This is a genomic window from Kribbella sp. NPDC051137, assembly GCF_040682535.1.
Taxonomy (GTDB): domain Bacteria; phylum Actinomycetota; class Actinomycetes; order Propionibacteriales; family Kribbellaceae; genus Kribbella; species Kribbella karoonensis.
In genome coordinates this window covers 1-54426 of the sequence record NZ_JBFBBI010000004.1, presented here as the reverse complement: position 1 = coordinate 54426, position 54426 = coordinate 1, and the positions used below count along the sequence as shown (strand labels likewise).

The window sequence follows — 54426 nt, the reverse complement described above, 5'->3', positions numbered from 1 at the left end:
CGTGCTGCCCGGCTTCGTCCGGGTCGCGCTGCTCGGGGCCCTGCACCGGCTGCCCCGTCGCCAGCAAGCACTGGCCGGGACCATCGGTGTGACCGCGGTCGGCATGTTCGGCGCGGGTGCGGGCTGGGGCATCGGCTTCCAGCTGCACACCCTGAGCATCGTGATCGGCGGTATCGCCCGGCGGCCGATCCTCTTCCAAGGAGCACTCGTCGAGCGCGAGTTCCTGCAGCTCACCGTCAGCGTCGACCACGACGTCGTCGACGGCGCCCCGGCCGCCCGCTTCGTCGGCCGGCTGCGCTCGTTGCTCGTGGCCGGGGACGGCATCTGCCTCACTGTGAAGGAGCCGGCATGAAGCACAAGCCCGTGGTCGTCGGCATCGACGGCTCACCGGCCGCGTCCGTCGCGATCCGGTGGGCCGCGATCGAGGCGGCCGCACTCCGGAGTCCGCTGCATCTGGTGTACGCACTGACGCCGGGCGACTCGCCGTCCCAGGCGGGTGACGTGGTCTACAAGGCGGTCGCGCAGGCCCGCGGGCTCGAAACCGGGATCGTGATCGACTCCCGGATCGAGAGCGGGTCGCCCTCCGCGGCACTCGTGAAAGCCTCCGGCACCGCCGCCGTCGTGGTGATCGGCAGCCGCGGTCTCGGCGTGATGCTCGGCGCGCTGGTCGGCTCGACCGGCCTCGACCTGGCCGCCAACGCCCGCTGCCCGGTGGTCGTCGTACGCCCCGACCTCGGTGCCTTCGCCGGTGTCCGCGTCGTGATCGGGTACGACGGTTCACCCGCGAGCAACGTCGCCCTCGACTTCGGGCTCCGGCACGCCCAGCGGCACAATCTCGCCGTCCGCGTGATCGCCGCCCAGCCCACCGGCACCGACCTCCACCGGATCACCGAGGACGAGCTCCGCGCGGCCGTCCACGCCCGCGGCGGCCAGGACGCCGAACTGATTCACATCACCGGCCATCCCGCCGAACACATCCTGCGGCTCTCGGCCGACGCCGCGCTGATCGTCCTCGGCGCCCGCGGCCGCGGCGGCTTCGCCGGCATGCTGATCGGCTCCGTCAGCCAGACCGTCCTGCACCACGCCGACTGCCCGGTCGCCGTCATCCCCGCGGCGGCCGCCGGCGGCTGAGGTCCTCGACCAGAGCGCCGGCGGCGGGGTGGATGGTTCAGATGAAGAGGAGTTGGGCGCCTTCGGTCTTCTCGATGAAGTCGGCGGCGCTGATGATGCCTTCGACCTCTTCGTAGAGGTCGGACTCGTCGAGGTGCATCATGTCGGCGGACAGCCGGCAGGCCCACAGGTGGCCGCCGGACGCGACGATCTGCTCCAGGAAGTCCGGCACGTCCGGAACACCGATCTCCTCGATCTGCTTCTTCATCTGGTGCGTCGCCATCGCGGTCATCCCGGGCAGGCCGCCGAGGCCCTGCGGCAGGTGCGTCGCGGTGTTGCCGAGCATCGTGAACTTCAGGTCGTGCATCCGCGACCTGGTGATCATGTCGAAGCCCCAGAAGGTGAAGAACAGGTGCGTCTCCACGCCTTCACCCAGCGCGGCGTTCGCCAGGATCAGGCCCGGGTACGCCATGTCGAGATTGCCCTTCGAGCAGATGATGGCCAGCTTGCGGCCGACGGTTGCCTCGTCCCCGAAGTTCGGGACGTCCAACGGCAAGGTGGTGGTCATGGCGGTTCCTTCTCTCACACGCAACCACGGGGCTTCGGCAGGCCGGCGACGTACGCCATCTTCTTGGCCGGCTTGCCCGGGAACAGGACGAACAACTGCTTCACGCCGATGCCGGTCTGGGTCGAGGTCCGGCGCAACGTCGCGGTCTCGCCGTGCGTCAGGTAGTCGTCGCGGAGGAACCGGATCACGGTCCAGTGCTGGTCGGTGAGCTCGATCCCGATCCGCTCGGCGAGCTGACCGGCGAGCTCCTCGGACCATTCGCCGTACTCGGTCAGGAAGCCCTCGGCGTCGGTATGGATGGTGGTCATTGCCGTACCTTTCCTTTCATCGACATCGCGGCGGGCAGCGGCAACCACCGGCCGGGAAGCAGCACGTGCCAGTAGATCCAGCGGAACGCGACCTTGCCCCAGTGGTTCGCCCGCGTCTCGCGGAGCAGCGACAGCGGTCCGAGCCACCCCAGCGGGAACCGCCCGGGCAGTGGTTCGGTGTCGTAGTTGAAGTCGATCAGCAGGCCCTTGCCGTCACCGGTCTCGATGAAGCAGTTCGAGTGCCCGTCGAAGCTGTGCGTCATCGGGGCTCCGTCCACGTACTGGAGGAAGTTCTCGACGAAGACGTCGCTGGCGAAGTGCGCCACCGAACCGGCCTTCGAGGTCGGGATGTCGTTGGCGTCGCCAACAGCGAAGACGTCCGGGTACGCCGTCGACTGCAGCGTGTGCTTGTCGACCGGTACGTAGTTCAGCTCGTCACCCAGTCCGGAGCTCGCGACGAAGTCGGCGCCCATGTTGAGCGGGATCGTCACCAGTAGGTCGTACCCGACCTCCCGCTCGTCGTAGCTCACCAGCGTCTTCCGCTCGGCGTCGACCCGCTCCACCATGAAGTCGGTCTCGAGCCTGATCTTCCGCTCGTCGAGCAACCTGCCGAGGTGCCGGGCCGCGATCGGCTTGGTGAACGCGCCGTCCAGCGGTGTCACGTACACGAGCTCGACCTGGTCCCGCATCTCCCGGTGCCGGAAGAACGCCTCCGCGAGGAAGGTGAACTCCAGCGGAGCGACCGGGCACTTGATCGGCTGGTCGACCACGTGGACGACGAGCCGGCCGCCGGTGAAGCCCTGCAGAGCCTCCCGCAGTGCGCAGGCACCGTCGTACGTGTAGAAGTCGTGGATGCTGCGGTGCCACTCGGGACCGAGCATGCCCGGTGTCTGGTCCGGCCGTGGGCCGGTGCCGGTGGCAACGACCAGGTAGTCGTAGCGGAGGATCTCGCCGTCCGCGAGGTGGACGTCCTTCGCGACCGGGTCGACCTCGGCGATCTCACCCGTGAGGAGCCGGATCCCCTGCCGCAGCAACTGGCGGCGCGGTTTCCGCAGGTCTTCGCGGCCGCCGAACGGTACGAACAGCAGGCCGGGCTGGTACAGGTGCCGGCTGTCGCGGTCGATGACCGTGATCCGCCACTCGCTCAGCGGTAGCCGGCGCCGCAGTTTGTTGGCCACCATGGTGCCTGCGGTGCCGCCGCCGAGGATCACCAACCGCTTCATCTTCGGGTCCTTCCAGGACGGGGGCCCGGCCGGGTGTGGCCGGCCGGGCCCGGATGTGTCAGTCGGTGTGCTCGATCGTGATCGTGCGCGCCTCGGCAGCCTTCGCCGAGATCGGCACAGTGACCTCGAGGATCCCGGCCGTGTACTTCGCGACGACGGCCTTCTCGTCCGCCCCGTCCGGCAGCAGCACCCGACGGGTGAGTGCGCCGTAGTGGAACTCCGAGCGGGCACCGTCGTGCTCCTCCTGCTGACGGGTCGCGGAGATGGTCAGCATCCCGTTCGCGACCTCGACCTTGACGTCCTTGTCCGGGTCCATCCCGGGGAGCTCGGCGCGAACGACGTACTTGCCCTCGTCGGTGAACTCCTCGATCCGGACACCGCGCATCGCGGCCGGCACCGTGAACAGGCTCGGCAGGCCCTCGGCCCAGTCGAACAGCTCCGCGAACTGCCGCCGGCTGTCCCGGTGCTGCAACGTGCTCGCCATGGCTTCTCCTCTCTGTCGCCCTTTCCTTGCACCTCCACCTCACCTCGCGGCACACGTGGCCAGCAGGGCCCTCCGCACCGGATCACCACGGACTTTCGACCCTGCTGCTCCGCTGTCCGGACGGATGACCGCGGACGGCGGGCCGCCTCCTGGAGAGGCGGAACGCCGCCAACAGGCCGAGCAGGGCGAGTACGCCCCCGAGGACGCCGTCGAGGATGTAGTGGTTCGCGGTCAGCACGATCGCGGCGAACATCAGGATCGGCATCACCCAGCCGAACACGCGGAGAATCCAGTGGGTGCCGACGCTCGCGACGGCGATCCCCATCAACAGGTTCCAGCCGAAGTGCAGACTCGGGACCGCGGCGTACTGGTTCGTGAATCCCGGCGGCTGCAGCACCCGGTACGCCGGGATCCGGTCGGTGACCGTGTCCACGAAGCCGTAGGCGGTCAGGAACCGCGGCGGCGCGACCGGGAACACGGCGAAGATCACCAGTCCGACCGCCCCGGACAGCAGCATCGCGTTCCGGAACTTCGGGTACGTGTCGCGGTGCCGGATCAGCAGCCACAGCAGCGTGGCGATCAGCACGGGCCAATGTCCGTAGATGTACACGGAGCCGAGCGCCTCGGCCAGCCAGCCATGACTGATCACCGCCCGCTGGAGTCTCGGCTCGACGAAGATGTCGGCCGACTTCTCGAGGTCGATCACTCGTACGGCGTTGTGGTAGGCGGTGCCGATCCGGGTGGTGATCAGCCCGCGGACGCCGAAGTAGAGCGTGATCGCGATCGCGATCACAGCGAGCTCGCGCACGATCTGCCACCCGCGGCGCGGCAGACTCCACGTCGGTGCTTCACCCTCCGCGACCATCACTCCCCCCTCCCTCGACGCTCCTCGTTCCACGCTGGGTGACCGGACAGGGTGCGCACCAGGGCCGGACCGCCCGTCGGCACCAGGGCAAAAGGTCCACGCCTTGGATCGACCGGCTATTGTCCTGACATTGGAAGGCGAGGCCCCGGAAGGACCCCTCATGCAGTTGGGCCGAGAACAGCTCGCGCGGCTGGGGCGCGCGATACGCACGATCGCCGGCCACCGCGGCGTACGCCTCGGCGTACTGGTCGTCGCGGTCGCCGTCTCGCTCTGGAACGTCGACCGCGTCCCGCATGCCGCCCTGCTCCCGGCCGTCCTGGGGCTGCTTCCGTTCGCCGTCGGCAAGTATGTCCTGTGCCCGTTGCGCTGGCACGCGATCTCGAGGAGCGGCCGTAGCCGGCGCTGGCACCTTCGTGCCTACGCGGAGAGCGAGATCCTCGGACTCGTCTCGCCCTGGCACGCCGGGGCCGACCTGTGGCGGGTGCATCGCCTCGACAGCATCGGCTTGCGGCGTTCGAGCGCTGTCGCCGAGGTCGCGCTCGACCGCTTCATCGGCGCCGTCGGTCTGGTCGTCGCGGTCGTGGTCACCGGAGTGACGCTGCCGTTGACGGTGCTGGCGATCGCCCTCGGTGCCGCGGCCGTCGTACTGGTGGTCGCGCTCGTCGTGCACCGTCGCCGACCCGCCCTCGCCGCGCGCTGGCCCTGGCCGTCGCCGAAGGTGTTCGCGCTCGGCATCCTGTTGTCGATCGGCTACCAGGCGACCATCTTCGGACTGCTGATCGGCGCCATCGACGCGGTCGGCGCTCCGATGCCCGGTCTCCAGCTGGTCGCCGTCTTCGGGGCCAGTCAGATCGCGGGCGTACTGCCCGGCGTCCAGGGAGCGAGCCCGCGCGACGGCGCCCTGGTAGCCGGCCTGGCCGCCCTCGGCATCTCCTGGCGCGAGGCGCTTGGCGCGGTCGCACTCACCGCATTGCTGTATTGGGTTCCGGCGCTGCTGATCGGCGGCAGCGCCTGGTTCGTACGCTGGCGTGGCTGGTTCACCGAACGACACCCCGAGCCAGACCCGGCATGACCCGGCCGCTGACCGTCGCACATCGGGCCGGCAACGCTCTCGGCACGCTCCGGACCGCGTTCGAGCTCGGTGCGGATCTTGTCGAGGCCGACGTCCACGCGTACCGCGGCCGGCTGGAGGTACGTCACCACAAAGCGGTCGGCCCGTGGTTGCTGTGGGACAACGGCCAGCTCGTCCGGCGCCGCGACCTGCACCTGGTCGGCGTACCCGAGCTGCTGGCGGCGGCCAACGGCGATCCGGGGCTGATGCTCGACCTGAAGGGGATCGACCCGCGGCTCCCGAAGCGACTGGCGACCGTCCTGGCGGCTGTCGCACCGGACACCACGATCACCATCTGCACCCAGCACTGGTGGATGCTCCCCGCATTCCGCGACACCGCGAACCTCCGGCTCGTCCTGTCCGCGGGCAGCCGGCGCGGCCTGCGGCGGCTGCGATCCCGGCTGCGCCGCCGACCGGCGTACGGCGTGTCCGTCCACCGGCGGCTACTCACGCCTGAGACGGTCACCGAACTGCGGCAAGGCTCGGAGGTCGTCCTCACCTGGCCGGTCGATACCGAGGCAGACCTCGCCGACGCGCGCCGGCTCGGCGTCGACGGGGTGATCGGGAAGGACCTCGGCATTCTGCAGGACTGATCGGCCCGGTTCGAAGGGGGACAAAGGCCCGTGTGCGGCCGTGTGCTGCGAGGCAGGGTCGAGGTGAGGGCGATGCCCGAGCCGTAAGGAGCCGTGATGTCCAAGCCGTCGGCAGGAACCCCAGCGGTACGGCGAGTGCCGCCGTCCGCTACGGGCTGGTCCGTCTGGATGACCGGGTTGTGGATCGTCTTCTTCGTACTGATGCACAACGGGCAGCTCGACGACCTGGCGGCCTGGATCCGCGGGCTGCCGATCGTCGTCGAGATCCTCGTCTGGCTCGTGTTCTTCCCGCAGGTCCTGGCCACCGCCGTCTGGACCAGTGGATGGTCCGAGGGTCTCCGGGTCACGCTGGTCGTGCTGTTCGTCACCGGCTGGACCCTGGTGTCGCTCCCTCGGCCGAAGCCTTCCCGCCGGAGGTGAGTCCGATGCGACTGCGTTCCCGTGACGTCATCGCGCTGGTGCTACTCGTCGTCGTGCTGGCGTCGTATCTCGGCTATCTCGGGTTCGGCGAGATCGCGATGATCCACACCGCTCGCGCGATGGCGTCCGTCGGCCTGGGGTTCGGCGCGCTCGCGTTCCTGGTGATCCGCGGTGGTCACCGGCACGGTCGGCTGGGCCGCGTCGAGGGCGGGGCGGCGGTGGCGGCTGTGGTGCTGTACTCCGTGACCGTCGGGCTCGCGGAGACCGCCGCGGCCGAACTGCTGCTCGCGGCGTTCATTCTCTGCCTGGTCCTCGTGATCGCGCTCGATCTGGTCCACCACGACGGCACCCGGCACGACGTGGAGCTGCGCCGATGACCGTTCAGCAGTCGGATCCGCGCGGGCTGACCGCGGACCAGGCCGCGCTCTCCCTTGCCGAGCACGGGCCGAACACCAATCCCGCGCCGCGCCCGCCGTCGCCGTGGCGGCGCGTGCTCATGCAGCTGCGCGATCCGATGATCCTGCTGCTGATCGCCGCCGCGGCGCTGACCGCCAGTCTCCGTGACCTCACCGATCTCACCGTGATCCTGGTCGTCGTCGTACTGAACACGACCGTCGGCGTGGTGCAGGAGATCCGGGCGGAACACGCGCTCACGGCGCTGAACCGGATGGCGGCGCCGCATGCCACGGTACGACGTGGCGGCCGCGCGACCGTCGTACCGGCCGCCGAGGTCGTGCCGGAGGACGTGGTCCTGCTCCAGGCGGGCGACATCGTGCCCGCCGACCTGCAGTTGTTCGACGCGGTCCGGCTGCAGGCCGACGAGTCCGCGCTCACCGGCGAGTCGGTGCCGGTCGAGAAGTCGGCGTCCGAGGAGTTGTACGCCGGAACGGTCGTGACCCGCGGGCGCGGTTCCGGCGTCGTGACCCGCACCGGCCCGGACAGCGCGCTCGGCAAGATCGCGGCGCTGTTGTCCGGCCAGCGTCCCCGGGCGACGCCGCTGCAGCGGAGGCTGGCCGGGCTCAGCCGGGTGCTGAGCATCGCGGCCGTCGTACTGTCCGCGATCGTCGCCGTCGCCGGGCTCGTCCGCGGGCTGCCGTTGCCGAACATGATCGTCACCGCGGTCAGCCTCACGGTCGCCGCCGTACCCGAGTCGCTGCCGGCGGTCGTCACGCTCGCCCTCGCCATCGGCGCGCACCGGATGGCGCAGCGCGCCGCCGTCGTCCGCAGACTGCCGGCCGTCGAAACCCTCGGCGCGGTCACCGTCGTCGCCACCGACAAGACCGGCACCCTCACCGAGGGCATCATGCACGCCGAACGCCTCTGGACCGAGTCCGGATCAGCGCAAGCAACCGGCTCCGGCTACAACCCGGCCGGCCGTCTCGTGGGCTCTCCACCGCTCGACCAGTTCGCGCCGGGCGCCACCTCCCCCGCCCGCGAGCTCGCGTCGTCCGTCGGCGCTCAGTCAGCTCTCTCTTCCGCAGACGGCGGCGTCGCGGTCCGGCGGCTGCTGCGGGATGTTGCCTTGTGCAACGACGCTGCCCTGCGGCCACCCACGGACGACGATCCGGTGTGGCGGCCGATCGGTGACCCGACGGAGGCCGCGCTGCTCACCCTGGCCCAGCGCGGCGGCGTCGACCACCTCGAACTCACGACCGCCTGCCCACGGCTGCACGAACTGCCTTTCGACAGCGTCCGCAAGCGGATGACCACCGTCCACGAACAACCCGGCCGCGACGATCTCCTGGTGATCGGCAAGGGCGCGCCCGAGGTGATGCTGACGCCTGACGTCACGCCGTACGGCGACATCGACCGGGCGAAGGGCGTCGCCGCCGAACTGTCGGAGGCCGGCTACCGCGTCCTGGCCGTCGCCGACAAGATCGTCACGCCGGACGCCCCGCGGACCGAGGACGCTCTGCACCTGGTGGGGCTGGTCGCGATCACCGATCCGGTGCGGCACAACGCGGCCGACGTGGTCGCTTCGTTCCGCAACGCCGGCGTCGACCTGTTGCTGATCACCGGCGACGCACCGGGTACGGCGCTCGCCGTCGCGGACCGGATCGGCGTACACGACGGCGAGGTCGTCACCGGTGCCGACATCGACGACGGCAGAGACCCGACCACCGGACGGGTCTTCGCACGCATCCGCCCGGAGCAGAAGCTCGACATCGTGCGGGCCTGGCAGGCGAACGGGCACGTCGTCGCGATGACCGGCGACGGCGTCAACGACGCGCCGGCGCTGCGCCGCGCCGACATCGGCGTCGCGATGGGCAAGGGCGGGACCGAGGTGGCGCGCCAGGCCGCCGACCTCGTCCTCACCGACGACGACCTCGGCACGGTCGAGGCCGCGATCGAGGAAGGCCGGCGGATCTACACCAACATCCGCACCTTCCTGCGGTACGCGCTGAGCGGCGGGCTGGCCGAGATCCTGGTCATGTTGCTGGGGCCGCTGCTGGGCTTCGCCGTACCGCTGCTGCCCGGCCAGATCCTCTGGATCAACATGCTCACCCACGGTCTGCCCGGCGTCGCCATCGGCGCGGAGCCCGCCGACCCGGACGCCATGCGGAAGCCGCCGCGCTCACCCCAGGAACAGATCCTCGGTGCGGGCCTGTGGCGACGCATAGCCTGGAGCGGCTCGCTGATCGGCGCCGTCACCCTCGCTGCCGCCTACTGGGTCCACCGCACCGGCGGCCCGTGGCAGACGATGACCTACCTCGTCCTCGGCCTCTCCCAGCTGGGTGTAGCCCTCGCCCTCCGCCGCCCCGGCCCCGCACGCCGCCTCCGCCACCGCACCGCCGGCGTACGACGCTTCCGCTTCCTCGACGCCGCAGTAGCCGGCGCGCTGCTCCTGCAGGTCCTCCCGGTCTTCTTCGACCCGCTCCGCGACCTCCTGGACCTCCAGCCCCTGGCGGCCCACCAGCTGCTGGTCGCCGTCACCGTCGCCCTGATCCCCGCCCTCGCGATCCTCGTCCGGCGCCGGATCGCCGCTGCTCAGGCCGTCAACTGGCGCTGATGCACGATCGCGGCAAGGCCGAGCATGGCCACCGCGAACCCGGCCAGGACGGCCAACTGCGGAGCGATGTCCACGATGTTGCCGCCCCGGGACAGCAGCGTGATCCAGGCGTCGACGGCCCACGCGTGCGGAGTGAGGTGGCCGAGGACGCGCACCGCGTGCGGGACGATCTCCAACGGCCACATGCAGCCGCCCAGCATGGCGAACGCGATGCCGATCACCGGCCCGATCGCGGACGCCTGGTCCGGGGTTCTGAAGAAGGCACCACTCAACATCCCGGCACCGGTCCCGACCAGGGCCCAGGTACCGATCAGCACCGCAGCGGCCGGCGGATTGCCCCAGCTCACGCCGAACAACAGCGCACCGACGGCGACGATCAGTACCGACTGCAGCAACGCGAACGTCAGGTAGCACAGTGTCTCGCCCAGGACGAGGCTGCCGGTCCGGATCGGCGCCGCCCGTGCCCGCTGGTAGATCCCCAGCTGCCGGGTCTGCACGATCGAGGCACCGCCGGCCAGCGCGTTGATGAAGACGAACAACACGAGCATGGTCGGCGCGCTGTAGCTGAAGCCCAGCGGCAGGTAGTTGCTGCCGGTGGCGACGTTCTCGGTACTGATCGCGATCCGGGGCGTCACCAGCTGCACTGCGGTTGCGCGCGGCAACTGCTGCGCGATCGACGTACCGGTCCACCGGGCCGCGAAGGCCGCCGCCTGCACCCGCTCCGCGTGCCGGGCCACCGCGGCCGAGACAGCTGAACGTACGGCGCTCTGCGTCGACTCGGCGCCACCGGCAAGCACCGGGATCCGGACCTCGCGACCGTCCAGCAGTTGCGAGTCCAGCCCGGAGGGAATCAGCACGACCGCGTCGAGCTCGCCGCGCCGCAGCGCCGTGCGGGCGTCCGTCTCGTCCGCCATCGTGTGTACCGGCCCGACCGTCTTCAGCTCGTCGACCAGACTGGTCACCAACCCCGAGCCCGAGGTCTGGCCCGCCAGGACGCCGATCCGGAAGCCGCCGGGGTTCTGCACCACAGAGCCGATCACGGCGATGATCACCACCGGCAGAATCACCAGGAAGAACAGCGCGGTGCGATCGCGCAGCATCCGGCGCAGCGATGCGCCGGCGACAACGAATGCGGTTCTCATCAGGTCCTCCGTCGTCCGAGCAGGACCGCCGCCCCGCTGAGTACCACCGTCATGGCGAGGATCACCAGGACCGGCACGACCGCGCTCGCAGCGCCGGCCCCGGCCGCGAGGTCGGTGAAGCCCCGCAAGGCCCAGCCGTTCGGCGTCAACAGGGCCAGCCTGCGCAGTGTCTCCGGCGCCTGGCTGATCAGGACGAAGTTGCCGCCCAGCAACAGCAGGGCGAACGTGACGATCGTGGCCAGCCCGTCAGCCTGCCGTTCAGTGCGGGCGACCGCGACGACCAGCGCGGTCAATGCCACTAGAACCGTCGACATCGCGAGGATCAGCGCCGCCGCCGGCACCGGAGGTCCCCAGTGCGCTTTGAACGCCACGGACGACACGACCGCGAGGACGCTGAGGCTCAGCGCGCTGTACACGAACGCTGCCAGCGACTTGCCGAGCAGTACGACGCCCCGGCCGAGCGGTGCCGCACCGATCCGCTCTAGCGTCCCGGTCCGTTCCTCGGTGAAGTAACTGCGCGCGGTGAATCCGACCATGAACAGCACGAACATGATCCCCATCGCCGGCGCGTAGTAGCTCGCGGTCGTCAGCTGCCGGTACCCGGTCGCCTGTTCCCGCACGGACTCGGGCAACCGGAGCCCGGCCACCGCCGCGGCGAGCTCGGCGCCGCGGCTCCGCGGCACGCCCGCCGCCAGCGCCGCGTGGACGGAGAGCCGGTCGGCGTTGAGCTGTGCGACGTACGCATCGGCGAGCGCGCGTGTCACCTGCGCCTGCAGCGGCTCGTCCGGGTCGGCCAGGACGCGAAGACCGATCGGCTCGTCGCCGACCGCGGCGGCGCTGAAGCCCTGCGGTACGACGAGTGCCGCGCCGGCGTCCCCGCTGTCGATCAGGCGCCGCGCCTCCGCCTCGTCACGACTCTCCCGGACCGTCAGTACGTCGGACAACTCCGGACCGGTGAGCGCGGTCCGCAATGCGATCGCGATCTGGCCGCGATCGTTGTCGACCAGCGCGATCTTCGCGTGGAAGTTCTCCACTCCCGAGAAGGCGAAGCTCATCAGCGCCGCCACCGCCACCGGCGCCACGAATCCGAGGATCCACGCCGACCGGTCGCGGAAACGCTGCCGAAGGTCCTTGGCGGCGATCACCCAGGCACCGAACACGATCACTCCCGTAGCGCCGTACCGGTCAGATGCAGGAAGACCGCCTCGAGATCCGGCTCGTCCACCTCGACCGAGCGGATCGATAGACCCGACCGCTCGGCGGCGTCCAGTACGCCGGGCAGCAGCCGGCGCCCCTCGGCGGCGAGCAGTTGTACCTCACCGTCCTTGACCTCGGCCCGGTCGACACCGGCCAGGCCGCGGCAGCTCTCCGCCAGACCGGTCAGGTCGCCGCTCGCGGCCAGAGTGATCCGATCGCGCTCGCCGAGCCGTGCGACCAACTGCCGGCGGGTGCCTTCGGCAACCAGCCGGCCGCGGTCGATGATCCCGACCCGATCACACAGCCGCTCCGCCTCCTCCATGTAGTGCGTGGTGTACAGCACCGCCATCCCCGACGCGCCGAACGACCGGACGCTCTCCATCACGGCGTGCCTGCTCTGCGGATCCACGCCGACCGTCGGCTCGTCCAGCACCAGCAGGGTCGGCTCGTGCAGCAGACCGGCGCCGATGTTCAGCCGGCGACGCATCCCGCCCGAGAACGACTCCACCCGGTCCCCGGCCCGGTCCGTCAGCCCGATCAGCTCGAGGACCTTGCCGACGCGACGGTTCAGGGCGGCGCCGCGCAGGCCGTACAGCCGGCCGAAGAACCGCAGGTTCTCCCAGGCGGTCAGGTCCGGGTAGAGCGCGATGTCCTGCGGAACGTACCCGACGTACCGTTTGGCGGCCGGCGTCGCCGGCCTGATCGGGGAGCCTGCCACGAGGACCTCCCCCTGATCGGCCCGCAGCAGCCCGCACACCAGCCGGATCGTCGTGGTTTTGCCGGCGCCGTTCGGCCCGAGCAGGCCGTACGTCTCCCCCGGTGCCACCGTGAAACTCACATCGTCGACCGCGACCCGGTCCCCGAATCGTTTGCCGAGATGTGCTGCCGACAGCACCGGGGGTGTCATGACCGTCTCCTATCCGATCCGGTAGAGCGAGCCGCCGGCGGTAATACCGATGGCCGCGGCGACGCCGCCGACCTTGAGGGACACGACGTACGTCGTCCCCGACCAGTAGGTCTTGTAGGTGACGCCTCCCGTGGCACGGACCGGTACGACGAACGACAGGATCGACGCGGACTTGCCGGAGCGGGCCATCATGACCGTCGGAGCGGACTTGCGGACGTTGCTGGTCGGGTAGGTCCAGCCCTGGATCGGGCTGCTCTGCCCCTGCTTCACCAACGTCGCACCGGCCGGGAGCGCCTGCCTGAACGGCAACTGGAAGATGACCGTCCGGGTGGTGTCACCCGGTGCGATCGCGGTCGCCGTCGTCCGCGAGTAGACCGTCGCGCGCTGGTCCGACGGCAGGTGCCACAACGTCTGGAAGGCCTGCGCGACCTTCGCGGACGCGGTGTCCCAGGTGACGATCAGGTCCGGGTCCTTCAGCACCAGGACCCGCCGTACCCGGCTGATGCCGGCGCCCGGTACGTCGCTGAACTGGTAGGACTCGGCGTTCGCCTTGATCGAGTAGGCGTTCAGCTTCGTCACCGGGTTCACGTCGGTCGACCCGGGAGTCGTCAGCACGCTGTGTGCGGACGGGCTCACGGTCCAGGTCCGCCAGACTCCGGCCGAGTAGGCGGCGTACCCGCCGTTGATGATGATGTCCCGGCCGCGGGCCGTGTACGTGATGCTCGTGTGGTCGCTGTGTCCGTGGTACGCGCGCGCCGGCCCGAACCTGATGCTGTACGCCGATTCGCCCGTGAACCCGCGGGCCGGATCGGTCCCCCAGCCCGTCCGCCCGAACACGTAGCCGGCCGAGTAGACGCCGACGCGCCACGGCGGCGCGGTGCCGGACTTGCCGAGTGACCCGGCGTACTCCATCGGTGTCCCCGCGTACGGGTACGTCGCCTGCAGTTCGGTGTCGCCGATCTGCGGTAGCTTGCCGAGCGAGTTCGTTGCCAGCGTCAACCACTTGGCGAGCAGGTCGCGGCGCGTCGAGATCGTCGTGCCGGGGCTGACGCCGCCGTTCTGCAGCACGGTGATCGCCCGGCCCCAGAGGCTGTAGTTGAACGCCGCGTACCCCGCCGACTGTTCGTTCGTCGACCCTTGGGCGTCGATCGAGGTCGTGATGCCGGCTGCCAGCCGTTGCACGGCGAGGTTCTTGTAGTCGCTGCGGTTGAGCGTCACTCCGACGCCGAACAGCGCGATGCTCTCGTCGGTGCCGTGGTTCCAGGCGCCGCTCCAGTAGTTCGTCAGGAAGCGGGCGTGGCTCAGCAGCGCGGTGTCGATCCAGGTGTACTTGGCCGGCAGCGTCGTGACCTGCAGCCCGGACAGGACCGCCTGGCGCAGGCAGATCAGCACGTTGGTCCGGTGCATCGTGGACTCCCACGCGCCGACGTTCGCCTTCCACGAGTACGGGTTGTCGCGGTACCAGTCGTACGCGATCGTGTTCACCCGGGTCAGCGCGGTCAGATCACCCTTACCCGCGGCGATGATTCCTTGGCCGAGCCAACGGAGCGAGTGGAACCACATGTACCAGCTCGCGTTCTTGTACGGATTCAGCGACCAGTTGATGTTCCCGCCGCCGTTGCCGACCTTGTACGCCGCGTACGGCGCCCAGGTGAACTTGTCGGCGTACAGATCCGCCAACGGGTTCTGCCTCTCGAGCCCACTGAACCCCGGACACGCGTAGAACGGTGCCGCCGCGGTCTGCAGCTTGGCCGTCCCGATGTCGGTCGCCGGCGGTGCGGTCGGCGGTACGACGTTGCTCGCGCCCGGCACGAACTGCGCGTTACCCGGTCCTGCCGGGGCACTCGCGATCGTGATACCCGGCGTCGGCCCACGAGTCGTTCCGGCGGCCGTCCCTGCCCCCAATGCCAGTGCGGCGATCCCCGCGATCACCGCGGTCGATCGGATGAATCTCATCAGTCTTCCCCCTCCCCAGCCGCCGCCGGACGGCAGCGGTTGCATCGAGGGTCTGGCTGATCGTCAACGCTTCCCAGAGACGAAGGTCCCGAGCGGCCTAGGACCTGTCTGGATTACCAGACAGGTCCTAGGCCGATCAGCGGTGCACGTGTGCGGGTTTGTGGGTGATCGCCTCGATGTCGGACGCGGCCGCGTGCAGCAGTTTGTGCGCCAGGTCCGAGAGGGCCCGCGCGACGGCGAGTTCGTCGCCGATCTCGGCGATCTCGGTGTCGGCCGGGTTCCGGTGCGCGTCGCCGTGGCCGACCAGGTGGGTCTTGTCGTTGGTGTGCAGCCGGGCTTCCGCGTGCGTGGTCCGCTCGCCTTCGTGCTCGTCGATGAAGATGTCGACGCTCCAGCGCCTGCTCGTGGCCATGGTCCCGTCCTTTCGTCCAGGTAGATGTCCATCGTCTGCGCGCCACCGGCCGTCGACCAGGGTCTTCCGGTCCACCGGGGCGGGAACTTCAGCCCTGTCCGCTGTCTCGGATCCGGCGTGTGCTGGTACTGCGAGAAGGGAATGCCATGAGTGAGATCGAGAAGGCCCGCATCCAGCGCGACGCCCGCCTCCGGGCCGCCGGCTCGCCCGGCGCCGGCCAGGCGATCATCAGGCACCTCGGCGTCGAGCTCTACCAGGAACGCCACCGCGCCGCCCACGCACCGGACGAACCCGCCGACGAGAAGACCGACCAGGACGAGGCAGCCACCGATCGGTAAGCCCCGTCTGCTCAGCCGTTAAGGAGAGAGCGATGACCGTGCTGGTCACCTACGCCACCAAGATGGGCGCGACCGCGAGTATCGCCGCGGCCATCGGTGTCGAACTCCGCGCCGCCGGGTTCGCGGTCGACGTCCGCGAGATCGGCGCCGTCCAGGCGGTCACGCCGTACGACGCTGTCGTCCTCGGCAGCGCGATCTACCAGGGCCGCTGGCTCCCCGAGGCCGTGCGCTTCCTCCGCCGGCACGAACGTCAGCTCCGCACCCGTCGCGTCTGGCTCTTCCACTCCGGACCGCTCGGCGCGAGCCGGCAGCAGGCCCAACCCGTACCGGCCGACGTGGCGCGTCTCGCTCGCGAGTTCGGTGCTCCCCCGGTCAAGACCTTCGCCGGCAACCTCCAGGCCGACGTCGTGCTGCACGACGACGACCTCGAACGACTCGTCGGCGACTCCCGGGACTGGCTGGACGTCCGCGCCTGGACCCGCCAGATCGCCACCACCCTCGAGGCCCCCGGAGAAGGGAGTGCTCACGATGCGCGTCAAAGAACTCATGACGACGCCCGCGATCACCGTGCTCGGTGAGACTCCGGTCAGTGAGGCCCTGCGGCTGCTCGATCGCAACCAGATCACCACGCTGCCGGTCGTCGACCGTCAGGGCCGGTTGGTGGGTGTGGTGAGCGAGGCGGACCTCATCCCGGACATGCTGCTGGTCGAGGATCGCGTTCCGTCGTACCCGCTGAGACTCTCCGCGGTCTTCCGGCCGCGCCGGGTCGCCGAGCTGATGGCGAACCTGGTGATGAGCGTGCACGCGGACGAGGACGTCGACGCGGCGATCGATCTGCTCCGGGAGACGATGGTGAAGAGCCTGCCGGTGGTGGACGGCGAACAGGTCGTCGGCGTGATCAGCCGCAGCGACGTCATCCACTACCTGGCCGGCCGCGACTCCCGGATCCGCAACGACATCCTCGACCAACTGCGGGCACGAGACCTGAACTGGCAGGTCGAGGTCGACGACGGCATCGTCCGCGTCCTCGGCACAGCCGGTGAACTCGACCGCCGGCGCGCGGAGTCCATCGCCGGCTCGGTCGCCGGAGTCATCGCGGTCCACGTCCCCTGACCGTCTCAGTGCGTGCCCAGCTTCTCCTCGAAGAACGCCAGTACGCGGTCGACGCCCTCCTGCCGGCGATGCTCGGTCAAGGTGGAGTGCTTGCGGCCGGGGAACTCGACCGCGATGAAGTTCGCGCCGAGCTCCCGGCGAAGGGTGTCGAACCGTGTGCCGACGGCGGGATCGCCCTCGTAGCGCAGGCCGAGCACCTGGCATCCCGCGGCGGCCTTCGCCTTGACCGACGCCAGGTCGGCCGGGCTGAGTCCCAGGTCGGCCTTGCGCGCCGCACCGACCGGAGCGGGTGAAGCAGGCTGGGCGAGCACCGGCGCCGCGACGGGAGCATCGGCCAGCATCGCGAGGGCGAAGCCACCGGTCATACACATGCCGACCGCGCCGACACCCGGTCCGCCCAGCTCGTCGTGGAGTTCGCGAGCCAGCGACCGCAGCCAGGCCGCGACCGGTGTCGTCCGTCCCCTGGCGAACATCGTGAACTCCCGGCTCACGCAGATCCCCGCGATGCTCCGAACCGACTCGAGCACCGTGGCCGGAGCACCCGGCCGGCCGAACAGCGAGGGCATCACGACCGTGAAACCGCGAGCCACCACCTCTTCGGCGAACTCGAGCACCGCGGGGGTGATACCAGGGATCTCGTGGATCACGATCACACCCGGACCGGTGCCCTTCCGGTACGTCGGGTGCGTCACGCCGGCTGCCGTGTGGCTGCTCAGAGCCCACGAATCGAGCGAACTCATAGCACCGGACATTACACCTGTGGCGCCGCTGAGAGCTGCCACGACTTTGGTCCCGGCCACCAGAGTCCAAGGACCCTGCTCATGGACCGCGTCCGCGCGGACGGTGGGAGAAAGTTCTCTCGGAGGAGGCATGATGGCCGGCAGCTACGTTCACTGGGGAGTCATCCAGATCTCGGTGACCAACCTGGTCATCATCCTCGCGATGATCGTGGTCTTCGCGCTCGCGATCGTCGTACCGTTCCGGCACGGCGACGACGATCAGGACCGGCCATGACCTCGATCGCCAGCCGTACTGCGGCACCCGACCGGCCGGCCAGGGGCAACTGGACGGTCCGTCTGCGGGAGCGGCTCAGCCGGACGGTCCCGCCCGGGCAACTGCTCCCGGACCGGCAGCCCGTGTACGTGAGTTCGTGGATCTACGTCTTCGGCGTACTGACCTTGGCCGCCCTGCTGGTCGTGCTCGCGTCCGGCGCCGTCCTGGCGCTCGGCGGGCCGGCCTGGTGGCACACCTCGTCGACCGGGCACTTCGTGAACTCGCTGCACCTGTGGAGTGTCGAGCTGTTCTTCGCGTTCATGGTGATCCATCTGTGGGGCAAGTTCTTCATGGCCGCGTGGCGGGGCCGGCGCGCGCTGACCTGGATCACCGGCGTGCTGTGCTTCGTCGGCTCCATCGGCACGGCGTTCACCGGCTACCTCTCGCAGTCCAACTTCGACTCGCAGTGGATCAGCACGCAGGCCAAGGACGGTCTCAACTCGGTCGGCGTCGGCGCCTGGTTCAACGTCCTGAACCCCGGCCAGATGCTGATGTGGCACATCGCCCTGCTGCCGTTCGGCGTCGGCGTGGTCGTGGTGCTGCACGTGATCCTGGTCCGGCGGCACGGCGTCGTACCACCGATCGACGCCGAGGTCGCCGAGGTCGCCGAGACCGGCCGTACCGACGAGGAGGGCACGTCATGACCGCCTCCGCAGCCGTACGCCGGCATCGGACACCGGACGCCCACGACTTCCCGACCCGCTCCTACGACCTGGTCAAGGAATTCGTCGTTGCACTGGTCGTCGTGGCGGTGCTCACCACGGTCCTGGCGGCGGTGTTCTCGTCACCCGACGAGAAGCCGATCACGTTGTCCGACTGGGCGCAGAAGGCGCCGAACGACGTCGTCGCGACCGCGACCGGTGAGCTCGCCGGCACGACCACGAGCGCGCAGTACGGACCGCCGTACAACCGCGCCGGGAGCGGCCAGACGCTAGGCCCGCTCGATCTGCAGAACTGGGCCGGTGTGCGGATCCCGGTCGACTCCGCGAACGATCTCGTCATCACCCCGCTGCGCGGCGTCCGCGGCGACCAGGCCCTCAGCAGCGCGCTGACCGCCTGGACGTCGGCGAGTCCCAAGAACCAGCAGGAATGGGCAGCGGCGTACGCCGACGCGTTGTCGAAGGCACCCGACGGTGCGCCCGCCGCGGTCAAGCCGTCGTCCGCCTTCGGCCCGGTCCCCGTGCTGGGCGCGAAGTTCCTGGACCTGGCTCGGTCCGGCGGGCTTGAGGGCTCGCTCGACTCCAGCGGGACCTTCTACCAGGGAGATTCCACCCGCGGCTTGCTGCTACTGGCCGACGGCGCGTACCTCGAGGACCAGGCCCGGGCCAGGAACCTCGGCGGCGACCAGTGGGGCATGATGAACGAGACCGGCAACTACCCGGGCCAGCCGTGGATGTGGCTGTACACCTTCTGGTACCAGGTCAAACCGTTCTCGACGTCGGACAACGCAGACGCCCAGGTCTGGGCACTGATGATGGTCCTGACCCTCGGCCTCGTCCTCGTCCCGTTCGTCCCCGGCCTCCGCTCGATCCCCCGCTGGATCCCGCTGCACCGCCTGATCTGGCGCGACTACTACCGCCGTACCAGCCCCTGACGAGCCCGCGCGGATCAGATCCAGGTGGTACGGAGCCGCTCGTACTCCGCGGCGGTCACGGGCAGCACGACACCGTGACAGGGACTCTCCGGCAGGCGGTAGTCCGCACAGGGTTTCCAGGTCCCGCCGGCGAGGTCGGTCGTCTCGAACGGTACGTACCGACGGTCCGGGGTGAACTCGTCGATCCAGAGATACCACTTCTCCTCCGTGTTCGACTCGTACACGAGCGGACCTTCGCCCTGCTTGATCGCACCGAGGCCGATGCCCTCGGCCAGCGGCTGCCAGGCGGTGCCCGTGAGGGAGGTCGAGGTCTCGGAGAAGATCGACTTGCCGAGCGGTGCGTCGCCGCCACGACTCCGCTCGTCCTTCAGGAAGCGGTAATAGATGCCGTCGTGCCGGATCACCGTGGCGTCGATCGTCTGCCAGCCCCGATCGATCCACACCCGCGGCGGCGTGAACTCCCGGAAGTCGCGCGTCGTCGTACACATGATCCGGTTGTAGCTGTCGCCCGTGTGCTCGGCATCGTCGTACAGCGTCGACGACCAGTGCACCAGATACGCGTCCTGCTCGGGGTCCCAGACCGACTCCGGCGCCCAGGCGTTGCCCGCCGCGGGCGGCGCCACCTCGACCAGCCGGCCCTCGCCCCACTCCACCAGATCGGCCGACTCCCACACCATGATCGAACGGCTTCCGTGCCGTTGGTGCCGATCCCAGTCCAGGCAGTCGTACAGGCACAGATCGGTCGCGACCAGGTAGAACCGATCGCCTTCCGGAGAGCGCACGACATGAGGATCACGTACGCCGTGCTCACCCGCCGACGATCGCAGTACCGGGCGTCCGCCGTTGAGGTCGTCGAACCGCAACGGATCATCGCCGTCGCTCAGCGCGAAGTAGATCTGCTCGCCGTCGACGTCCTCGCGTTTGAAGTGCACGTAGAGGTAGCCGACGTACTGCGGTGGCGCTTCGGTCGAATTCATCGGGCTCCAGGGTGGTTCGCGATGTACGGGATGGTTTGCGGGCCTTCAGGGAGTACACAGACGCGTGCGTCCGGGCCGGCTGCGGCGACCGCCGCGGAGATGTCGGTCGTCTGCTCCAGGTGTACGGCGGCCAGCTCGGCGTCGGACAGGAAACCTGTGTGCATCACGACCCGGCTGGTCGCCTGGATCCGGGCCTGGATCTGCACCTGCCACTGATCGGGAACGGTCTCCTGGCCGGCGATCTGCTCGAGAAGCCCTTGCGGCGAAGGCGCAGACGCTAGCACCGAGCGGTACGACCCGTGATCCGGGAAGCCGTCACGGCACTCCGCCGCGCAGATGATGGTGCCGCCGGGGCGAACGATCTGGTGCGCGGCGGACATCCCCTTGACCGACTGGTACAGGTTCTGGTCGAGGGGAAAACCAGAGTTGGTCGTGACCACCACGTCGAACGCGGCGTCGACCGGTTGCATAGCGATCCGCTTCGCCACGGCGCAGGCGGCGGTGTGCATCGGCAACAGGTCACCACCGAACGCCGCGACGATCTCCTTGTCGCGGTTGAGCACGACGTCCAGGGCGAAGGTGACACCGGTGGCATCGGCGATCGCCCGTACGTCGTCGTGCACCGGGTTGCCCTGGATCACTCCCCAGGTCGCCCGCGGGTCGCCGATCCGGGCCGCGTCGTGGAGTACGAGCACGGTGTCGAGACCCGCCAGACCCGGTGCGACAAGTTTCGGTCCGCCCGAGAACCCGGCGAAGAAGTGCGGCTCGACGAAGCCGGTGGTGATCCTGACGTCCGCGTCCACCCAGTGCCTGTTCAACCAGACCGGCACACCGTTGCCGTGGGCCCCCATCCAGGCCAGCTGGTCCCGGTCGCGTCCGTCGTGATTGACGATCCGTACGGCGTCGACGACCTCGTCGCCGAACATCTGCCGCAGCTCCGCGTCGCTGTTGCCCCGATGCGTACCGGTCGCGACCAGCACCACCACGTCGTCCAGGTCGACCACGCCGTCCAGCTCCGCCAGTACTGCGGGAATCATCAACTCCCGCGGCTGCGGCCGAGTCCCGTCACACGCGGAGATCGCCACCGTCTGCCCTCGCCGTACCCGCTCCCGCAACGGAGCCCCGGCCACCGGCGCACGCAGCGCCCGCCGCAACACCCCCACCGGATCCACGGCCCCCTCATGATGCACGGGCTCCACCACAGTCGTCCGCGCCGGATCCACGTCAACAACCAGGCCCGACTCTCCGTACGCCAGCCGAACCTCCATCACACGGCCGCCAGGTCGACGGCCAGGCAGTTGGCTGTCTCGAGCGGTGGTGTGGCGGGGAGGTCGACCACCAGGACGCCGTACGACTGCTGGAACGGGACCGGGCCGTGGCCGAGCAGGCGGACATCGGTGACGGTCTCGTGGCCGGTGAGGCTGCGGATGACTGCGCGGGCGTCGGACGGCCAGGCCAACTGGAAGGCGTAGAGGGTGTTGTCGCGGCGGGTGAAGCGGTAGTCGGTGCCCGTCCAGCTGACCCGGTCCTCGGTGAAGCCGTCGATGAGCACCGTCGATGGGCCTTCGCCGTACACGCGGAACGGCCGCGTGCCGAAGATGCCCTCGCCACAGACTCGCGTCCAGGCGCCCAGCTCGTCGAGAAGCTGCGCGCACTCGGAGTCGATCGTGCCGTCCGGCAACTGGGGCACGTTCAGCAACAGGTTGCCGTTCTTCGACACGATGTCGACCAGCATCTCGATCACATGGCCCGCGGTCTTGTACACGTCGCGGACGTTGTAGAACCAGTCGCCGACCGAGGTGTCGGTCTGCCAGGGCGCCGGATGGATTCCTGGCGTCTGGCTGCGCTCGATGTCCATGATGCCGACCGCGCTCACTTCGGGGCTCCGGTCCTTCTGTTGGTACACGGCGCGCGGGTTGGTGTTGTAGAGGTGGGCGACTGCGCTGAGGCCGGGTGTGTAGTCCACCTTCCCGAACGGTAGCGGCCCGTCGGAGTACAGCAGGTCCGGCTGGTACTTGTCGATCATCTCGGTGACCGAGTCCAGCCAGTACCGGTGCCACTCTGGATCGTCGGTGTACCAGGGATCCGGCACCTCCCCGCCCTCGGTGGCCTTCATCCAGGTGAACGAGGCACCCAGATGCTCCGTGAGCCCGAACGGCAGCCCACGCCCGGCCGCGGCAGCCCTCCACAGCCCCACGACGTCCTTGCCGGGGCCTACCTGCACCGAGTTCCACGGATTGACCGCGGAGTCGTAGTTGAAGAAGTTGTCGTGGTGGACGGCCTGCGCCACGAAGTACCGGGCGCCGGCCGCCACGAAACGATCCATCAGCTCGTCCGGGTCGAAACGCTCCGCCTTCCACCGCCGTACGACGTCCTCGTAGCCGAACTCCGACGGGTCGCCGTACGTCCGCAGGTGGTAGCGGTACTGGTCGCTGCCCTCGCGGTACATGTGGCGCGCGTACCAATCGCCGTACCGCGGCACCGACTGCGGTCCCCAGTGCGACCAGATGCCGAGTTTCGCGTCCCGGAACCACTCCGGGCACTCGAAGCCGGACAGGGATTCGAAAGTTGCGTCGAACGGCACTGGTCGCTCCTCGTCAGGATTACTTGTTGGGGATCTTGTCGTACGCGCCCTGCTGGATCTCCAGGTAGCGCTTGAGGCCGAGACCGTCGAGACCCTTGACGTAGCTGTCCCAGTCGGTGTCGAGGTTCTTCGAGCCGGTGATGAACTGCAGCGCGTTCTGCTGCACGTAGCTGTCGATGTTGGTCTGCAGCGTGGCGAGCTCGCTTGCGAGGCTGGGGTCGATCCACACCTTCCAGAACGGGTAGATCTCGGCCTTGTCCTCGTGGCCGGCGTACAACTTGGTGGCCTCGTACAGCTTCCGCTCGTACCCTGCCTGCGAGTAGATGTCGGTGCCGATCGCCTCCGAGTTCCGGAAGTGCGCGGTGTTGTTGTACTGCGCCATCGCACCCCAGCCGGAGTTCCGCGGCGCCGTACCGGGCTTCTGCGGGATCTGCTTGAAGGTCGGCTTCAGCGACTTGTCGAGTGCGACGTCGCCGGCGGCCGGCTTGGTCCAGCCCTTGCCCTCCATGCCGAACTGGCCGTTGATCTGGCCCGGGTCGGTGAAGATGTAGTCGAGCATCTTGATCGCCGCGATCTGCTTCTCCGGCGTCGCCTTGCTGGTCAGCACGAAGGTCGCACCCGGCGCGCTCGGGAAGTTGTAGCCGGTGTAGCTCTTGCCTTCCGGCCCGGTCAGCGGCGGTACGGCGTCGTACTGCTTGTCCCGGCCGTCCGCCGAACCGGTGTTGACGAAGATGCCGGGGTGCAGCACCGTCGCGGAACCGAGGATCACCGAGCCGGCGTGGTTGCCCTGCTGGGAGAGCGCGTCCCCGTTCTGGGTGAAGGCGCCCTTGTCGATCAGGCCTTCCTTGTAGAGCGAGTTGAGGTACTTCAGTCCCTCGCGCCAGCCGTCCTTGTTCGCCTGGATGTCGACCTTGCCGTTGTTCAGCACCAGGGCCGAGTTGTTGTACCCGCTGGATCCCTGCGGGTCGTAGATGAACGCGTTCATGAAGTACGGGATCAGGAAGTCTCGGACGTCGGCGCTGAGCGGGATCTCGTCGGCCTTGCCGTTCCCGTTCGGGTCCTGGGTCTTGAACGCCTCGAGGACCTTGCGCATGTCCTCGGTGGTCTTGGGTTGCTGCAGTCCGAGCTTCTTCAGCCAGGCCGAGTTCATCCAGAGCTTGTCCTGATACGAGCAGTGGAAGCAGTCCACCCATTGCGGCAGGCCGTAGATCTTGCCGTCCGGCGCGGTGGCCATCGCCTTCCACTCAGGGGTGGCGTCGAGGGCCTTCTTGATGTTCGGCGCGTACTGGTCGATGAGCTGGTTCAGCGGTACGACCACTCCCTGCGTCGACAGCTTCTGCAGATCGGTCTGGCTGAACTGGTCGACCCACGGGATCAGCAGGTACAGGTCCGGGTAGTCGCCGCTGGCCAGCGAGATCTGCCGCTTCTCCTTGGCCGGACCGCCGTCGAACGTCGTCGTCTGCCACTTGATCGTGATGTTGAACTTCTGCTGGATCAGCTTGGTGAAGTCGTTCGTGGCCAGGTTCGTGTCGGCCGACTGCGGCGCGAACACGTTCAGCGTGACCGCCGGGTTGCCGGTGATCGTCGGGAGCGGCTTACCCTCCGCGGCGTTCGAGCCACCGCCTCCGGAACAGGCCGCGAGGGCGAGTGCGAGGAGGCTGATTCCGGCGATCGCGGCACGCCTCTTCCTACTGAGCTTTACAGACATGGGTTCCTCACAGAGGTTGAGGATCAGCCCTTGACGGCGCCGATCAGGATTCCCTTGGTGAAGTAGCGGGCGACGAACGGGTAGATGAGCAGCACCGGCACGCTCGCGACCACGATCAGCGAGTACTTGAGCAGGTCGGCGAGCTGCTGACGCTGGATCACGACCGAGGCGTCGACGGCCCCGCCGCCGGTGGTGTTGAGGATCAGGATGTTCCGCAGCACCAGCTGGAGCGGGAACAGGTCCGGGTTCTTCAGGTAGATCAGCGCGTCGAAGTACGAGTTCCACTGCATGATCGCGTACATCAGCGCGACCACCGCGATCATCGGCTTGGCCAGCGGGATCACCACCGACCAGAGGAACCGCAGGTCGCCGCAGCCGTCCAGCTGCGAGGCCTCGACGAGCTCGTCCGGGATCGCCGTACGGAAGTAGGTGCGAGCGATGATGACCTGCCAGACGCCGATCGCCTGCGGGATGATCAGCGCCCACCGGGTGTCGAGCAGGCCGACCGACTGGACCACCAGGTACGTCGGGATCAGTCCGCCGGTGAACAGCATCGTGAACAGGATCAACGTCATCACGACGTTCCGGCCGACCAGCGTACGGCGGGACAGCGGGTACGCGACCGCGATCGTCATCGTGACGCTGACAACCGTGCCGACGACCGTGTAGAACAACGAGTTCAGGTAGCCCTGGATGATCTGCGGGTTCTCGAACACCGCGTGGTACCCGCGTACCGAGAAGTCCACCGGCCAGAACAGCACCCGGCCGGACGAGACCGCCTCGGGGCTGCTGAACGAGCTCGCGAGGACGTACAGCAGCGGCAGCAGCACGACGGCGAGAAACACCGCCAGCAGTAGGTAGACGCAGAACATGAAGATCCGGTCGGCGCGCGGCTCGCGGATCCGGCGGGCCCGCGCCGCGCGGCGCTCGACGCGCTTGCTCGGCAACGTCCTGACTTGCGTGTCGATGCTCATGACCACAGTCCGTTCCCGGTGATCCGCTTGGCGACCATGTTCACGACCAGCAGCAGGACCAGGTTGATCACCGAGTTGAACAGGCCCACCGCGGTCGCCATGCTGAAGTCCGCGTTCAGCAGGCCCGTCTTGTACACGTAGGTGGCGATGATCTCCGACTGGCTCAGGTTGAGCGGGTTCTGCAGCAGGAACGCCTTCTCGAAACCGATCGCCATGATGTTGCCGACCGCAAGGACCAGGATGATCACCGCGGTCGGCATGATGCCCGGCAGGTCGACGTGCATGATCCGCCGCAGCCGGCCGGCACCGTCGACCTTCGCCGCCTCGTGCAGCGCGGGATCGATCCCGGCCAGGGCGGCCAGGTAGATCACCGCGGAGTACCCCGTGGTCTGCCAGACGTCGGACCACACGTAGATGTGCCGGAAGTAGTCCGGATTCCCGAGGAAGTCGATCGCCGGTACGCCGAAGAACCCCAACCCCTCGTTGACGATGCCGAGCCGCGGGGACAGCACCAGGATCGTCATCGACACGACCACGACGGTCGAGATGAAGTACGGCGCGTACGTGACCAGCTGGACCGTCCGCTTGAACAGCCCTTGACGGGCCTCGTTCAACGCCAGCGCGAGCACGATGGCGAGCGGGAAACTCGCTCCGACGGTGTAGACCGAGAGTACGAAGGTGTTCTTCACCAGGGTCCAGAACACCGGATTGCGGAAGAACAGCTCGAAGTTCTGCGAGCCGATCCACGGACTTCCCCAGATGCCCTTGGTCACGTTGTAGCTCTTGAACGCCAGCACGGCGTTCGACATCGGGATGTACTTGAAGACAGCGAACCAGATCAGCGGCACAACCATCAGCAGGTAGAGCGTCCAGTGCCGTCGAAGGCTGCGGCGCAGTCCTTTGATGCCGGCGCGTTCCCGGCGCCGGCGTCGCTTGGGCCGAGCTGGAAGCTCACCGGCCGGTGGCCGGACGGTTGTCAGCGTTGCCATGAGACCTCCTCGTCCCGGCCGGCGATCAGGGACGAGCTCACGCGCTGACCGATCCCGGCCGTCAACCGCACCAGCGCCCGATCGGCACCGTGGCGGACGACCCGCTCCTGGTCCCGGTCGGCGGTGAGGACTGCTTCGATGCCCTGCGATGTCCAGGCGATGTCGACCGTGACGCCGCCACGAGCCCGGAGGCCGGCGGCACGGCCGCTCGGCCACTCGGCCGGCAGCGCCGGCAACAGCTCGATCTCGCCGTTGTGGGTCTGGAGCAACATCTCCGCGATGCCCGCTGTCGCGCCGAAGTTGCCGTCGATCTGGAACGGCGGATGCGCGCAGAACAGGTTCGGGTAGACACCCGCACCGCTCCCTGGCCGCCCCGTCGCGGCGTCGTCGGCCGGTCGGAGGAACGCACGCACCAGCCGGTGCGCCGCGGCGGCGTCGCGCAACCGGGCCCGTAGACAGATCTTCCACGCGAGCGACCAGCCCGTCGCCTCGTCGCCCCGCAGATCCAGCGTCCGCAGGGCCGCCGCCGCGAGCTCGGGCGTGCCGTCCGGAGTGATGGCGTCGCCAGGATGTACGCCGACCAGGTGCGACATGTGCCGATGGTGCGGATCTTCCTCCGGAAGGTCGGCCGCCCACTCCTGCAGCTGACCACGCGCGCCGATCAAGGGTTCGGGCAGCCGCTTCCGTGCGGTGGACAGCTCGCCCACGATCGGATCGACGAGGTCGAGCAGCTCCGCCGCGCGCTCGACCCGCTCGAACAGGTCCGAGATCAGCGCGATGTCCATCGTCGCCGACTCGGTCACCGAGGCAGGTTGCCCGTCGGACGCGATGTAGTCGTTCTCCGGAGACGTCGACGGCGCCGTACCGAGGCTGCCGTCCGGCATCTCGACCAGCCAGTCGAGACAGAACTCCGCCGCGCCGCGCACCACGGGCCAGCACCTGCCGAGGAATTCGAGGTCGCCCGTGAACTCGTAGTGGTCCCACAGATGCCGCACCAGCCACGCGCCGGCCATCGGCCAGTTCGACCACCGCGGGTCGCCTTCGACCGGGTTCGTCCAGCACCAGGCATCGGCGTTGTGGTGCGCGGCCCATCCGGCGCACCCGTACCGCTCCTGCGCGGTCCGGCTGCCCGACTCGGCAAGTTTTTCGATAAACCTGAACAGGGGTTCGTGGCACTCGGACAAGTTGGTGGTCTCGGCCGGCCAGTAGTTCATCTCGGTGTTGATGTTGACCGTGAAGTTCGAGCTCCACGGCGGCCGCAGGATGTCGTTCCAGATCCCCTGCAGGTTCGTCGGCAGGCCACCCGGTCGTGAACTCGCGACCATCAGATAGCGCCCGTAGTTGAAGATCAGCGCGGCCAGGGCCGGATCGTCGGCGGTTGATCGGCCGACCCGTACGTCGGTCGGTAAGCCGGCCGGCTCGGTTGGTCCGGCCAGCTCGAGAGACGCGCGCCGGTAGAGCCGTCGGTGATCCGCCTGGTGATCAGCGAGCAGGTCGCCGTACTCGCGATCGAGGGCGGCGCGCACGGTCCGGTCCGCGGCGGTCAGGCATTCGTCGCCGGTGCGCTGCGGGACGGCGTACGGACCGTCGTACCCCGTAGCGGTCGCGAGGATCAGCACGATCTCCGTTGCACCGTCGACAGTGAGCTCGACAGGGTCCGCCCGGAGCTCTCCGTCGGTCCTGCCGCGCAACGCGATCGCCGCCGACATGCCGCGATCGGGGCCGTCGGAGTACCGGATCGGCTCCGGCACCTCGCGATGCGGCGGGGCGACGTCGGCGGGTGCTCGCAAGATCAGACCGAGCCCGTCTTCGATGCCGCGCGGGTGCGATTGCAGCTGCGACGTCAACCGGCACGTCAGCGCGAGTACCGGCTCGGATGCGGTCAATCGCTGGACCAGCACACCGTCCGGCGCGCTCACGAAGACCTCCTGCCGCACCGCCACTCCCCCGACCTCGTAGGCCGTCGTGACCATGGCGCCGTCGAGATCAAGCTCGCGACGGTACTGCGTGACCGCGGCGGCGTCGGGCGTGGTGCCGGCGACCCGGATGTCGAGCAGGAGATCACCCGCCGGCAGGTATGCCTGCGAATAGCCGGAGTGAAAGCCGCGGGCCAACTCGTGCGCCCGCCTGACGTCGCCTGCCCGAAGCGCGTCGCGCACAGCCTGTACGGCGTCCGCACCGGTCGCGCCGAGCGGAGCCGACAACGACCGTACGGTCTCCGGCCCTCCCGACCACAGGGTCTCGTCGTTCAGCCCGATCCGGTCCTTGCCGACGCCGCCGTGGCACATCGCGCCGATCCGGCCGTTGCCGATCGGCAGCGCCTCCAGCCAGGTCGCTGCGGGACGGTCGTAGTACAGCCGTTGCGAGGCGGAACGGTCAGAGCTCACCAGGTTGCTCATACCAGCAGTCCTCCGTCGAGACGACGAGGTATTAATCCCATGAATTTCCGGGATCGTAGCGCCGTCGCTCCGGCTGGTCCATACTTGGCTGCACCAAAGATGGATAAAGATCCCATCTATCGCCCAGTTGTGAGAGGCCCGCCATGCGATGCATCACCTCGGTGGAGGTCGTCGACGTCCGCTTCCCGACCTCGCTGAACAGCGACGGCTCCGACGCGATGAACAAGGACGGCGACCATTCGGCGGCGTACGTTGTCCTGCGCACCGACGACCCGGAGCTGGCCGGGTACGGCCTGACCTTCACCATCGGGCGCGGTACCGACCTGTGCGCGGCGGCGGCCCGGCAGCGCGCCGAACCGCTGATCGGCCGGAACGTCGACGAACTGTGCGCCGACCTCGGCGGGATCTACCGGGAACTGCAGTCGGACAGCCAGTTGCGGTGGCTCGGACCCGACAAGGGCGTCATCCACCTGGCGCTCGCCGCGGTCATGAACGCGGTCTGGGACCTGGCGGCCCGGCGGGCCGGCGTACCGCTGTGGCGGCTGCTGTGCGACATGTCGCCCGAGGAACTCGTCGACGCGGCCGACCTGCGGTATCTGGCCGACGTACTGACTCCCGACCAGGCGATCGCGCTGCTCGCCCGCCAGGAACCGGGCCGCAAGCAACGAATCGCGGAACTCGAGACGACCGGCTACCCGTGCTACACCACGTCGGCCGGCTGGCTCGGGTACTCGGACGCCAAGCTGCGCAGGCTGTCCGAGGAGGCCGTTGCCTCCGGCTACAAACATGTGAAGCTCAAGGTCGGCGCGAACCTGGACGACGACATCCGGCGCTGCGGGATCGCCCGCGAGGTGCTCGGACCGGACGGTCACCTGATGATCGACGCGAACCAGGTCTGGGAGGTGCCGCAGGCGATCGAGTGGGTCAAGGCGCTCGCCGAGTTCGACCCGCTGTGGATCGAGGAACCGACCAGCCCCGACGACGTGCTCGGGCATGCGGCGATCCGCAAGGCCGTCGCGCCGATCGGCGTCGCCAGCGGCGAGCACGGCATGAACCGCGTGCTGTTCAAGCAGATGTTCCAGGCCGGCGCCCTCGACTACTGCCAGCTCGACGCCGCTCGTCTCGGCAGCGTCAACGAGGTGCTCGCCGTCTACCTCCTCGCCGCGTCCTTCGACGTACCGGTGTGCCCGCACGCCGGTGGTGTCGGCCTGTGCGAGCTGGTGCAGCACCTGTCGATCTTCGACTACGTCGCCGTCTCAGGCAGCCTCGACGGCCGCGTCACGGAGTACATCGACCACCTGCACGAGCACTTCGTCGAGCCCTGCGTGGTCCGGAACGGCTCGTACGTCCTCCCGGTCGCCCCCGGTTACAGTGCCGAGATGCACACGGAGTCACTCGAGACCTACCGCTTCCCGGACGGCAGCTACTGGGCCGCACGCCTGGCCACGGACGCGCAGCCATGACCGCCGAGCCCCGCGCCCCTGGCGTTTCGCAGACCGATGTCGTGGTCGAGGGCATCCGGCAACTGATCATCGACGGCCGGCTCCAGCCCGGCGACCGGCTGCCCGTCGAGAAGGACCTCGCCGCTGCCCTCGGCGTGTCCCGCAACCCGCTGCGCGAGGGGGTCCGAGCGCTGTCGATGATGGGCGTGCTCGAGACCCGGCGGGGCGACGGCACCTACGTCACCACGCTCGACCCCTCGATGCTGCTGGCACCGATCGGCTTCGTGGTCGACCTGCAGGACGGCAGCGGCACCACGCATCTGCATTCGGTACGCCGGATGCTCGAGACGGAGGCCGCCGCGGCGGCTGCGCAGCGGATCGGCGTCGCGGAGCTCGACGCCGCCACCGAACTGCTTCGGCACAACGAGGCCGAACTGGCGCACAGCGAACCGAACCACGAGACGGTCATCGAGAACGACATCGCGTTCCACCGCATCATCGCGGAAGCAGCCGGCAACCCGGTCCTGGCGGCGCTGATCGACGCCCTCGGCGGCCGCACGATGCGAGACCGGCTCCGCCGCTCGATCACCCAGCCCGGCGCCGACGACACCGCCCACCGGGAGCACTTGTCGATTTTGGCCGCCCTGACCGCACATGACCCGGACCGGGCCCGGACCCGGATGTCCGCCCATCTGTTCACCGTCGAGGACTACCTCCTCGAGCAAAGCGTCGTGAATGAGGCCTTGTGACCATGCTGCAGTGGAGCACCCCCGACCTGACCCTGACCTTCGCCCTCGACGACGGCCCGGTGCGGCTGATCCTCCATCCGGAGCAGGACACCAGCCAGCCACTGGTCGAGGTGTCCGCCGTCGGGTCGGGCCGTTCGCCCAGCAGCAATCGGCACGCGGAGACCGTGCTCGGTCAGCGGCTGCGGTACGTGCGGCACGAGGACAGCGGCGGCACGCTGCGCATCCTTCAGGAGGACCCGGACTCCGGGCTGCGCGTCACCAGCGTTTTCGAGGCGGGAGCCGGTGTCCGCACCTGGTCGGAGGCGTCCGTTGCAGGCCCCGGATCGCTCGTGCTGACGTTCCTGTCGTCGCTCGCCGTCGGCGTCGGGTCCGTGGACGCCGACCTCTACTCCGCCGCCAACAGCTGGATGGCCGAGAGCAGATGGTCGGTGCAGCCACTGCGCTCCGGAGCGCTCGCCGACATCACGAGCGAGGGCCATCGTCACGTCGCCCGGACCCGGCACGCGGTCACCAACCTCGGGTCCTGGTCCAGCGGGGAACAGCTCCCGATCGGGGTCCTGGTCGACCGGAGTACGCCGTACGCGCTCGGCTGGCAGATCGAGCACAACGGACCATGGCACTACGAGATCGGTGAGAGCCACCGCGGCGGATACCTGGTGCTGAGCGGCCCGACCGACCAGGAACACCAGTGGAGCGTGGAAGTCACCGAGGACAAGCCGTTCACGTCCGTACCGGTGTCCCTCGTGTCCGGGACAGACCGCGACAGCGTGTTCGCCGCGCTCACCCGCCAGCGCCGCGCCGTACGCCGTCGACGTCCTGCCGACGACCGGATGCCGGTCGTCTTCAACGACTACATGAACACCCTGCTCGGGGACCCGACCACCGAGAAGCTCCTACCGCTCATCGACGCCGCCGCCGAGGCCGGCGCGGACTACTTCTGCATCGACGCCGGCTGGTACGCCGAAGGCGACTGGTGGAACACCGTCGGCGCCTGGCAACCCTCGACCACCCGCTTCCCGAACGGGCTCGCCGAGGTCATCGACCGGATCCACTCGCACGGCATGGTCCCCGGTCTCTGGCTCGAGCCGGAGGTCATCGGCGTACGCTCACCGATCGCCGACGAGTTGCCCGACGACGCGTTCCTGACCCGCCGCGGCATCCGGATCGCGGAATCCGGCCGCTACTTGCTCGACCTCCGCAACCCGGTCGCCCGCAAGCACCTCGACGACACGGTCGACCGGTTGGTCGAGGAGTTCGGCGTCGGCTTCTTCAAGTTCGACAACAACACGATGACGGGCCCCGGCACCGACAAGGGCGGTACGTCGCTCGGCCAGGGGCTCCTGGAGCACAACCGCGCCCTGCTCGACTGGCTCGACGAGCTGCAGGCGCGGCATCCGGAGCTGCTGATCGAGAACTGCGCGTCCGGGGCGATGCGGATGGACTACGCGATGCTGTCCCGCCTGCACCTGCAGTCGACCTCGGACCAGGAAGATCCGTTGCTCTACGCACCGATCACCGCCGCCGCTCCCGCCGCCCTGCTCCCTGAACAAGCCGGCCACTGGGCCTACCCGATCACCGGAACCACCCGCGAACAGTTCACCTTCGCCCTCGTCAACGGCATCCCCGGCCGCCTCTATCTCTCCGGCCACCTCAACCGGATGACCGCACCCGAGCTGGACCTGGTCCGCTCGGCGCTGTCCGCCCACCGCGAAATCCTCAAAACTCTGGACACCCTCACCCCCAGCTGGCCTTTGGGTCTCCCCGGCTGGACCGACGACTGGCTCGCTCTGGCCCTCAACTCCCCCCAAACCACCTACCTGACCCTCTGGCACCGCACCCCCGGTCCCGCCACCATCACCCTCCCGATCCCCCGCGCCACCCTCAGCCCCCACTTCCCCACCGACACCACCGACTGGACCTACACCTGGACCGACGCCGGTCTCACCGTCACCACCGACACCCCCGAGCCCTCCGCCCGGGTTCTCCGCCTCACCACAAACCCCTAGCAACACGTACGCAAGGCAGGCGCGTTGGACCGCGAAGTCGCGAAGCACACGCCCGTGTCCACCACCCAAATCGTTGGCCACCGCTCGGCCAAGCTGCTACCAATGTGCGCCATGGAGCAGATATGCACGCACTTGCTCGTGACGGAGCGAGGCGAGGTCCTGGTCGAGGACGGCGGGCCGGAGGACGGGTTGGCGGTGATCGTGCATCCGGGGAGTCCGGGATCGAGGTTGTTGTTCGCCGCGGGCGCCGAGGCTGCGTCGAGATCCGGGCTTCGGCTGGTGAGCTTCGACAGGCCGGGGTACGGTTCGCGGACTGCGGTACCCGGGCGGACCATCGCGGATATCGCCACCGAGACGGAGATGATCGCGGACCGCCTGGGGCTGGAGCGGTTCGCGGTCTGGGGATTCTCCGGCGGCGGGCCTTATGCACTCGCCTGTGCCGCGATGATGCCCGAGCGTGTGGTCGCAGCCTGCGTGTTCGCGTCGCCCGCGCCGTACGCAGCCGAGGACTTCGACTACGCCGAGGGCTGGTCGCAAGGAGCACGTGAAGAACTGGACCGGTACTTCGCTGACCGCGTAGCCGCGCGTGCCAACTGGCGGCAGGACGCCGAGACGATGCTGTCGAAGTTCTCGGATCCGGACGGCTGGCTGGAGCGCTGGGGCGACCGGGCGGAACAGGACTTGGCGCACAGCCGAGAGGCGGCCGAGTACCTCGCCGCGGACGTGCGCGAGAGCTTGGGCAACGGCGACCAGGGCTGGTGGGACGACTGGGTATCGCTCATCGAGCCTTGGGGATTCGACCTCACCGGCATCCGCGTGCCGGTAAGGCTGTGGCACGGAGCGCGAGACCGCAACATGCCGATCGTGCACGGCCGTCGCATCGCGCAACTCGTCCCCGGAATCGAGGCGTCGTTCCCCGACGAAGACCACACGACAATCGAGGACAACCACCGCTTCGAGGCGTACGAATGGCTGAACAGCCGGAGGTAGGCCGCCTTGTCGCCTCAGACGGATACCATCAGTCGATGCCCGACCCGACGTTCGACACCGTCTTGATCAACGGCAGCGTCGGCACCGGAAAGACGACCACCGCCGAGCGACTCGGCGACGAGCTGGAGCGACGCGGTATCCCTGGCGCGGTCATCGACGTCGACTGGCTACGCCGATCATGGCCGGCACCCGCTGACGATCCGTTCCAGACCACACTGGCACTGGACAACCTGCAGACAATCGCCAGGAACTTCCGCCGCGCCGGCGCCCACGTGCTCATCGTTGCCACCGTCATCGAAACCCTGGACGAATTGCGCCGCAACGCAACCGCTCTCGGATCCAACCACCTGCTGCACGTCCGCCTGACAGCAGCATCCGACGCAGTCCTGTCCCGTTTGACGATCCGCCACGACGACGATCCCGCAGCCCTCCAATGGCACGCCCAGCGCCACCCCGAACTGGCCCGCATCCTCGACCAAGCGGCTTCACCAACGACCTACTCATCGACACAACCCACAAGACCGCCGACGAAGCCGCCCAGGAAATCCTCACGAAACTCGCCAGCTGACCCGCCCGGCAACACCGCCCTTGCGACACGGCAGGCCTCAGGCCTCGGCGCCGTCCACCGTGATCACGACCTTGCCGGCCTTCGTGCGGCCCTGCTCGACGTACGCCATCGCCTCCAGGGTCTCGTCGAACGGGAAGGCCCGGTCGATGACCGGCCGGAGGTCGCGGCCGTCGTACAGGGCGCGAAGCTCGCGCAGTTGCGAGCCGTCGGCCCTCATGAAGAAGAACTCGTACCGGACGCCCAACGCCTTGGCCCGCCGGCGGACCTTGCGGCTCAGCAGGTTCAGCACCGCGCCCATGAACGAGGGTGCCCCGACCTGCTTGGCGAACCCGGCGTCCGGCGGGCCCGCGACGCCGATCGCGAGGCCGCCGGGCCGCAGGACCGTCAGCGACCTCTCGAGATTCGTCCCGCCCAGGGAGTCCAGCACGAGGTCGTAGCCGGACAGGACCGACGAGAAGTCCTCTTTCGTGTAGTCGACGACGATGTCGGCGCCGAGGCTCCTGACCAGCTCCTCCGTCGAGGCGCTCGTGGTCGTCGCTACGGTGGCGCCGAGGTGCTTCGCGAGCTGGATGACCGTCGACCCGAGCCCACCCGCCCCGGCATGGACGAGTACCTTCTGCCCCGGTTTCACCTGGGCGCGCTCGACGAGAATCTGCCAGGCGGCCAATGCCACCAACGGCACCGCGGCCGCCTCCTCGAACGTGAGCGAGTCCGGCTTGAGTGAGACGTCGCGCTCGTCGATCGCGACGAGCTCGGCGAAGCTTCCGATCCGCAGGTCGCGCGGCCGGGCGTAGACCTCGTCCCCCACCTTGAAGTCACGTACGGCGGAACCGGCCCGGGCCACGACTCCGGCCACGTCGTGGCCGAGCACGAACGGAGGCTTGTACTTCAGGAGCTGCTTGAACTCACCGTCGCGGACCATCTTGTCCAGCGGGTTGACCGCGGTGGCCCGCACCCGGACCAGGAGGTCGTGGTCTCCGACGGTCGGCTCCGGTACAGCCGCGGCGCGCAGGCCGTCCTTGCCGTACTTCTCGACGACGAATGCCTTCATGTCAGCCCGCCTTGTGCGTGATCTTCTCAGTGGTTCGGGTGCTGGCCACCAGCATAGGTCGCTGAGTATAGAAAAGTAAACCCAGGGCGATTAGACTGCATCCATGAGCGAAGCCGCCGGCCTGGATCCGCACCTCGATCGGGACACCTCGAACTGCTCGATCGCCCGTACGCTCGAAATCGTGGGCGAGAAGTGGACGATCCTGATCCTGCGTGAGGTCTGGTACGGATCGTCCAGGTTCAGCGAGTTCGAGCGCGTCCTCGGCTGCCCGCGCAATCTCCTCGCGGAACGACTGCGGATGCTCGTGAAAGAAGGGATCCTGGCCGCCGAGACCTACCAGGAGCCCGGCTCACGTAGTCGGCCCAAGTACGTGATCACACCCAAGGGAATGGACCTGGTCCCGGCGGTGATGGGGCTCATGCAGTGGGGAGACAAGTACCGGGCCGACCCGGCGGGACCGGCCGTGGAGGCGCGGCACCGCGACTGCGGGGGCCAGGTCCACGCCGAGATTCACTGCGACCGGAACCACGACGTCGAGCTCGACGCGATCGAGTCGCTACCCGGCCCCGCCTTCCGTTTGCGACCCAACCGATGACCCGGCTACTCCGAGTACCGCCAGTGCGTTCCGAATGCCTTCCTCGAGAACCTTGTCGGCGAGCTGCGCGTCGGTCAGAGCGCGGGCCAGCTGCATGGTCCCCACCAACTGCGCGTAGACACTGAGCGTTTTGACGCGCACCGATGCGGGATCGTCCGGCGCCAGCACGGCGGCTATGTCGTCGATGAAACTCAGCACGCCGTCGGTGTAGGCCTGCCTGGTGGCGTCCGGACAGCGCCCGATCTCGTCGAGGAGCGCCGCAGACGGACAGCCCTCCTCGGGACTGTCGCGATGAGCCGGTGACAGGTACTCCCGAACGATCCGCTCGACCCCGGCGCGGCTCGTCGCCGTACCCCTGATCCACTCCCCCTGACCACGGAGCTGATCGGCGACGATCGTGGCGACAAGATCGTCCTTGGACTGGAAGTGGGCGTAGAAGGCGCCGTTGGTGAGCCCGGCATCCTTCATCAGCGTCGCGATCCCCGAGCCGTCGATACCAGCTCGCTTGAACCGGCGGCCGGCCGTCTCGGCGATCCGCTGCCGTGTCGCGTCCTTGTGCTCCTTGGCGTAGCGCGCCATCGATACCTCCACCCGTCCAGCCGGACCGTCAGCCGATCGTATTACATCCGTAAGCCCTTGCGGGTCTCATAGTATTATGATCATACTCCAATCATCGCCAGCGCCGCCCGGCACCCGGGCGCCGAGCCAAAGGAACGGACATGAACGAGTCACCAGCCCCGCAGAACGAGAGCCTGACGGCACTGTGGAAGGACACCCCGACACAGAAGCTTTCCGCGGGTGGAGTCCGTTTCGCCTACCGCGAACTCGGTCCCACGACCGGAGTCCCAGTGGTCTTCCTGACCCACCTGGCCGCCGTACTGGACAACTGGGACCCACGGGTTGTCGATGGCATCGCCGCGAAACACCGGCTGATCACCTTCGACAACCGCGGCGTCGGAGCCTCCACCGGTTCCGCCCCGACCACCATCCAGGCGATGGCCAAGGACGCCGTCACCTTCATCCGCGCCCTCGGCTTCGAGGAGGTCGACCTGTTCGGCTTCTCGATGGGCGGCATGATCGCCCAGGCGATCGTCCAGCAGGAGCCGACACTGGTCCGCAAGCTGATCATCGCCGGCACCGGCCCGGCCGGCGGCGAAGGCATCGACAAGGTCACCCGGATCTCGTACGTCGACACCGCCCGCGGGCTGCTGACCCGGACCGACCCCAAGCAGTTCCTCTTCTTCACCAGGACACCGAACGGGATCCGCGCCGGCCAGGAGTTCCTGGCCCGCCTGCAGGAGCGCACCAAGGACCGCGACAAGCCCATCACCATCCGCGCGTTCCGCGCCCAACTCAAGGCCATCCACCGCTGGGGCCTGGAGCAGCCGGCAAACCTCGCGACCATCCACCAGCCGGTCCTCGTCGCCAACGGCGACAACGACAAAATGGTGCCCACCAAGAACACCTACGACCTCGACCGACGCCTCCCCAACAGCCACCTCATCATCTACCCCGACGCCGGCCACGGCGGCGTCTTCCAGTACCACCACGACTTCGTCAAGCAAGCCCTCGACTTCCTCTGACCGACCGCCGACGACAACGGCGTACCGGAGGCCACAGCGGCGGCCGACGGCGATCAATGACCGACGTGCTGGATACCTCTGCGGCAGATCGCCCAGCCAGCATCGTCCATGCTCGGCCACGGTCGCCGCCATCTACACCATCGTCGTGGTCACGGCGTCTCGTGTGCACTCGACGAGCGGACGAAGACGCGACCCTGGTCGATCTTTACCTGCCAGCTCGGCTGATCGACGGTCGCGGGGCCGCGTACGACCTTGCCATCTGTCAGGCGGAATGTGCTCGCATGCCATGGGCAACGGATACAACCGTCGACGAGTTCGCCCTCGTCGAGCGGCCCGCCCGCGTGAACACAGGTCGCGGACAGTGCATCGACGCTGCCCTCTCGGCGAACGAGTACCACCGGGACTCCGTCCGCGGACACACGGGTGGGTTTGTCCGCGCTGAGATCGGACAGCTCGGCAACGTCTACCCATTCGGTGACCGTCGCCTCGAACGCAGTCCGGTTGACGCCGATGCCACGCGTATAGGACAAGTACCCACCGAGGTAGCTGGAGCCCATCGTGATGCCGAGGCCCGCAGCACTCAGCGCCCTTCCCGCCGCGTGGTGTCCACGCCGGCGCGCCGTCCACGACATCACCTGAAGGCAGGTCGCGGTCAGGTTCGCGAGCCCGTGGACAACCCCCACCCGCTGATCCGACCCTACGGTGTCCGACCAATCGGAAGCGCCCGCGGCGGCCGTCGGCACGGCAGTCAGGAGACCCAGACCGACCAGATGCCGAGCTGTCTCCTGGGCCTTGTCGCCCGCGGTCCAGTCCAACGTGGACGCCATGACCCAGGCTCCGATGGGCACATCCGTCAGCATCGGATGCACCGGGTGCCCCAGCCACGTTCCCGACAAAGCGTTCTTGACCAACTCCGGCCCGGTGGCCCGCCTCACCAGATCGGCCACAGGCTGACTGATGCGATCGAGCCCCTTCACGTCGCCGATCGCACCGACGACTCGCTTGGCAGTCTCTCGCAGGTTCGCCACGGTGTCCTCCCGGTCGCTCGTCACCTGACTGCCGGTACCCACAAATCCCCCCGACGCATCACCGCAAGCCGAGCGCACCGCAATCGCGGTCTGATTCGCCACCGCACAACTATTGTCATTCTGCAACTACCTGAGTGCCTCAGGGGACTTGCGGGACGGTAGGATTCGGTTGTGGCCAGTGCTTTGTCCGGGTTCGAGAGCGCGAGTGACGGCGCGGCGGTCGAGCAGGCCTCGCTGGCGCTGGTGGAGCTGACCTTGAAGGCGATGACCGCGGCTCCGCAGCTGTCCGTGCTACAGCTGCGTGTGCTGCTGTCGGTCGAACGCCACGGTCCGCTGAGGCTTGGCGAGGTCGCCGGACTCCTCGATCTGTCGGCCCCGTCGGCGAGCCGCCTCGTGGCACGCCTCGTCGACGACGGGCTGATCCTGCGCAACACGCCGCCGGCCGATCGGCGCCAGGTGCAGCTCGTGGTGTCCGCCAAGGGGCGACGGCTGCTCACCCGGCTGCGCGGGAACCGGCAGCGGGACATCGACCGAGTTCTCGATCTGATGTCGCCGGACGACCGCAGCGCACTCGTCCAGGGCCTTGCCGCGTTCGCCGACGCTTCCGGCTGAACCGCACCTTGATGATCAATCTCATCGCAGCCGAGGCCCAGATGGCATAGGCCGGTGTGGCGCGGGTACCGGCTCGGCACTCGGCCGACCTAAGGAGCTGTGATGAGTGCTGATGTCATCGATCTGATCATGCAAGATCACCGTGAGGTGGAACGACTGTTCGACGAGCTCAAGGACAACCCGGAGAAGCGGCCGAATCTGCTGCCGGTGCTCACGACGTTGCTGACAGCTCACAGTCGTGCTGAAGAGGCGGAGGTGTACCCCGTCGCCGCGGCAGAAGCCGGCGAGAAGGAAGACGTCTCACACAGCCAGCAGGAGCACATCGAGGCAGACCAGTTGCTCGCCAAGCTGGCCGGGACCGATCCCACCTCACCGGACTTCGACGGCGTCCTGCAGAACTTGATCGACGCCGTCTCGCACCACGTCGAGGAGGAGGAGACGAAGGTGCTCCCGGGCATGCGCTCCAACTTGTCCGACGAACGCCGTACCGAACTCGGCGAAGCCTTCGCGGCCAGCCGGAAACAGCATCTCGGAGAGCAGCCCGGCGACATGACCCGGGACGAACTCGCGAAGCAGGCGAGCAATGCCGACATCCCTGGAACCTCAGGCCTGTCCAAGGACGAGCTGAAGAAGACCGTCGAGAAGCACGCTGACCTCTGAGACCCCGCCGGACGGTTCGAGCTTGGGCACCGGGTTTGTGCAGGAGTCTCCACGTGAGCTACGGAGGTTGTGATGGCAACGGCTACTGAGGGCGCCCAGCATGCGCACATGCCGTCGGACGTATCGTCGCGGCTGAGCTTCTTCGACCGGTTCGCGACAAAGGCCTCGGAGTTCGCCTCCCGCGCCTGGTTCTTCGCGATGTGCGTGTTGCTGGTACTGGTGTGGGCGCCGTCGTACTTCGTGATCCAGTCGCTCGACACTTGGCAGCTGATCATCAACACGGCCACGACGATCGTGACCTTCCTGCTGGTCGCCCTGCTGCAGAACTCGCAATCTCGTTCCGACGAAGCCCTGCAGGACAAGCTCAACGCGGTCGCGGCGGCGCTGGCCGAGCTGATGGAGGGCAAAGACCCGTCGAGCGACCTTCGGGACGCCGCCACGGAGCTCCGCAAATCCGTCGGACTCGAAGACCGTGAAAGCTCCGACTAGGCCTGGCGGCAGCGCCGCTCCCGCGAGAGGACAGCAACTCTCGCGGGAGCGCATTTGTCGCCTAGTGCGGCAGCGATCGCCGTCCAGTGCGACGTTTCACATGCCTCAGCTCGCCGGCGTGGTACCCCATCCACACGCGGCCGACTGCCAGGCAGGCGAGCACGCCTGCCGAGATCAGCAAGGCATCCTGCATGATCCCTCCCTTCTCCGATCAGGACCTACAGGTACCCAGTACGGAATCAGCGGCGGAACCTTCCGAGCGAGAGCGCACCGAGGCCCAGCAGGAGCGCGATCGCGCCGGTCACCACGTTGCTCCAGATCGTCCGGGTGGTCGCGACATCGCCGCTGACGACCCACGGAGCGATGATCGTCCACACACCGATCAGTGGTGCCACCCACGCCATACCGTGCATTCGCCCGTACGCCGACGCGAAGCCGACCGCCATGAGCGCCAGCGCGACGCCCACGATCAGGTTGTTCCCGGTCAACGTCGTGAAGCTGTTGAACCCGACCACCCACGGCGAGATCGCCAGAAAGAGCCCGGTCAGGAACGTGAGCCCGTCGATCGCCTGAGCGATCCCCGTCTCCGCGGCCGCGTCGTACTTGGCCCGCAAGGCCGCGATGTCCGGATGCATGCTCATGGACTCGGTAGCCATGTGCGTCATCACCTTCTCCATGTCGGTCTGAGAAGGGGCGAGACCAGGTTTGCTCGGAACGGGCGTGGCGAGGATCCGGTCCTTGTCACGTCAACTGCCTCGCCCATGTATCCTGCCGTGATATTATCACCGCACGATGCAGTCTTCCAAGAGCAACGACGAACTCAGCGACCGTGAGTACCGCCGGTTGCTGGCGTTCCGTGTCGGCCTGCGGCAGTTCCTGCGTTGGAGCGAGCAAGAGGCAGCCGCGGTCGGCCTCACCACCACCCAGCATCAACTCCTGCTCGCGATCCGCGGGCACTCCGATCCGCTCGGCCCCAAGGTCGGTGAACTGGCGGACTACCTGTGCACCCGGCACCACAGCGCCGTACAACTCATCGACCGGACGGAGCAGCTCGGCCTCATTCAACGCAGTCGCAACGACGCTCATGACCGCCGCGTCGTTCGCCTGACGCTGACAGAGGCCGGCGAGGCCAAGCTCGACCAGCTCAGCACCACCCACCTCGAGGAACTGCACCGCCTCGCACCCCTCATCGACCAACTCGTCGAACCCGAACCGCGACTGGCCTAGGTCGAGGCGCGCGATCAGCAGGTAGCAAGCGGCGGGCTCCAGGTCGGTGTACCTTCCGGCGCGGGTCAGGACGGCTCGGAGATGTCGCTGACGGTCCGGCCGGCGCGGCCTGGGGCGGCCATGATGACGTCGGCCTGGGCGAGCATGCCGACCAGGTCGTGGCCGTCGATGACGGGCAGGCGCCGTACCTGGTACTTCTCCATGGTCCGCAGCGCCTCCTCGATGGGATCGTCCGCGCCGATCGTCACCGGCTTGCCCTGACCGAAGGTGCCCGCTGTCGCCTTCGTCGGATCGCCACCGTCCGCGACGCATTTCACGACGATGTCACGATCGGTCAGCACGCCCTTCAGCCGGTTGTCCTCGCCGCAGATCGGAAGCGCACCGACGTCCAGGTCACGCATCTTCTGGGCCGCCGCGACCAGGGTCTCCTTCTCCCCCACGCACTCGGCGCCTGGCGTCATCAGATCTCGTGCGGTGGTCATGCCATCACCTTCCTGAACAGGTTCGCCGATCGGTGCCCCACCCTCCCCCGAGGAAACCAATCGGCGCACCATCAGCCCACGTCGGGCTGTCCAGATGTGCGCCGGTTCAAGCCGGACGGGCGAGCCTCAGAGACCTGCTGCACACAGGACGTGCTGGATATCCGGATGCGTCGCCACGACCTCGAGCCCGCAGCGCGCCGACCATGAGCGTCGCTGGGCCACGTCGAGGAGATGCGACAAGCCCGCGTTCTCCGCGACATCGCTCACGCCGGTGAGATCCAGGACCACCCCGACGCCGTACCCGAATGCGCTCAACAGGCTCTCCCGGGCAACTGCTGTCCCGTCCGCGGTCAGACTCCCCCGCACGACGACCCGTACAGCGGTGTCGTCTGTCACCAGCCCAACTTGCCAGATACCCTCCGGTACGCTCATCCGACCGCCTATCGTTGTCTACCCGCAATTGTTTTCCTATGACAACTACCATAGCCACAGGTATCAACTCAAGAGGCGACAGACGCGTACGGATGCACGTCCCAGAGGTTTCCGCCGGAGCCCGACGCGCACTCGTGTATGCGCTGCGGACTACGGGTACTGCGTACGCATGACGTCGCCTCTGTTCGCGCCCGGTACGGCGCACCGTGATCCCCGGCAGGTCGACGACCTCGCCGGCGTCGTCGACCTGGTCGAGACCTGCAGCCCCGTGTATCTGCGGTACTCCGAGGGCCCGCTCGCCGACGAGCGAGACGGGCCGAGCCGGGACTACGAGGCCGACGTACAGCTTCCGGGTCTGTCCGTAACCACCGTCGAACCCGAAGCCTGGTGGCCGCGGGCAACCATCGAGTGGGTCGCCCGGCGGCTCCTCAAGTACGCCGAACTCGGCGCGGAACGCGATCGCTACCCGTGGCTGCTGACCGGGCAGATCGCCGGATACGGCCCCGATCACGAACCGCTGATCGTCAACGCCCGCCCGCTCGCCCGAATCGGCTCCAAGGCCCTCCGCCAGGCCGAATCCGTCTACCGCCAGCACTTCCGCGTCGGCCAGGACTCCACCTGAGCTCCGACTGACGCGTACCACCTCGACCTCAACAGAGGTATATCGACTGTCCTGGAGGGCACGAATGAGTACGGATCCGACCAACCGGTACGCCGCACCCGATCAGCAGAAGCCGCAGAGTCAGGAACACCCCGGCCATGGCGGCGCCATGACGCCGGAGCCCGACTACGGCGAAGCGACGTACAAGGGCTCCGGCAAGCTCACCGGCAAACGGGCACTGATCACCGGCGGCGATTCCGGCATCGGGCGAGCCGTCGCGCTCGCGTTCGCACGGGAGGGTGCGGACGTGATGATCTCGCACCTGGCAGCCGAAGAGCAGGACGCGAGCGAAACCTGTCGCCTGGTCCGCGACGCCGGCCGTACCGCGGCATCGCTCGCCGGCGACATCCAGGACGAGCGACACTGCCGACACCTCATCGATCAATGCCTCACGGAACTCGGCGGGATCGACATCCTCGTCAACAACGCGGCGTACCAGATGTCGGTCGACGGCTTGGCCGACATCACCACCGACCAGTTCGATCGCGTGCTGAAGACCAACGTCTATGCGATGTTCTGGCTGTGCAAGGCCGCACTTCCGCACCTGTCCGAAGGCTCCGCGATCATCAACACCACGTCGATCCAGGCCTACGAGCCGTCCCCCGGGCTTCTGGACTACGCGACCAGCAAGGCCGCGATCCTGAACTTCACCAAAGGCCTGGCTCAGGAACTGGCGCCCAAGGGCATCCGCGTGAACGCGGTCGCACCAGGTCCGGTCTGGACCCCGCTCATCCCGGCCACGCTGCCTTCTGACAAGGTCGACCAGTTCGGCGCGGACACGCCCCTCGGCCGCGCCGGCCAGCCTGCGGAACTCGCCCCGGCGTACGTCTTCCTCGCCTCCGACGACTCGACGTACATCACCGGCGAAAGGATCGCCGTCACCGGCGGCCGCCCACTCCCCTGACCCACATCATGGCCTGTCACGCCGACGACGTCGGATCGTCCCGAGGGCAGCCAATACCTCGGGGACGACGAGGACTGCGACGAGGAGCGAGATGGCCGCCGAGCACAGGCACAGCGTGCAAAAGGCCCTGACCAGCAACGCTTGGAGTGCGACGAGTCCGAGCGCAGCGATCCCGAGACCGGCGGCAACCACGCCCGCGGCGGCAACGATCCAAGGTCGCGTCTGCCACCGGTCGACGTTGCCGATCGACTCGAGGATCGCCTCCAGCAGGTAGGCCGCGGCACCCAGAGACGCGTCCGGGAGCGGCAACGCCTGGGACACCGACGAGGTCAGGACCCGACGACTGCCGTCGCCGAAGAACGGATCCCAGACCGAGTTCAGTACGCCGACCTGGAAGAGAGTCAGCGTCGTGGCGATCCCCAGACCGACCAACGACAGCACAATGACCGGGATCCGACGGCGCCACGACGACGGGCCGGACGTCATCGTGTCCGTCCCTTCCTCGCCCGCCGCTGACTGGGGCCGTGCCTGGACTCCAGGTCGAACGCGGTGGTGACCAGACTGAGATGCGTGAGGGCCTGCGGGAAGTTCCCGACCAGGCGCTGCTGCCCGGTGTCGTACTCCTCGGACAGCAGGCCGAGATCGTTGCTCAGCCGCAGCACCCGCTCGAACACATCCCGGCCCTGCTCCTTGCGGCCCGAGAGGATGTAGCTGTCCGCAAGCCACAAGGTGCACGGCAGGAACGACGCTTCGCCCGGCGGCAGCCCATCGACCTGCTCAGCCTTACCGGTCACGCCGTAGCGGCTGACGAATCCGTCGTGGCACAGCTCGTCGGCCACCGCGTCGATCGTTCCCCGGTACCGTTTGTCCGAGCCCGGAAGGAATCCGACCGAGCCCATCAGCAGGACCGACGCGTCGAGGGCACGTGAGCCGTAGTACTGCGTGAACGTGTTCCGATCGCGGTCGTAGCCCTTCTCGCACACTTCGTCATGGATCTCCGCCCGAAGGCGCCTCCAGTCGTCTGCCGGTCCCGGGAGGCCGAACTCCTCGATCCCCCGTACGGCGCGATCGACCGCGGCCCACGCCATGACCTTGGAGTGGACGAAGTGCCGGCGTTGTCCGCGCATCTCCCAGATTCCGTCGTCGGGGTCGCTCCAGTGCTGCTCCAGGAACTCCATCAACGCCTGCTGGACGTCCCACGCGGACTCCTCCGGCGGGATGCCGTGGACACGGGCCTGGTGCAGCGCGTCCATGAGTTCGCCGTACACGTCGAGCTGGAACTGCTCGGAGGCGGCGTTTCCAGCCCGGACCGGGCGCGAGTTCGCGTATCCCGGCAACCAGTCGAGCTCGTACTCGGTGAGACGGCGTTCGCCTTCGACGCCGTACATCAGCTGCATCTGCTCGGGCCGCCCGGCCAGTGCACGGAGCAACCACTCGCGCCAGGCCTTCGCCTCGGACTCGTACCCGGCGTCCAGCAGCGCAAGGAGTGTGAACGTGGCGTCGCGGATCCAGCAGAACCGGTAGTCCCAATTGCGGACGCCGCCGAGTTGCTCGGGCAGCGAGGTCGTCGGGGCAGCGACGACGCCGCCGCTGGGCTCGTACGTCATCGCCTTGAGGGTGATCAGCGACCGTACGACGGCGTCCCGGTAGCGGCCGTCGTACCGGCACTGCGCTGACCACTCGTGCCACCACTTCGCGGTTCGCTGGATCGCTCGCCCTACGTCGACATGCTTCGGCGGCTGGTCCCTCGGCGCGGTCCAGGTCAGCCGGAAGTCGGCATGGTCTCCCTCCGCGAGTTCGAACTCCGCCACCAGGTCGCCGGCGCGCCGGACATGTTCGACGTCGGCGTCCAAGGTCAGCCGGTCGGGCCCGGCGAGCGCCGTACTGCGCCGGCCGGTGTCCCGGATCCATGGCGCGACATTGCCGTAGTCGAGCCGGATCACCACCTCGCTGCGCATGGCAACCCGGCCGGACAGGCACTCGACCCGGCGGAAGACATCGGGATGTTCGCTGCCGATCGGCATGCAGTCGGACACTCGAACCGTCCCGTCGGCCGTGGTGAAGTCGGTCTCCAACACCAGCGAGTCGCCCCGATACCGGCGATCGGTCGCACGATGTCCTCCGGCGGGCGCGAGCAGCCATCGACCGTGAGACTCGTCGCCCAGCAGCGCCGCGAAGCACGCAGCCGAATCGAAGCGCGGCACGCACAGCCAGTCGATGGATCCGTCGTACCCGACCAACGCAGCCGTTCGGGTGTCGCCGATCAAACCGTAGTCCTCCAGTTGTAGCGGCATTACTGGCTCCGCGAGCGGACCGCTGCCAGTCCGGCTGCGAGCGCCGCGCCCGCACCGATCAGCCCGAGCAGACCGTGGTGCTGCGAGGCCCACAGCTGGTAGCTCCGGGTCGTGGAACGCTCGTCGAAGATGCCGTGCGCGCCGTAGTCGTGACCGTCCTCCCGGTCCGCGGGATCCCAGAGGTTGGCCGCCTCGTGTGGATCGAACCGGTCGGTCTGCTGCGACTTGTAGCCGGTTCGCGCCAGATAGCGGTCCAGGATCCCCGGAGCAAACTTGTTCGCGATCAACGTTGCCGCGGTCGGGCCGCCGACCCAGTACTCGCGGCGCTTCGGATGGTCCGCGGCGTACAGAACCGCTTTGGCAGCGACCTCCGGCTGGAAGATCGGCGGCACCGGCTGCGGATGCTTCGGAAGCCGCGAGAGCACCCAGGAGAACTGTGGCGTGTTCACCGCGGGCATCTGCACCATCGTGGCATGCACATTGGACTTGTCGTGGAGCAGTTCGCAACGCAGTGAGTCGTGGAAGCCCTGGACCGCGTGTTTGGCGCCGCAGTACGCCGACTGCAACGGGATCCCCCGATAAGCCAGCGCTGATCCGACCTGCACGATCGTGCCCCGGTCGCGCGGCTTCATCCGGTCCAGCGCCGCGCGGGTGCCGTACACATACCCGAGGTACGTCACCTCGGTCGCGCGCTTGTACTCCTGCGGCTCGATCTTCATGAACGGCGCGAAAACGGTCGTAAAGGCAACGTTGACCCACACATCGATCTCCCCGAGCTCGTCCTCCACCCGCTGGGCCGCCCGCTCGACCTGGTCGTAATCGGCCAGGTCCAACGGTACGGTCAGCGCCGAACCGCCGGCGGCTTCAACCTCCTTCGCCGCCCCCGCCAACCCCTTCTCCCCGCGCGCCAACAACGCGACCCTCGCCCCGCGCCTGCCGAACGCGACCGCCGTGGCCCGCCCGATCCCACCACTCGCCCCGGTAACCACCACCGTCTGCCGCTCGCCCGCCATCAGTCACCCTCCTCCGTCTCGGCTCCACTCATCCCGCCCCTCGGTACCCCACGCCAACCGCCGGACTCGTCCGTCTCCGAACACAACCAGCCTGACTACCGTCGACGCGGGACTGGCGATGCTCGGCAGGAGCCCCACCCGACGATGCCAACGGCTCCAGGCGCCAAAACGCCACCGAGCGGACAACGCAGCCGCGCCGCCGCTCTGACCCTCTACTCGTGGCGATGCCACAGTTCGCTGGCACCTGCTCTGAGCGCGGCTAGCCGGTGCACATGGCCCCCTCCGATGTCGAGCCAGCTGTGTTCAGTCGGTCGCAGCAGAACCCGGGCAGAGCCATGCCGCGCAATGCGGCCCTCCCGCGGCGCAAGGTGGGCCTCGACGTTCATTCCTCTCGAGCGGCTCGGGTCGTATGAGACGGTCGCACGCGAGCAGATCGCGACCGGCAGCAGGCAAGTGACCGACTGCAGCCGCCAACAACCCGGCGCCAGCCGGAAGAGATCGCCGGCGCAAGCCGGAAGGCGGGTGGGCAGCGCACGGAGCAGGGGCGAGAGGGAGCGCAGCAACCGGAGCCCTGCGGAGCACTGGTTTGTCCGACCGGCGCGAGGGCAACCGGGCAGAGGACACGAAGGACGTGGTATCCGATGGACGAGCCGATTGTCGGTACTGAGGGTGAGCCGATCGACGGGGTCCGCGAGAACATGCGTGTTCTCGATCGCAGCGGCGCGGAGTTGGGCAGTGTCAAATTGGTCAAGATGGGTGATCCGGAGGCGGTGACGACTGCCGGTCAGACCGGCGAAGGGACGGCTGGAGGGATCATCGGCGTACTGCGTCGCGCGATCGGTGGCGCCGAGCCGGACATACCGGAACCGCTGGCCGCCCGTTTGCTGCGGAAGGGCTTCCTGAAAGTCGACGGAAAGGGTGCCCTCGAGCGCGAAATGTACGTGTCCGCCGACCAGATCGACAGAGTCGAGGACGGCAACGTACCGCGACCCACGCGTACGAGCTTCGGCGTGCCGGTAGGACTGCGCCATGCCGACGGATCGATCACCTGAACCCGTCCGCCGACCAGCCGATCGTCGCGACCGACGAGGTCATCGTGCTCGCCGAGGACGACACGCTGATCGAACTGACCGAGACTCCCCCGCGCATCGTCGAATCCGCGATCTCACCCCACCGACCCAGCAACCCGCATCCCGAAACCACTCTGCTCCTCGGCTGGAACAAGCGCGCACCGCAGATCATCGAACTGCTCGACGCCTTCGCGTTTCCTGGATCGGTACTGCGGGTCGCATGCTCCGAACTGGTTGACCAGAGGATCGCCACGACCACCAACCTGACCATCGAGACGAAGGCGTGCGATCCGACCAGCCGCGTCGATCTCGAAGGTCTCGATCCGCAGTCCTGCCAGCACGCGATCGTGCTGTCCACCGACGGTCTCAGTGCGCAGGAGTCGGACGCTCGTACCCTGATCACGCTGCTGCACCTGCGTGATCTCGCCGCGTCCCTCGAACACCCGTACTCGATCGTCAGCGAGATCAACGACGACACGAACCGTGAACTCGCCGAGGTCATCCGCGCCGCCGTCTTCGTGGACCTCTTCAACCCCACCGGCGCCGAGATCTACCTCAAGCCCGCCGCCGGATACCTCGTGCCCGGCCTGCCCGCGAACTTCGCCACGATTGCCGAGGCCGCCGCGCGCGACGGCGAGACCGCGCTCGGTTATCGGATCCGCGAGCAGTTCTACCAGCCACCGGCGTACGGCGTGGTTCTCAACCCGCCCAAGGATCAGATGCTGACTCTGACCGACCGCGATCTCGTCCTCGTTCTTGCCGAGCGCTGAGCGGGTTGGCGCGCTCCTGCATCCGCTGGTCGAGCGCGGCGCCCTCGAGACGCCGGGCATCGGGGGACTCTGCCGACCCCAGTTGCCACGGGACGTTGATGACCATCACGCCCGGCTGGAACAGGAGACGCGCCTTCAGACGCAGCACGCTCTGATAGTGGAGTAGCGCCTCCCAGCGGGCGCACCGGTGATCCGGGGGGTCATCGGCGACACACACATGGGAGGTCAGCGCCAGCGAGGTGATACCGGCGAACATCGCGATCGTGATCGTCCCCATGATCGCGAGCATGCCGGCCGCGGCCTTGCTCTTCGGCGGCTTGAAGGTCGATACGCCGTTGCTCACAGCCTCGCCCCGGTCAGCGGTTCGGTGAGGAGGTGTTTGGAGCGCAGTACGACCTTCCTACGCCGCGACATCGAATCCACCTGACATCCGGAGAGCATGAAACAGACCATGAGCAGTTGTTCGAGTTGCAGGAAGCCCACTTCACGTCGGCCAAGATCAGCCGCCCCTTCCAGCCACCGAACACACCAGTGGGCCGCGCAACACCTGGACGTTGCTCATATGCATCGGCGCCTCGCCCATCGCACGCATCCCGAGGCCGGAGCCGGTCACGCTAGCGACGACAGCTGCAGGTTTCACTAGCCGGGCTGGCACGGGTGGAGGTCCGGCGGTGATGACGAGCCGGTGAAGATCCGACTCCCATATCCGCGAAGGTGGCTGTATGCCGCCGGGATCGGGCTCGTCGGTGCTGTGTGCACGGCGGGCTTCTGGAAGACCGACGGATCGAGCTGGGCGGAATGCGGGACGACCGCCGGCATCGCTGGTCTTGTCTTCGGCATCGCTGCTTGGCGATACGAACCTCGATGGCGGCACGAGTAGGAGCAGCATCGACGGGGCCTCCCAGCCGACAAGCTACGGCTTGCGACCCGCGCCGCCGTACCCGGACCTTTACCAACTGACGCCGAGATCCGCGCGGGTGCCCTTCGCATCGCCCGCCATGGTCTGACCAAGCGTCGCGGGCAACTCAACCCCAAGCTCAGCACTGCGCTGGGTTGCCTGATGGCATGCGCATCCGTCGCGGCTGCGACGTCGCACTCGTGGTGGTGCGTGCTGTACGCAATTTCTGCCGGCACGATCTTGTACTCCAGGTGGTATCTACCGAGGCAGTACCGTCGGCGCCTGGATCTCCTGTCCGCGGTCGCCGACAGTTGAGGCCAGTTTCAGAGTTCGTGACGGTCTCAAGTGAGGCGACCACACGGCTGAGGTCGATCCACTAGGGTGCGTGCCCCCGGCCGGAGGTCGAGTTCGTGGCGTGCCTCCAAGCTGGTACGACGTGCAACCGCGCGCCGGTCAGCTTCGACTGGCGCGCAGCCCACCGCACCGCTCGCAGTCAGTGCCTTCCTCCTCTCTTCAGCAGGCCTGCCGGCCCGCAGCACCGTCATCCCATTAATCACACCAGATTCATTCTCTTTAAGAACTTCTTGTAGTGACTTCATCGCACAGAACTAACTAGTTGAACGGGAGAGTCGAATGTATGATGTTCTTACACAGAACTATCTACAATCGGTTTCGGAGGGTGTTCACAGGTGATGATGCTGGCTGAGCGGGCCCGGCCGCGGGTGGTGCGGGAGCACCGGATGGCGGGCTGGCTGGCGGTGGGCACTGTGTGTTTCGGGGCGTTCATGGGACAACTCGACGCGAGCATCGTCACTCTCACGTTCCCCGCGTTGCAGAAGCAGTTCGGGGCCCCGCTGGCCGCAGTGGAGTGGGTCTCGCTGTCGTACCTGCTGGCCCTCGTCGGCCTGGTCGCTGCCGCCGGACGGATCGCCGATGCGGCGGGGCGCAAGCTGATCTATCTCTACGGCTTCGCCGTATTCACCGCGGCATCGGCAGCGTGCGCGCTCGCGCCGGGGCTCGAGTGGCTGATCGGGTTCCGAATCGTCCAGGCGATCGGTGCGGCGATGCTTCAGGCCAACAGCGTCGCCCTCGTGGTCACGAGCGTGCCGAAGGAGAAGATGCGCGCCGCACTCGGCGTGCAGGCAGCAGCACAGGCCCTCGGGCTTGCGCTCGGCCCCGCGCTCGGCGGCGTACTCGTCGAATCCGTCGGCTGGCAATGGGTCTTCTGGGTGAACGTACCGGTCGGCGTGGTCGCGCTGATTGCCGGACGTTATCTGCTCCCACGGACCCGCCAACGCACCGAACTCGGTCGTTTCGACTGGCCCGGCCTGGTCCTCCTCGGCGCCTCGACGACAGCACTCCTGCTCGGCGTGTCCGCCTTCTCCGGGCTGCAGTTGCCGCTCTGGACAGCGGTCACGTTGATCGCGGTCTCAGCGGTGGGCATCACAGGCTTCGTACTGCGGGAACGGCGCGCGCCGAACCCCCTGGTCGACCTGTCCGTACTGCGCCCCGGCGCGGTCTCGATCGGACTTGTCGGAGCGCTGTTCGCCTACCTACTGCTGTTCGGCCCGCTGACGCTCTTCCCCCAGGTCCTGGGCGCGCATGGGAGCGCCGGCCTCACGCTGACCGCACTACCCGCCGGCTTCGCCATCGCAGCGGTCTTCGCCGAGCGCGCTCTCCCGTCCAGTGTGGGCGCTCGTGCTCGCGCGCTCATCGGTGGGGCGGTCTGCGTCGTCGCGTCGGCGGCTCTGATCGTGGCTCCCGGTGTCGCTGTCTGGGTGGCCGCCTGGCTGTTGCTGCTGGGGCTCGGGCTGGGCATCCTCATCCCCGCGAACAACTCGGCCATCATGGGAGCGATCCCGGCCCGGATGTCCGCGACCGGCGGCGGTTTGGTCAACATGGCCCGCGGGCTCGGCACAGCACTCGGCGTCGCGGTCGTTACCCTGTTCCTGCATGTGGCGGACACCATGAATTCACCCAGTGCAGGGCCTCGCCTCGCAGTGATCGCGCTGTTCGCCGCCGCAGTCGTCGCTGCGGTCACCGCGGCAGGAACAGCGCCCCACGAGAGGACCGCATGAACGCACCGGCCCCGCGCTCCAGCGACGCCTACCCACGGGACGAGGCCGCGCTGGCTGAGGTCATCGCGCGGCTCCGGCGGGCGATGCGCCGCGCCGCGCGCGCCGGCGATCCGGACAACACCCTCTCTGTCGCGCAACTCGAGATGCTGTCCTGCCTGGCGGAGAACCCCGGCGCCAGACCCAGCGAACTCGCCCGGATGCTCCGCCTGGCCCCCAACTCGGTCACCACACTCGTCAACGGGCTCCAGAACCGGGCGCTCGTCACCCGCAGCGGCGGCGGCCAGGACCGGCGGACCGTGTCCTTGACCCTGACAGAGGCCGGCGACGACGCGGTACAGCGCTGGCAGACGACGAACGCATCCATCCTGCACAACGCACTCTCCGAGCTCCACCCCGCTTGGCAACACCTGCTGACCACCGCACTGCCCGCCCTCCGTGAACTGATCGATGCCATCGACACACTCGCCGATCCGGCGAGCACTGGATCGGAGAAGGCAAAACCATGAACCACGAACCACGGCGCAATCCTCACGACCCGGCAACTGCTGCCCGCAACGACTGGCTCGGCACGGCGCTCGGCGCGTTCCTCCTCGCGGCTCTGCTGCTGTACATCGCGCGCGGGAAGATCACCAACCTCGACGGTGTCGCCGCCATCACCTGCCTGGCGGCCGCGATCACATCAACGATCCACGGGTTCCGTCGTACCCGGCAGATCCGTCAAGCGCTGACGACCAAGCAGCCTCTGCCCAGCGCGGCCGGCGCCGTCACGCTTGTTGCCTTCCTTGCCACCACCACCGCCTTGCTCGCACTGATCGCGATGGTTGTCCACCGCTGAACCGGCCTTCGCTCGTCGTCAATGACGACTGTGACGACCAGCATCGAGGGCCGGTCCGAGCCGCCTGGCGTCCAAGCGGTTGTCATTCGAGCCGAGAACCAGCCGGTGGTCCGGCTTGGTGGACGATTGGACCTCACTCTTGAGACGGCCTTCAGTCACAAGCCAGACCCAGTAGGCAACATCTACTCGATTACTGACGTCATCATGGCGAAGTCGAAGTCCGACGAGCTCATCCCGTGGCGAGAACACTCGACTGAATCGCCCCGGGTTTCGTGGAGACTCGATTACTTTGATCCGGCCTTGGTGAGGACGGGTGTTTCAGGGTAGTGCCCGGTTGTGATGTCGTCCCAGTGGTTGGTTTCGAACTCGGCTGGTGGGGCGTGTCCGATCTCGCCGTGGAGTCGTCGGTGGTTGAACCAGTCGACGTACTCGGCGACGGCGATCTCGACGTCGGCCACGCTCTTCCAACCGCCGATGGGGCGGGTGACGGGGTTGCGGATCAGTTCGGCCTTGAACAGCGAGTTGAACGCCTCGGCCATCGCATTGTCGTAGCTGTCACCCTTGCTGCCGACGCTCGCGACGGCGTCGGCCTCTGCGAGCCGCTCGGTGTAGCGGACAGCTCGATATTGCACGCCGCGGTCCGAATGATGAACGAGACCGGTGAGGTCCTGGCCGGCTCGCTGCCGTGCCACAAGCCCATATCGAGGGCATCGAGCGCGAGATCGGTGCGCGGCGTAGACCCAGCCGGAGTGCGTGCGGATGTAGGTCAGGTCCGCCACCCACAGCCGGTTCGGAGCCTGGGCGACGAACCGCCGCTGCACGAGGTCGCAAGGCCGCGGGGTCGCCGCGCCCTCCGCGACCGTTGTCTTGCGGGTCTTCTCCCGGCTGATGCCCTGCAGGCCTTCGGCGCGCATCAGCCGCTCGACGGTGCAACGAGCGACGTCGACGTCCTTA

General features: G+C 68.1%; 61 protein-coding genes (1 of these 61 only partly in view). 30 read left to right on the top strand and 31 right to left on the bottom strand.

Annotated features, from left to right (window positions below; all coding sequences use genetic code 11):
- Positions 1-352, top strand: partial view of a 2-oxo acid dehydrogenase subunit E2 gene (locus AB0M51_RS21325; protein WP_344196250.1) — the 3' portion only. The gene continues 434 nt to the left of window position 1, outside the view; the window shows 352 of its 786 coding nt (coding positions 435-786); its start codon lies beyond the left edge, outside the window; it ends in the stop codon at positions 350-352.
- Positions 349-1131: a universal stress protein gene (locus tag AB0M51_RS21320; RefSeq protein WP_363749974.1), complete on the top strand. Its 783-nt coding sequence runs from the start codon at positions 349-351 to the stop codon at positions 1129-1131. The genes AB0M51_RS21325 and AB0M51_RS21320 overlap by 4 nt, the downstream gene beginning before the upstream one ends.
- 37 nt (positions 1132-1168) lie before the next feature.
- Here the strand turns inward: AB0M51_RS21320 and AB0M51_RS21315 are convergent, their stop codons facing one another.
- The 5 genes from AB0M51_RS21315 to AB0M51_RS21295 all read right to left on the bottom strand — a co-directional run bounded on the left by AB0M51_RS21315 (position 1169) and on the right by AB0M51_RS21295 (position 4501).
- Complete coding sequence (locus AB0M51_RS21315; RefSeq protein WP_344196254.1) at positions 1169-1678, bottom strand: DsrE/DsrF/DrsH-like family protein; 510 nt, start codon at positions 1676-1678, stop codon at positions 1169-1171.
- Between the two features lie 14 nt (positions 1679-1692).
- Positions 1693-1986: a TusE/DsrC/DsvC family sulfur relay protein gene (locus tag AB0M51_RS21310; protein ID WP_344196256.1), complete on the bottom strand. Its 294-nt coding sequence runs from the start codon at positions 1984-1986 to the stop codon at positions 1693-1695.
- Positions 1983-3209 carry an FAD/NAD(P)-binding oxidoreductase gene (locus AB0M51_RS21305; protein ID WP_363749971.1) on the bottom strand — a complete coding sequence of 409 codons (1227 nt, stop codon included), beginning with the start codon at positions 3207-3209 and terminating at the stop codon, positions 1983-1985. Before AB0M51_RS21305 ends, AB0M51_RS21310 begins: the two co-directional genes overlap by 4 nt.
- A gap of 58 nt (positions 3210-3267) precedes the next feature.
- Entirely contained in the window at positions 3268-3693 is a 426-nt protein-coding gene (locus AB0M51_RS21300) for an Hsp20/alpha crystallin family protein (RefSeq protein ID WP_344196260.1), read from the bottom strand.
- Between the two features lie 82 nt (positions 3694-3775).
- Positions 3776-4501 carry a phosphatase PAP2 family protein gene (locus tag AB0M51_RS21295; RefSeq protein ID WP_363749969.1) on the bottom strand — a complete coding sequence of 242 codons (726 nt, stop codon included), beginning with the start codon at positions 4499-4501 and terminating at the stop codon, positions 3776-3778.
- A gap of 217 nt (positions 4502-4718) precedes the next feature.
- Between AB0M51_RS21295 and AB0M51_RS21290 the strand changes: the two genes are divergently transcribed.
- From AB0M51_RS21290 to AB0M51_RS21270, 5 genes are all read left to right on the top strand, one after another.
- Positions 4719-5630, top strand: a complete 912-nt coding sequence (locus tag AB0M51_RS21290) for a lysylphosphatidylglycerol synthase domain-containing protein (RefSeq protein WP_344196262.1) — start codon at positions 4719-4721, stop codon at positions 5628-5630.
- Entirely contained in the window at positions 5627-6262 is a 636-nt protein-coding gene (locus AB0M51_RS21285; RefSeq protein ID WP_363749966.1) for a glycerophosphodiester phosphodiesterase, read from the top strand. Before AB0M51_RS21290 ends, AB0M51_RS21285 begins: the two co-directional genes overlap by 4 nt.
- Positions 6263-6358: 96 nt before the next feature.
- Positions 6359-6682, top strand: a complete 324-nt coding sequence (locus tag AB0M51_RS21280) for a hypothetical protein (RefSeq protein WP_344196266.1) — start codon at positions 6359-6361, stop codon at positions 6680-6682.
- Between the two features lie 5 nt (positions 6683-6687).
- Complete coding sequence (locus AB0M51_RS21275; RefSeq protein ID WP_344196268.1) at positions 6688-7059, top strand: hypothetical protein; 372 nt, start codon at positions 6688-6690, stop codon at positions 7057-7059.
- Positions 7056-9692, top strand: coding sequence for a cation-transporting P-type ATPase (locus AB0M51_RS21270; RefSeq protein ID WP_363749964.1), 2637 nt, complete (start codon positions 7056-7058; stop codon positions 9690-9692). The genes AB0M51_RS21275 and AB0M51_RS21270 overlap by 4 nt, the downstream gene beginning before the upstream one ends.
- Here AB0M51_RS21270 and AB0M51_RS21265 read toward each other — a convergent pair.
- The 5 genes from AB0M51_RS21265 to AB0M51_RS21245 form a co-directional block, all read right to left on the bottom strand.
- Positions 9671-10834, bottom strand: coding sequence for an ABC transporter permease (locus AB0M51_RS21265; RefSeq protein ID WP_363749962.1), 1164 nt, complete (start codon positions 10832-10834; stop codon positions 9671-9673). The genes AB0M51_RS21270 and AB0M51_RS21265 overlap by 22 nt on opposite strands.
- Complete coding sequence (locus tag AB0M51_RS21260) at positions 10834-11994, bottom strand: ABC transporter permease (protein WP_363749960.1); 1161 nt, start codon at positions 11992-11994, stop codon at positions 10834-10836. Before AB0M51_RS21260 ends, AB0M51_RS21265 begins: the two co-directional genes overlap by 1 nt.
- Positions 11995-11996: 2 nt before the next feature.
- Complete coding sequence (locus tag AB0M51_RS21255) at positions 11997-12938, bottom strand: ABC transporter ATP-binding protein (RefSeq protein ID WP_363749958.1); 942 nt, start codon at positions 12936-12938, stop codon at positions 11997-11999.
- Between the two features lie 9 nt (positions 12939-12947).
- Entirely contained in the window at positions 12948-14894 is a 1947-nt protein-coding gene (locus AB0M51_RS21250; protein WP_363749956.1) for a heparinase II/III family protein, read from the bottom strand.
- 136 nt (positions 14895-15030) lie between these two features.
- Positions 15031-15306, bottom strand: a complete 276-nt coding sequence (locus tag AB0M51_RS21245) for a DUF1876 domain-containing protein (protein WP_363749954.1) — start codon at positions 15304-15306, stop codon at positions 15031-15033.
- A gap of 146 nt (positions 15307-15452) precedes the next feature.
- On the opposite strand from AB0M51_RS21245, the gene AB0M51_RS21240 reads away from it, so the two are divergent.
- The 3 genes from AB0M51_RS21240 to AB0M51_RS21230 are packed head-to-tail and all read left to right on the top strand — an operon-like array spanning position 15453 to position 16757.
- Positions 15453-15644 (top strand): hypothetical protein, encoded by a 192-nt coding sequence (locus AB0M51_RS21240; RefSeq protein ID WP_344196276.1) that lies wholly within the window; start codon positions 15453-15455, stop codon positions 15642-15644.
- Between the two features lie 32 nt (positions 15645-15676).
- Complete coding sequence (locus AB0M51_RS21235) at positions 15677-16222, top strand: flavodoxin domain-containing protein (protein ID WP_363749952.1); 546 nt, start codon at positions 15677-15679, stop codon at positions 16220-16222.
- Complete coding sequence (locus AB0M51_RS21230; protein ID WP_344196280.1) at positions 16173-16757, top strand: CBS domain-containing protein; 585 nt, start codon at positions 16173-16175, stop codon at positions 16755-16757. The genes AB0M51_RS21235 and AB0M51_RS21230 overlap by 50 nt, the downstream gene beginning before the upstream one ends.
- Positions 16758-16762: 5 nt before the next feature.
- Here the strand turns inward: AB0M51_RS21230 and AB0M51_RS21225 are convergent, their stop codons facing one another.
- Positions 16763-17497, bottom strand: a complete 735-nt coding sequence (locus tag AB0M51_RS21225) for a dienelactone hydrolase family protein (protein ID WP_344196282.1) — start codon at positions 17495-17497, stop codon at positions 16763-16765.
- Positions 17498-17630: 133 nt separating this feature from the next.
- On the opposite strand from AB0M51_RS21225, the gene AB0M51_RS21220 reads away from it, so the two are divergent.
- Genes AB0M51_RS21220 through AB0M51_RS21210 form a run of 3 tightly spaced genes read left to right on the top strand, consistent with a single transcriptional unit; the run spans position 17631 to position 19404 of the window.
- Positions 17631-17771, top strand: coding sequence for a hypothetical protein (locus tag AB0M51_RS21220; RefSeq protein WP_344196284.1), 141 nt, complete (start codon positions 17631-17633; stop codon positions 17769-17771).
- Entirely contained in the window at positions 17768-18454 is a 687-nt protein-coding gene (locus AB0M51_RS21215) for a cytochrome b N-terminal domain-containing protein (RefSeq protein WP_363749949.1), read from the top strand. Before AB0M51_RS21220 ends, AB0M51_RS21215 begins: the two co-directional genes overlap by 4 nt.
- Positions 18451-19404, top strand: coding sequence for a hypothetical protein (locus AB0M51_RS21210; protein ID WP_344196288.1), 954 nt, complete (start codon positions 18451-18453; stop codon positions 19402-19404). The genes AB0M51_RS21215 and AB0M51_RS21210 overlap by 4 nt, the downstream gene beginning before the upstream one ends.
- A 14-nt stretch (positions 19405-19418) precedes the next feature.
- On the opposite strand, the gene AB0M51_RS21205 is transcribed toward AB0M51_RS21210, so the two are convergent.
- The 7 genes from AB0M51_RS21205 to AB0M51_RS21175 are packed head-to-tail and all read right to left on the bottom strand — an operon-like array spanning position 19419 to position 29035.
- On the bottom strand, positions 19419-20381 hold the full coding sequence (locus tag AB0M51_RS21205) for a glycoside hydrolase family 43 protein (protein WP_363749947.1): 963 nt from the start codon (positions 20379-20381) through the stop codon (positions 19419-19421).
- Entirely contained in the window at positions 20378-21649 is a 1272-nt protein-coding gene (gene larA / locus AB0M51_RS21200) for a nickel-dependent lactate racemase (protein WP_363749945.1), read from the bottom strand. Before larA ends, AB0M51_RS21205 begins: the two co-directional genes overlap by 4 nt.
- Positions 21649-22965, bottom strand: a complete 1317-nt coding sequence (locus tag AB0M51_RS21195) for an alpha-L-fucosidase (RefSeq protein WP_363749943.1) — start codon at positions 22963-22965, stop codon at positions 21649-21651. The genes larA and AB0M51_RS21195 overlap by 1 nt, the downstream gene beginning before the upstream one ends.
- A gap of 19 nt (positions 22966-22984) precedes the next feature.
- A complete protein-coding gene (locus tag AB0M51_RS21190) occupies positions 22985-24673 on the bottom strand; it encodes an ABC transporter substrate-binding protein (protein ID WP_363749941.1) in 1689 nt (562 codons plus the stop codon).
- 23 nt (positions 24674-24696) lie between these two features.
- A complete protein-coding gene (locus tag AB0M51_RS21185) occupies positions 24697-25647 on the bottom strand; it encodes a carbohydrate ABC transporter permease (RefSeq protein ID WP_344196298.1) in 951 nt (316 codons plus the stop codon).
- The gene (locus AB0M51_RS21180; protein ID WP_344196300.1) at positions 25644-26636 is read right to left on the bottom strand and encodes an ABC transporter permease subunit; all 993 of its coding nucleotides are present in this window, start codon (positions 26634-26636) and stop codon (positions 25644-25646) included. Before AB0M51_RS21180 ends, AB0M51_RS21185 begins: the two co-directional genes overlap by 4 nt.
- Positions 26624-29035 (bottom strand): glycoside hydrolase N-terminal domain-containing protein, encoded by a 2412-nt coding sequence (locus AB0M51_RS21175; protein WP_363749939.1) that lies wholly within the window; start codon positions 29033-29035, stop codon positions 26624-26626. Before AB0M51_RS21175 ends, AB0M51_RS21180 begins: the two co-directional genes overlap by 13 nt.
- 143 nt (positions 29036-29178) lie before the next feature.
- Here AB0M51_RS21175 and AB0M51_RS21170 point away from each other — a divergent pair, with 143 nt between their 5' ends.
- From AB0M51_RS21170 to AB0M51_RS21155, 4 genes are all read left to right on the top strand, one after another.
- Positions 29179-30498, top strand: a complete 1320-nt coding sequence (locus tag AB0M51_RS21170) for an L-fuconate dehydratase (RefSeq protein ID WP_363749937.1) — start codon at positions 29179-29181, stop codon at positions 30496-30498.
- Complete coding sequence (locus AB0M51_RS21165; RefSeq protein WP_363749935.1) at positions 30495-31226, top strand: FadR/GntR family transcriptional regulator; 732 nt, start codon at positions 30495-30497, stop codon at positions 31224-31226. The genes AB0M51_RS21170 and AB0M51_RS21165 overlap by 4 nt, the downstream gene beginning before the upstream one ends.
- A 2-nt stretch (positions 31227-31228) precedes the next feature.
- Positions 31229-33232, top strand: a complete 2004-nt coding sequence (locus AB0M51_RS21160; RefSeq protein WP_363750801.1) for a glycoside hydrolase family 36 protein — start codon at positions 31229-31231, stop codon at positions 33230-33232.
- A 138-nt stretch (positions 33233-33370) separates the two neighbouring features.
- Entirely contained in the window at positions 33371-34222 is an 852-nt protein-coding gene (locus tag AB0M51_RS21155) for an alpha/beta fold hydrolase (RefSeq protein ID WP_363749932.1), read from the top strand.
- A gap of 28 nt (positions 34223-34250) precedes the next feature.
- Here AB0M51_RS21155 and AB0M51_RS21150 read toward each other — a convergent pair whose 3' ends face one another.
- Together AB0M51_RS21150 and AB0M51_RS21145 are read right to left on the bottom strand one after the other, a co-directional pair.
- A complete protein-coding gene (locus tag AB0M51_RS21150) occupies positions 34251-34502 on the bottom strand; it encodes a hypothetical protein (protein ID WP_363749930.1) in 252 nt (83 codons plus the stop codon).
- Between the two features lie 325 nt (positions 34503-34827).
- Entirely contained in the window at positions 34828-35841 is a 1014-nt protein-coding gene (locus AB0M51_RS21145) for an NADP-dependent oxidoreductase (RefSeq protein ID WP_363749928.1), read from the bottom strand.
- 103 nt (positions 35842-35944) lie between these two features.
- Between AB0M51_RS21145 and AB0M51_RS21140 the strand changes: the two genes are divergently transcribed.
- Positions 35945-36436, top strand: a complete 492-nt coding sequence (locus tag AB0M51_RS21140; RefSeq protein ID WP_363749926.1) for a helix-turn-helix domain-containing protein — start codon at positions 35945-35947, stop codon at positions 36434-36436.
- On the opposite strand, the gene AB0M51_RS21135 is transcribed toward AB0M51_RS21140, so the two are convergent.
- Positions 36398-37015 carry a TetR/AcrR family transcriptional regulator gene (locus AB0M51_RS21135; RefSeq protein ID WP_363749924.1) on the bottom strand — a complete coding sequence of 206 codons (618 nt, stop codon included), beginning with the start codon at positions 37013-37015 and terminating at the stop codon, positions 36398-36400. The two genes, AB0M51_RS21140 and AB0M51_RS21135, sit on opposite strands and share 39 nt — an antisense overlap.
- Positions 37016-37155: 140 nt before the next feature.
- On the opposite strand from AB0M51_RS21135, the gene AB0M51_RS21130 reads away from it, so the two are divergent.
- Positions 37156-38019 carry an alpha/beta hydrolase gene (locus AB0M51_RS21130; RefSeq protein WP_363749922.1) on the top strand — a complete coding sequence of 288 codons (864 nt, stop codon included), beginning with the start codon at positions 37156-37158 and terminating at the stop codon, positions 38017-38019.
- 149 nt (positions 38020-38168) lie between these two features.
- On the opposite strand, the gene AB0M51_RS21125 is transcribed toward AB0M51_RS21130, so the two are convergent.
- Positions 38169-39149 (bottom strand): Rieske 2Fe-2S domain-containing protein, encoded by a 981-nt coding sequence (locus AB0M51_RS21125; RefSeq protein ID WP_363749920.1) that lies wholly within the window; start codon positions 39147-39149, stop codon positions 38169-38171.
- Positions 39150-39218: 69 nt separating this feature from the next.
- On the opposite strand from AB0M51_RS21125, the gene AB0M51_RS21120 reads away from it, so the two are divergent.
- The 3 genes from AB0M51_RS21120 to AB0M51_RS21110 all read left to right on the top strand — a co-directional run bounded on the left by AB0M51_RS21120 (position 39219) and on the right by AB0M51_RS21110 (position 40808).
- Positions 39219-39659 carry a MarR family transcriptional regulator gene (locus AB0M51_RS21120; RefSeq protein WP_363749918.1) on the top strand — a complete coding sequence of 147 codons (441 nt, stop codon included), beginning with the start codon at positions 39219-39221 and terminating at the stop codon, positions 39657-39659.
- A 102-nt stretch (positions 39660-39761) separates the two neighbouring features.
- Positions 39762-40319 (top strand): hemerythrin domain-containing protein, encoded by a 558-nt coding sequence (locus AB0M51_RS21115; protein ID WP_344196323.1) that lies wholly within the window; start codon positions 39762-39764, stop codon positions 40317-40319.
- A 72-nt stretch (positions 40320-40391) separates the two neighbouring features.
- Positions 40392-40808 (top strand): low affinity iron permease family protein, encoded by a 417-nt coding sequence (locus tag AB0M51_RS21110; RefSeq protein WP_344196326.1) that lies wholly within the window; start codon positions 40392-40394, stop codon positions 40806-40808.
- A gap of 61 nt (positions 40809-40869) precedes the next feature.
- On the opposite strand, the gene AB0M51_RS21105 is transcribed toward AB0M51_RS21110, so the two are convergent.
- Positions 40870-41001: a hypothetical protein gene (locus AB0M51_RS21105; protein WP_344196330.1), complete on the bottom strand. Its 132-nt coding sequence runs from the start codon at positions 40999-41001 to the stop codon at positions 40870-40872.
- A 46-nt stretch (positions 41002-41047) separates the two neighbouring features.
- Positions 41048-41464 (bottom strand): SPW repeat protein, encoded by a 417-nt coding sequence (locus AB0M51_RS21100; RefSeq protein WP_344196333.1) that lies wholly within the window; start codon positions 41462-41464, stop codon positions 41048-41050.
- A gap of 136 nt (positions 41465-41600) precedes the next feature.
- Here AB0M51_RS21100 and AB0M51_RS21095 point away from each other — a divergent pair, with 136 nt between their 5' ends.
- On the top strand, positions 41601-42035 hold the full coding sequence (locus AB0M51_RS21095) for a MarR family transcriptional regulator (protein ID WP_363749915.1): 435 nt from the start codon (positions 41601-41603) through the stop codon (positions 42033-42035).
- A 65-nt stretch (positions 42036-42100) separates the two neighbouring features.
- Here the strand turns inward: AB0M51_RS21095 and AB0M51_RS21090 are convergent, their stop codons facing one another.
- Positions 42101-42517, bottom strand: coding sequence for a CBS domain-containing protein (locus AB0M51_RS21090; RefSeq protein WP_344196340.1), 417 nt, complete (start codon positions 42515-42517; stop codon positions 42101-42103).
- Between the two features lie 126 nt (positions 42518-42643).
- Positions 42644-42913 (bottom strand): hypothetical protein, encoded by a 270-nt coding sequence (locus AB0M51_RS21085; RefSeq protein WP_344196343.1) that lies wholly within the window; start codon positions 42911-42913, stop codon positions 42644-42646.
- 205 nt (positions 42914-43118) lie between these two features.
- Here AB0M51_RS21085 and AB0M51_RS21080 point away from each other — a divergent pair, with 205 nt between their 5' ends.
- The gene (locus AB0M51_RS21080) at positions 43119-43571 is read left to right on the top strand and encodes a DUF6098 family protein (protein WP_344196345.1); all 453 of its coding nucleotides are present in this window, start codon (positions 43119-43121) and stop codon (positions 43569-43571) included.
- 64 nt (positions 43572-43635) lie between these two features.
- Positions 43636-44514 (top strand): SDR family oxidoreductase, encoded by an 879-nt coding sequence (locus AB0M51_RS21075; RefSeq protein WP_363749912.1) that lies wholly within the window; start codon positions 43636-43638, stop codon positions 44512-44514.
- A gap of 6 nt (positions 44515-44520) precedes the next feature.
- Here the strand turns inward: AB0M51_RS21075 and AB0M51_RS21070 are convergent, their stop codons facing one another.
- Genes AB0M51_RS21070 through AB0M51_RS21060 form a run of 3 tightly spaced genes read right to left on the bottom strand, consistent with a single transcriptional unit; the run spans position 44521 to position 47821 of the window.
- Entirely contained in the window at positions 44521-45000 is a 480-nt protein-coding gene (locus AB0M51_RS21070) for a vitamin K epoxide reductase family protein (RefSeq protein ID WP_344196350.1), read from the bottom strand.
- A complete protein-coding gene (locus AB0M51_RS21065; RefSeq protein ID WP_363749910.1) occupies positions 44997-46808 on the bottom strand; it encodes a glycoside hydrolase family 15 protein in 1812 nt (603 codons plus the stop codon). The genes AB0M51_RS21070 and AB0M51_RS21065 overlap by 4 nt, the downstream gene beginning before the upstream one ends.
- A complete protein-coding gene (locus AB0M51_RS21060; protein ID WP_363749908.1) occupies positions 46808-47821 on the bottom strand; it encodes an SDR family oxidoreductase in 1014 nt (337 codons plus the stop codon). Before AB0M51_RS21060 ends, AB0M51_RS21065 begins: the two co-directional genes overlap by 1 nt.
- Positions 47822-48462: 641 nt before the next feature.
- Here AB0M51_RS21060 and AB0M51_RS21055 point away from each other — a divergent pair.
- Both AB0M51_RS21055 and AB0M51_RS21050 read left to right on the top strand, forming a co-directional pair.
- Positions 48463-48873, top strand: coding sequence for a hypothetical protein (locus AB0M51_RS21055; RefSeq protein ID WP_363749906.1), 411 nt, complete (start codon positions 48463-48465; stop codon positions 48871-48873).
- Between the two features lie 44 nt (positions 48874-48917).
- On the top strand, positions 48918-49661 hold the full coding sequence (locus AB0M51_RS21050) for a hypothetical protein (protein WP_363749904.1): 744 nt from the start codon (positions 48918-48920) through the stop codon (positions 49659-49661).
- Here the strand turns inward: AB0M51_RS21050 and AB0M51_RS21045 are convergent.
- Positions 49591-50004, bottom strand: coding sequence for a hypothetical protein (locus AB0M51_RS21045; RefSeq protein ID WP_363749902.1), 414 nt, complete (start codon positions 50002-50004; stop codon positions 49591-49593). The genes AB0M51_RS21050 and AB0M51_RS21045 overlap by 71 nt on opposite strands.
- A gap of 1247 nt (positions 50005-51251) precedes the next feature.
- Between AB0M51_RS21045 and AB0M51_RS21040 the strand changes: the two genes are divergently transcribed.
- Genes AB0M51_RS21040 through AB0M51_RS21030 form a run of 3 tightly spaced genes read left to right on the top strand, consistent with a single transcriptional unit; the run spans position 51252 to position 53472 of the window.
- Complete coding sequence (locus tag AB0M51_RS21040; RefSeq protein WP_363750799.1) at positions 51252-52637, top strand: MFS transporter; 1386 nt, start codon at positions 51252-51254, stop codon at positions 52635-52637.
- Positions 52634-53143, top strand: coding sequence for a MarR family transcriptional regulator (locus AB0M51_RS21035; protein WP_363749900.1), 510 nt, complete (start codon positions 52634-52636; stop codon positions 53141-53143). Before AB0M51_RS21040 ends, AB0M51_RS21035 begins: the two co-directional genes overlap by 4 nt.
- On the top strand, positions 53140-53472 hold the full coding sequence (locus AB0M51_RS21030) for a hypothetical protein (protein WP_363749898.1): 333 nt from the start codon (positions 53140-53142) through the stop codon (positions 53470-53472). Before AB0M51_RS21035 ends, AB0M51_RS21030 begins: the two co-directional genes overlap by 4 nt.
- Positions 53473-53756: 284 nt before the next feature.
- Here AB0M51_RS21030 and AB0M51_RS21025 read toward each other — a convergent pair.
- On the bottom strand, positions 53757-54426 hold a 670-nt coding region (locus tag AB0M51_RS21025), incomplete at its 5' end, for an integrase core domain-containing protein (RefSeq protein WP_363749896.1).

Coding starts and splice junctions, on each gene's coding strand:
- AB0M51_RS21320 (WP_363749974.1), top strand. CDS start 349: ATGAAGCACAAGCCCGTGGTCGTCGGCATCGACGGCTCACCGGCCGCG.
- AB0M51_RS21315 (WP_344196254.1), bottom strand. CDS start 1,678: ATGACCACCACCTTGCCGTTGGACGTCCCGAACTTCGGGGACGAGGCA.
- AB0M51_RS21310 (WP_344196256.1), bottom strand. CDS start 1,986: ATGACCACCATCCATACCGACGCCGAGGGCTTCCTGACCGAGTACGGC.
- AB0M51_RS21305 (WP_363749971.1), bottom strand. CDS start 3,209: ATGAAGCGGTTGGTGATCCTCGGCGGCGGCACCGCAGGCACCATGGTG.
- AB0M51_RS21300 (WP_344196260.1), bottom strand. CDS start 3,693: ATGGCGAGCACGTTGCAGCACCGGGACAGCCGGCGGCAGTTCGCGGAG.
- AB0M51_RS21290 (WP_344196262.1), top strand. CDS start 4,719: ATGCAGTTGGGCCGAGAACAGCTCGCGCGGCTGGGGCGCGCGATACGC.
- AB0M51_RS21285 (WP_363749966.1), top strand. CDS start 5,627: ATGACCCGGCCGCTGACCGTCGCACATCGGGCCGGCAACGCTCTCGGC.
- AB0M51_RS21280 (WP_344196266.1), top strand. CDS start 6,359: ATGTCCAAGCCGTCGGCAGGAACCCCAGCGGTACGGCGAGTGCCGCCG.
- AB0M51_RS21275 (WP_344196268.1), top strand. CDS start 6,688: ATGCGACTGCGTTCCCGTGACGTCATCGCGCTGGTGCTACTCGTCGTC.
- AB0M51_RS21270 (WP_363749964.1), top strand. CDS start 7,056: ATGACCGTTCAGCAGTCGGATCCGCGCGGGCTGACCGCGGACCAGGCC.
- AB0M51_RS21265 (WP_363749962.1), bottom strand. CDS start 10,834: ATGAGAACCGCATTCGTTGTCGCCGGCGCATCGCTGCGCCGGATGCTG.
- AB0M51_RS21255 (WP_363749958.1), bottom strand. CDS start 12,938: ATGACACCCCCGGTGCTGTCGGCAGCACATCTCGGCAAACGATTCGGG.
- AB0M51_RS21250 (WP_363749956.1), bottom strand. CDS start 14,894: ATGAGATTCATCCGATCGACCGCGGTGATCGCGGGGATCGCCGCACTG.
- AB0M51_RS21245 (WP_363749954.1), bottom strand. CDS start 15,306: ATGGCCACGAGCAGGCGCTGGAGCGTCGACATCTTCATCGACGAGCAC.
- AB0M51_RS21240 (WP_344196276.1), top strand. CDS start 15,453: ATGAGTGAGATCGAGAAGGCCCGCATCCAGCGCGACGCCCGCCTCCGG.
- AB0M51_RS21235 (WP_363749952.1), top strand. CDS start 15,677: ATGACCGTGCTGGTCACCTACGCCACCAAGATGGGCGCGACCGCGAGT.
- AB0M51_RS21230 (WP_344196280.1), top strand. CDS start 16,173: ATGCGCGTCAAAGAACTCATGACGACGCCCGCGATCACCGTGCTCGGT.
- AB0M51_RS21225 (WP_344196282.1), bottom strand. CDS start 17,497: ATGAGTTCGCTCGATTCGTGGGCTCTGAGCAGCCACACGGCAGCCGGC.
- AB0M51_RS21220 (WP_344196284.1), top strand. CDS start 17,631: ATGGCCGGCAGCTACGTTCACTGGGGAGTCATCCAGATCTCGGTGACC.
- AB0M51_RS21215 (WP_363749949.1), top strand. CDS start 17,768: ATGACCTCGATCGCCAGCCGTACTGCGGCACCCGACCGGCCGGCCAGG.
- AB0M51_RS21210 (WP_344196288.1), top strand. CDS start 18,451: ATGACCGCCTCCGCAGCCGTACGCCGGCATCGGACACCGGACGCCCAC.
- AB0M51_RS21205 (WP_363749947.1), bottom strand. CDS start 20,381: ATGAATTCGACCGAAGCGCCACCGCAGTACGTCGGCTACCTCTACGTG.
- larA (WP_363749945.1), bottom strand. CDS start 21,649: ATGGAGGTTCGGCTGGCGTACGGAGAGTCGGGCCTGGTTGTTGACGTG.
- AB0M51_RS21190 (WP_363749941.1), bottom strand. CDS start 24,673: ATGTCTGTAAAGCTCAGTAGGAAGAGGCGTGCCGCGATCGCCGGAATC.
- AB0M51_RS21185 (WP_344196298.1), bottom strand. CDS start 25,647: ATGAGCATCGACACGCAAGTCAGGACGTTGCCGAGCAAGCGCGTCGAG.
- AB0M51_RS21180 (WP_344196300.1), bottom strand. CDS start 26,636: ATGGCAACGCTGACAACCGTCCGGCCACCGGCCGGTGAGCTTCCAGCT.
- AB0M51_RS21175 (WP_363749939.1), bottom strand. CDS start 29,035: ATGAGCAACCTGGTGAGCTCTGACCGTTCCGCCTCGCAACGGCTGTAC.
- AB0M51_RS21170 (WP_363749937.1), top strand. CDS start 29,179: ATGCGATGCATCACCTCGGTGGAGGTCGTCGACGTCCGCTTCCCGACC.
- AB0M51_RS21165 (WP_363749935.1), top strand. CDS start 30,495: ATGACCGCCGAGCCCCGCGCCCCTGGCGTTTCGCAGACCGATGTCGTG.
- AB0M51_RS21160 (WP_363750801.1), top strand. CDS start 31,229: ATGCTGCAGTGGAGCACCCCCGACCTGACCCTGACCTTCGCCCTCGAC.
- AB0M51_RS21150 (WP_363749930.1), bottom strand. CDS start 34,502: ATGAGCACGTGGGCGCCGGCGCGGCGGAAGTTCCTGGCGATTGTCTGC.
- AB0M51_RS21145 (WP_363749928.1), bottom strand. CDS start 35,841: ATGAAGGCATTCGTCGTCGAGAAGTACGGCAAGGACGGCCTGCGCGCC.
- AB0M51_RS21140 (WP_363749926.1), top strand. CDS start 35,945: ATGAGCGAAGCCGCCGGCCTGGATCCGCACCTCGATCGGGACACCTCG.
- AB0M51_RS21135 (WP_363749924.1), bottom strand. CDS start 37,015: ATGGCGCGCTACGCCAAGGAGCACAAGGACGCGACACGGCAGCGGATC.
- AB0M51_RS21130 (WP_363749922.1), top strand. CDS start 37,156: ATGAACGAGTCACCAGCCCCGCAGAACGAGAGCCTGACGGCACTGTGG.
- AB0M51_RS21115 (WP_344196323.1), top strand. CDS start 39,762: ATGAGTGCTGATGTCATCGATCTGATCATGCAAGATCACCGTGAGGTG.
- AB0M51_RS21110 (WP_344196326.1), top strand. CDS start 40,392: ATGGCAACGGCTACTGAGGGCGCCCAGCATGCGCACATGCCGTCGGAC.
- AB0M51_RS21105 (WP_344196330.1), bottom strand. CDS start 41,001: ATGCAGGATGCCTTGCTGATCTCGGCAGGCGTGCTCGCCTGCCTGGCA.
- AB0M51_RS21100 (WP_344196333.1), bottom strand. CDS start 41,464: ATGGCTACCGAGTCCATGAGCATGCATCCGGACATCGCGGCCTTGCGG.
- AB0M51_RS21095 (WP_363749915.1), top strand. CDS start 41,601: ATGCAGTCTTCCAAGAGCAACGACGAACTCAGCGACCGTGAGTACCGC.
- AB0M51_RS21090 (WP_344196340.1), bottom strand. CDS start 42,517: ATGACCACCGCACGAGATCTGATGACGCCAGGCGCCGAGTGCGTGGGG.
- AB0M51_RS21080 (WP_344196345.1), top strand. CDS start 43,119: ATGACGTCGCCTCTGTTCGCGCCCGGTACGGCGCACCGTGATCCCCGG.
- AB0M51_RS21075 (WP_363749912.1), top strand. CDS start 43,636: ATGAGTACGGATCCGACCAACCGGTACGCCGCACCCGATCAGCAGAAG.
- AB0M51_RS21070 (WP_344196350.1), bottom strand. CDS start 45,000: ATGACGTCCGGCCCGTCGTCGTGGCGCCGTCGGATCCCGGTCATTGTG.
- AB0M51_RS21065 (WP_363749910.1), bottom strand. CDS start 46,808: ATGCCGCTACAACTGGAGGACTACGGTTTGATCGGCGACACCCGAACG.
- AB0M51_RS21060 (WP_363749908.1), bottom strand. CDS start 47,821: ATGGCGGGCGAGCGGCAGACGGTGGTGGTTACCGGGGCGAGTGGTGGG.
- AB0M51_RS21055 (WP_363749906.1), top strand. CDS start 48,463: ATGGACGAGCCGATTGTCGGTACTGAGGGTGAGCCGATCGACGGGGTC.
- AB0M51_RS21040 (WP_363750799.1), top strand. CDS start 51,252: ATGATGCTGGCTGAGCGGGCCCGGCCGCGGGTGGTGCGGGAGCACCGG.
- AB0M51_RS21035 (WP_363749900.1), top strand. CDS start 52,634: ATGAACGCACCGGCCCCGCGCTCCAGCGACGCCTACCCACGGGACGAG.
- AB0M51_RS21030 (WP_363749898.1), top strand. CDS start 53,140: ATGAACCACGAACCACGGCGCAATCCTCACGACCCGGCAACTGCTGCC.